Consider the following 57092-nt stretch of genomic DNA (forward strand, 5'->3'; position numbering starts at 1 on the left):
TCGCGACGCGTTACGACCGAAACCCGGTCATCTTTCTCTCAGCCATCGCTCTCGCCGCCATCGTCATCTTCTGGCTATGAATGGAAATGAGTCCTGAGCCTAAGACAAATAACGCCACTTTCGGCCTTTGGGACAAACTTTTTCAAGTTCTTCAGCAGGTCACGCATAATGACACCAACCAGATGCGCCAGCCCCTCTCTTCAATCAGGCCGCTAACTGGCCGAAAAACTCTGACGATGGACAGTGGACCTTGCGGGGCCAATGACGAAGCTCTCCTCGCCGCAACCGCCCAGAACCTCCGCAAGCTGGCCAAGATCCTTCCCGCACCGCAGCAACCGCGAAAAGCCTGGCAAGAAAGGCACTTGCGGCCCATTCTGGGGGCAACATTCTGCGCCAGAGAACGAGTATCTTTCCACGGACTCGGCGGATTTCCAACATTCTCTACAGGTGCGACCACAGCCTTCTCGGGTCAAAGAAGAGGAGCTTCTTTCTGGATGAGCCCTCAGAACCAATTGCGCTCTAATGGTGGCCGTTCAGAGCGCATTCGCGGCAAGACCATGAAGCAAGCGCCGCCCCAAACCAAGTTGATAGGTAACTTTGGGCCCAGACAGACGCATCCCGGAGATTATCACGCCCTGCACCGCTTTGTCGCCGCAAGTCTGCTTTCAACTTAAAGCGACAGAAATCGAACGCACGCGTCCGGTTTCAAGCGGCTATATGACCTGCTTCATCTCAGATCGCCGAGAGCGATTGCCGTCTAAAGGGAATGGTATTTTGCTTCCATTCTGCAGCGGGTGCAGGCCGTCCGTGCAGGTAGCCTTGCTGTATGGTGATCCCAAGCCCGATAAGCGTATCGCGTTGAATCGCTGTTTCGACACCTTCCGCGATGATTTCCGCGTCGAAGGCTTTGCAGATGTCCGGCATGTGGCGCAGCAGCTCCTGTGCCCTTTGATCGACATCAGACCGTGCGATCAGGCAGCGATCCAGCTTGAGCCACGAAATCGGGAGGTCGAGAAGCCGATCAAGATTGCTGGCTTCGCGCCCGAAATCGTCCAGTGCAATCTCGAACCCGGCGTCTTTCAACAACAGCAACTCGCGCCGAAGGGCATCGACTTCCAATCGGTGGGACATGCTTTGTTCGGATATTTCGAGCACGATTTTGCGTTTCTGGGAAATCGGCGCCAGTAGACGTGCCAGGTGGCGCGCAGCGCCATCGTAGGCAACCGCAGAGACCGCGAGATTCACCGCCAGGAACCCATCATCCTCCGGCGGCAGGGCGTGGCAGGCCGACACAAGAGCCTTGATCGGGTAGTCGAGCCATTGCTTTTGCGAGGTGAGTTCAAGGTAGCCCCCAAGGAAGCTGGCCGGGCCCATGTTGCCCGCGTCCCCGCGATCCCAACGCACGAGGGCTTCGTAGCCGATGGTCCGGTTGCGGGCGCAATCAATGACCGGCTGTAGGTGATACACGATGTCGTCGGCACGCAGCGCGGCTTCGATGTCAGCGAGGGTCGCGTTGCTGGAGCCGATTGCCTCCTTGAACGTATGATCCGCGAGGACGACGCGATCCCGGCCATTCTCCTTGGCGGCGCGCAGAGCCGTATCGCAAGTCTGGAACGCCCGATCGAAACTTTCGCCGGCCTGCCAATGCGCAACACCAATGCTCGCCGTTCGCCCTATGTGTCCGCCGGGGGTCGTGATCACCACATCAGCGATGGCTTCGCGCAGCGTTTCGGCAAACGCCTCGGCGACCCTCCAGCCCAACCAAGGGGCCCAGATGCAGAATTCCTCGCCGCCCGTGCGCAGCGCCACACCGGCATTCGGCAACACCGCCTTCAAGGCGTCGGCGACCTTCACCAAAAGCCGATCCCCCACATCATGGCCAAAGGAATCGTTCACCGACTTGAAATGGTCGATATCGAGCGCGATCAGGCAGCAATCGTCGGTTGGCAAACTGTCCGGCATCGTCAGGTAACGGCGGACGTACAGCCCGGTCAGCGGATCCCGAAGCGCCATTTCCTCCAGCGTCTGACGGACCTCCAGTTCTGCCGAAAGGTCTGTCATCGCAGAGATCACGAGAATTTCCCCCGAGGTCACGCTGCGTGTGTTCAGCGCATCGCGGCGCATCGTGATTTCGCGGCCGTCCTTGCAGATGATTTGCCGCACATCGGTCCTGACAACGCCCAGAGGATGCGATTGCCCCCGGTTCGCGACAACCTCTGCGCGGCAAGTTTCCGGCAGCAGAATTTGACCATCGTTGCCGATCAGGTCGTCGTCGCTGTATCCGGTGAGACGCTTGAACCCTTCGGAGACGGAGATGATCCGGTAGTGCTCTCCCTGAACGATGCTCGCGGCCGGGCTTTCGGACAGGTATTGCAGCTGGGCTTCGTGCTGCTTTTCCAGCGCGGTCACATCGACGAGTGTCATGATCAGCAACGTTTCGCCCGCGACGGTCTGGCTTGCGCCACTGGCGATGAATACAAGCCTGCGCCCGTCCTTGGCGCGCAGGACTCGGCGCCAGCCAGTGCCCCCGTCACAGGCTGGATAACCCGGACGATTGCGCTGTTCCCGGATCTCTTCGATTGCGGTTTCATCCATCAGCCAGATGGACGGGTCGACGCCGATACTTTCCTCCATGCTGTACCCGGTTGCCCGCACCCATGCCTCAGAAACGGCCCGCACCCGTTTGTCCGGTCCTTGCACCATGATGATCGCGTCGGTCTTGCTCAGCAGGACGTTTGCGAATTCGAAGGACGCGAAATCCGAGACATCGGTGAATTGCGCCGTAAAGCGGAACGGAAGGGTCGGCCCATCGCTCCACCGGCTTTCGACGATCACCGGTTTCTCTTGGCCGTCATGGGTTCGCAGGGTGCCGTTGACGATGAGGATTTCATCCGTCGGGCAAGCGTGAAAGACCTCTGCGCGCAGCCGTTCTTCTTCCGGGAGGAAAAGAACGCTTTCGCCAAAAATAGGCTTTCCGACCAAGGCACTGGCGGTGCTACCGACAAAGTCCGCAAGCCGGTTCGAAGCGCTGACGATACGCTGGTCGCTGTCGTAGGTGGCCATCATGATCGGCCCACGTTCGAACATGGCGACCTGCGTCGCTGTGGACTGCGCCTCGCGATGCTTGGCGAAGGACCGCAGCAGGAAAGCCGTCTCGCCGAACAAGACCGCCGTCCAAGGGAAGCTGTCCTCCGGCGCTTGGGCCAGCGCCGCCGAGAGGAAGAACGCAATGACGGCCACAAAGACCGAGACCGCCCCGTCAATCAAGGTGGCGTGGAAAGTAGCCGCCAAAGCGATCACCACGATCCCGAAAATGGCCATGTCGTGCAGCGTCGGGTTCTGGGTGCCGAGCGCGAAGCCACAGGCTGCGGCCGCGGCTGCGAACGCCATATGCAGCACGGCTGTCCGGGGCCTGGCGACGTGCGGCACGTCTGGCGCGTTGGACTGTAGCGCGAGACCGATGGCAATGCCGGCAACCGCCAAGCCGCCGACAAAGTCGCTGACCACCCAAAATACCCAAATGGCCGACATCTGCGTTTCGAAGGTTTTCGCGAGGAACGCGGAAGAGACAGTCCCCATGATCATGACCACGACGCCAAGGCCCAAAATCGCCATCACAAGGCGTGGCGCCGTGAGCCGCAGGCACTGCCATCCATTTCCGTCTGTCTTGGGCAACAAAAGCCGGTGCAGAAATGCGGCAGAGAGCACCGCCGTCATGCTATTGATCGTTGACATGACCACCGTTGGCCACAAGGAATGCCCCATCAAGGTATTGGCCGCGACCATCGCCGTCAGGCCTGTCAGGGCAATCAGCGGCCAGTCGCGCAGGGGCCGGAACAAAACCAGAAAAATCAGCGCAAAGTTCGCCCACCAGACCCCCGCAATCGTTGTGCTGGCCGCGTCAAGCGCGATGGCGCCAACGGCGAGGGTAAAGATCATGATAAAGTCATGAATGCGCTGGCCACGCTGTCCCGCACGGAACAGCGCCCAAAGCTCCAGCGCGACAAGGGACGGGAAATAAAGCTCTGATTGTCGTGGCCGATGGCCGCTTACGGCGACGATCGCGCTTAGGGTCGCGGCGCCTCTTTGGCGCAAAACTCGCACCGCCAACAATGTCACCAGCCCGTACAGGAGCCCGACAAAAAGTGTCGTCTCGAGAACGGGGCGTCCCATGCTCAGCGCGACAGCGCCGTGCAGGCTTGCCAGGCTGGCTCCGATGATCGTGGGCAGAACTCTCAAGGCAAAGCCTTTGCCGCGAACGGGCGTTCGAACGGTTGGATGATCGCACATGGCCAGTGCTTGCGTCAGAAACAGGACCGCAGTGGGTGCCCCCATACCGTGGATGAGCGTGTCCTTGGACGGCGCCAAAAGATAGCCCGCCAATTGCAGGGCGCTCGTTAATCCAATGAGGAATATCAGCCCCAGGGAAGCAGTCACGAACCTTGCGCGATGTCTGGGACGCGCCCAAGCCTGCGCTTGAAACAGCGCCGCGAGCGACAGGCCGACAATCATCACCAACGTCGCGACGCTGACGTGGCGGGCTGCCTTAGCGGTGCCAATACGGTCCAGAACGGCGGCAGGCGCAAGGCTCTGGAGTTCAAGCCAGCGGAATGTCAGCAGCGACAGCCCCGAAACAAGGGTGAATGCGCCGATCCCGACGGCGATTTTGCGCCATATGCCCGATGGCATCTCGGGGAGGGCCAAGACGATTGCGGCGGTCAAAAGAACGCCCAGTCCCAGGGTCACCGGGTGCATCGCATACAATCCGCCCCAGCTTTCGAACCCCGGCAACACGAGCAACAGACCGCACGCCTGCACGACAATAAAAAGAGCCAACCCAAGGAACGGCGTGGGCCTGAAGACGGCCTCGCGTTCAAAACCGCGAACGGATGTATCAATTCGATGGTGTCGCAAGAGATACGATCCTCTTTCGTCGTCAGGATTGCGCGTCGATGAGGTGGCAAAAAAGCTGAGCAATAGCGTTTTGCCCTAGACCAGCGGGGCAACTTTCAGGCTGAACTGTCAAAGTTAATTTTCGATTAACGTGTCAGTGTCCTTCACGGTTGGCGCGTGCGAAATCAGCTTGCTGCGGGCCCGGCCACGCCATCAGCCGTAAACCCGAAAGCAGCAGTCGAGAAACAAGAGAGGCGGTCACCTCTACGACCAGCCGCAACCGACCAGCCTCAACCGGCCGGGGCGGCCAATCTGACGCTGAGGCATCGGATTGACCAAGGGCACATAGAGGTTCCGTTTGCCGCTCACGGGACAATCGTCTCTTAAGGTCTATTTGCAAGGCTGCCGAACAGCGCCCCATTATTGGGGGGAACCTACGGTGTCCCCCTATGGCTTGTGGTGACGCGGCCATGCTGGGTGGTGGTCGTCGATTACAAAGGCATGGCTGTGCCGAACCGGGCCTTGATCGCCGGTGTGGGCGTCTGGCGCCGGGTGCTCATGCTCGATCTGAGCTGGATCGTCCGCTGGCCACAGCCGCATCGCCGCAAAGGTGCCCCCTGCCGCCAGACCCGCCATGACCCAAAAGGTCGACGACAGCCCAAGCGCTGCCCCCAGCCCTCCGGCCAGGGGATAGGCCAACAGCCACGCCGCGTGTGACAGGGCAAACTGGGCCGCAAACAGCGCGGGGCGATCCTCGGCGTGACAAGACCGGGTGATCAAAACCCCCGCCGGGGTCTGGATCATCGCCGCCCCTGCCCCAATCATCGCCCACAGCAGTAGCCCCGCGACCACCCCCGGCCCGAGCCCCGCCAGCATCAGCCCCGAGATCAGAACCCCGCCGCCCAGCAGCATCACCGGCCTTGGCGCGCGCTGCCCCAGCACCCGCGGCAACACCAGCGCCACCGCCATGGACCCGATCCCGCTGGCCGCGAAATGCAGCGCAACCATCTGATCGCCGTAGCCGAGGTCGGCCTTGACCCGCACCACCGTGTTCACGATCACCATCGCCGTCGCCGCCGCCACCGCGACATACAGCGCCAACAAACCGCGTAGCCTTGGGGTGGCGAAATAGATCCAGATCCCTCGGGTCACGCGCTTGCGAAAGGGGGCCGGGGCGCCGGCCTTGCGATCAGGCAAACGGACGCTGGCCACCAGCGCCGCTGACGCCAAAAACCCGATCGCCGTGCCGCCGAACAGCGCGTGGAAAGACGTAACGGCCAGAATCGCCCCGGCCAACATCGGTGCCAAAAGCGATTCGAGATCATAGGTCAGGCGCGCGTAAGACAGCGCTTGGGTATAGGCGGCCTCATCCTCGAGTATATCGGGGATCGTCGCCTGAAACGTCGGGGTGAACGCCGCCGAAAAGGCCTGAAAGCCGAACACCAGCGCGTAGATCTGCCAAATCTCGGTGACAAAGGGCAAGGCCAAGACCAACGAGGCCCGCGCCACATCCAACCCGATCAAAAACCCTCTGCGCGGCATCCGCGCCGAGACAGCCGCCGCCACCGGGGCCAGCCCCACATAGGCCACCATCTTGATCGTCAGCGCCGTACCCAGCACCACACCTGCATCCGCCCCGGCCAGGTCAAACGCCAAAAGCCCCAGCGCAATGGTCGTCAGCCCCGATCCCAGCACCGACAGGATTTGCGCCAACAGCAGACGCCGATACACAGGATGGGACAACGCGCTTTGCATGGGGCAAAGCCTAGCCGACAGCCACCATAAGGCAATTGTTTTGGCGCAAGCCCCCAAGTGCGTTTTGCAAAACATTTACCGATTTTGCCGCAATGACTCCGCCCGCCCGCCCCATGCCCGCCACTTTTCGCCGACAAGTTGTTTCCAGAACGGTTAGGACAGGAGGCAGCAATGGCTGGTCTCAAGAGCTACGCTTTGGGTGGCGCGACGTTGGTCTGCGCATTTGGCATCGGGTACGTGATGCAGTTCGGCTTTGGCTTGCCGCCGTCGAACGGTCTGCGCGCGCCTGCGACGGTCGAGGTTTCGGCCATCACCGACACGTCTTCGGCGCTCAGGGCGCCCAAGCTGGCGCCTCAAGCGCCCGAGGGCGAGACCCTGGAGCGGATCATCGCCCCCGAAGAGCTGGACCTGGGCAATCTGCCCGACAACTTTGGCCAGCCCGCCAAGGCACTGGCCCCCGCGCCGCAGCCCGCGCCCGAAACCGCGTCCTGCGACATTTCGATGACCGCGACGCCGACGGCGGGCGCTCAGGTCGATCTGACGCTCAGCGCGCCCTGCAACGGGGCCGAACGCGTGACCTTCCATCACCAAGGCATCATGTTCACCGAAACCATGCCCGCCGACGGCGATCTGACCCTGCGTGTCCCGGCAATTGCCGAGCGGGCGATCTTTATCGCGTCTTTCGGCAATGGCGACGGGGCAACCGCCAGCGCCGACGTAACCTCTTTGCCGTTCTACGACCGCGTCGTCGTTCAGTGGAAAGGCGATGCGGGGCTGCAACTGCACGCGCGTGAATTCGACGCCGACTACTTTTCCGACGGGCACATCTGGTCCGATGCGTCGGGCGATCTGGCGGCGGCGGCCCGCGGCGAGGGCGGCTTTCTGACCCGTCTCGGCCAAAAGGACGCCCCCGACGCGCTGATCGCCGAGGTCTATTCTTTCCCCTCCGGCACCGCCAAAACCCCCGGAGAGATCATCCTGACCGTCGAGGCAGAGATCACCGCCACCAACTGCCAAAAGGCGGTTTCCGCCCAAACCCTGGAAATTCGCGGTGACGCGGGGCTGCGCGTGCGCGATCTGGACCTGCAAATGCCGTCCTGCGACTCTGTTGGTGACTTTCTGGTGTTGAAAAACCTCGTCGAAGACCTGAAAATCGCCGCCAGATAAGACGGGTTTGGTGGGCATCACATGGCACTCTTGCGTGCGGCGGTTTTCGCCGCACTTTTCATTATGGCAGCGGTCTCTGCGGCGCTGGCCCAAGACATCACGCTGCGCTCTCGCGATGGCGGGGTCGAGCTGACCGGCACGCTGCTGGGCTTTGACGGCGAATTCTACCGGATCGAAACGCGCTTTGGCGAGCTGACGGTCGATGGCTCTGGCGTCAACTGCGAAGGCGTCGGCTGCCCCTCACTGATCGACTACGTCGCCGAAGTGGACATCTCTGGCTCTGCCACCATGGGCCGCGTGTTGATGCCTGCCCTGATCCAAAGCTTTGCCCTGCGCGGCGGCATGACCACCACGCGCGAGGTGCAGGACGACACGCATTTCACCTACGTGATCCGCGACAATGGGAAGCCTGTGGGGCGGTTCTACTTTCACGTGACCAACACCGACCAAGGCTTTGACGACCTCTTGGCGGATGACGCCGACATCGTGATGGCGCTGCGCGAAATCCGCCCCGCCGAGGCGAAACAGGCCCGCGCCGAAGGACTGGGCGACATGACCCAAGCCAACCGCTCTCGGGTGGTGGCGCTGGACGCGATGGTGCCGATCACCTCGCCCAGCAATCCCGTGAACGGCCTGACCCTGACCCAGCTGGCGGGCGTTTTGTCTGGGCGCATCACCAATTGGGGCCCGCTTGGCGGTGCCGATGCGCCGATCACCTTGCACCTGCGCGATGGCGGCTCTGGGCTGGCTCAGACCATGCAGGACCGCCTTTTGAAACCTGCGCGCGGGACCGTGCCAGAGGACGCCGTGCGCCATGACACCAACGCCGCCCTGGCAGAGGCCGTTGCCCGCGATCCCTTTGGCCTTGGAATCGCGAGCTTTTCCGAGATCGGCAATACCAAGCCCTTGGTCCTGACGGGCGCTTGCGGGTTTACCCTGCGGGCCGCGCGCCGATCCATCAAGACAGAGGACTACCCGCTGACCGCGCCGATGTTCCTATATGTCCCGGCGCGGCGCTTGCCGAAACTCGCGCGCGAGTTCCTAACCTTTACCCGCAGCCCCATGGCGCAGATCGTGATCCGCCGCGCCGGTTTCATCGACCAGGCGCCCGAAGAGGTGGCCATCGACATGCAGGGCGACCGCTTTGTCAACGCCATCACCGTCGCAGAGGGAGAGGACGGCCTGCGGACCTTGCAAGAGATGACGCAGGCTTTGGCCGGGATGCGCCGCCTGACGACCTCTTTCCGGTTTGAACCCGGGTCAAGCCGTCTGGACGCGCAGTCCCGATCCAACGTCCAGCAGCTCGCCGCGGCGATGGAAGCCGGCGTGTACGATGGGCGCGAGGTGATGTTCGTGGGCTTTTCCGACGGCCAAGGCCCCGCCGCGCCCAACCTGCGGATCGCCCGAAAACGCGCTTTGGCGGTGCGCACGGCGGTGCAGGACACGGCCGAAACCGCCGATTTGGGGCGCATTGCCATCGGTGACAAGGGTTTTGGCGAGGCGATGCCCATGGCCTGCGACGACAGCTCTTGGGGGCGCGAGGTCAACCGGCGGGTCGAGGTCTGGGTGCGCTAAGCGCTACAACAGCCCCTCGGACCGAAAGCTCAGCTCGCGCGACTTGCCGATCACGAGGTGGTCGTGCAGCGTGATCCCCATGGTATCGGCGGCCATCTGGATTTGCGCGGTCATGTCGATGTCCGCTTGGCTGGGGGTCGGGTCGCCGCTGGGGTGATTGTGCACAAGAATCATCGCCGTCGCGTTCAGTTCGAGCGCGCGTTTGACCACCTCGCGCGGGTAGACGGGGACGTGATCGACGGTGCCGCGCGCCTGCGCCTCGTCGGCGATCAGCACGTTCTTGCGATCCAGATAGAGCACCCGGAACTGTTCGATGTCGCCATGCGCCATCGCGGTCTGGCAGTAATCCAGCAGCGCGTCCCAAGAGCTGACCACATGTTTGTTGATGACCTTGGACCGCGCGAGACGATGAGCCGAGGCCTCGACGATTTTGAGTTCGGTGATGACCGCATCGCCCACCCCCTTGATCTCTGACAGGCGGGCCTTGGGCGCAGAGACGACACCGTTGAAATCGCCAAAGATTTCGAGCAGTTGCCGCGCGAGGGGTTTGACGTCCCGGCGGGGGATCGCGCGGAACAGCACCAGTTCGAGCAGCTCGTAATCGGGCAAGGCATCGGCCCCGCCGATCAAAAAGCGTTCGCGCAGGCGCGCCCGGTGATCCTTGATATAGGACGGCAGGCGCGTGCCCCCGGCGAGGGGTTCGGCCTGCGCCTCGTCAAAGTCGAACAAGGCGGCTTGGGATTCGGAGAAATGCGGGCCTCTGGTCATACCGTGAGGGTGCCCGCAATTGGTTACCGGCAGGTTAAAACGCAAACGCCCCAGCGCGAGGGCCGGGGCGATGCTGTTTGTTTTTAGGCTGCAAATCGAACCCGGGGCTCCGCACGTAAATCGAACCCGGGTCTCCGCCCGTAAATCGACCGAAGCGTCCACTGGACGCTTCGCCTCGCGTAGCGAGGTTCGTCGATTTACCCCTTCATCGAATCCCAGAAGTTCTTGACCGACTTGAAGAAAGTCGAGCTTTCCGGGTTGTTGTCCTCGGCGAGGCTCTCGAATTCCTTCAGCAGTTCCTTCTGGCGCGAGGTCAGGTTCACCGGCGTCTCAACCGCCAGCTCGATGAACATATCCCCCGTGCCACCGCCGCGCAGGGCAGGCATCCCCTTGCCGCGCAGACGCATCTGGCGACCCGACTGCGATCCCGCCGGGATTTTCACGCGGCTGCGTCCGCCGTCGATCGTCGGCACCTCGATGTCGCCACCCAAGGCCGCCGCCGTCATGGACACAGGCACCCGGCAATGCAGCTCGGTCGCCTCACGCTCAAAGATCTTGTGACGGTCCACCTCGATAAAGATGTACAGATCGCCGGGAGGGCCACCGCGCATCCCCGCCTCGCCTTCGCCAGCCAGACGAATGCGCGTGCCGGTTTCCACACCCGCCGGGATGTTCACGGACAGCGAACGTTCCTTTTGGGTGCGGCCCGCGCCGTTACACTTGGTGCAGGGGTTCTTGATGATCTGGCCCAGACCCGAACAGGTCGGACAGGTCCGTTCCACGGTAAAGAACCCTTGGGTCGCGCGCACCTTGCCCATGCCGGAACAGGTCGGACAGGTGGTCGGTTCCGCGCCGCCCTCGGCCCCAGAGCCGTTGCATTCGCCGCATTGCACCGAGGTCGGCACATTGATCGTCTTTTGCAGGCCGCTGTACGCCTCTTCGAGGGTCACGCGCAGGTTATAGCGCAGGTCCGCCCCGCGCGCCGCCCGCTGGCGGCCGCCCTGACGCCCGCCCATGAAGTCGCCGAACAGGTCGTCGAACACGTCGGAAAACGCGCTGGCAAAGTCACCCTGACCACCGCCCATTCCACCACCGGGACGCGGGCCGCCGCCCATTCCGCCCTCAAAGGCAGCATGGCCGTAACGGTCGTAGGCGGCCTTCTTTTCCGGGTCCTTCAGGACGTCGTAGGCCTCGTTTACTTCTTTGAACTGCGCCTCGGCATCCGGGTTGTCGGCGTTGCGGTCGGGGTGCAGTTCCTTGGCCTTCGTACGAAAGCCTTTCTTGATCTCATCGGCCGAGGCCCCTTTGGCCACGCCGAGCAGATCGTAGTAGTCACGCTTGGACATGGGAGTCCTCCTTTACTGGAACGAAAAAGGGCCAGCCCGGTATCCGGACCGGCCCCAGATGCGTTCCGAGGGCTATGGCCTCAGCCACGCTTGTCGTTGTCGAGATCCTCGAAGTCGGCGTCGACGATGTCGTCTTCGCCCGGACCTGCGGCATCGGACGCGGCGGGCTCATCAGCGCCACCCTCTTCGGCCTGCGCCTTGTAGATCGCTTCGCCCAGACGCATCGCGACCTCGGTCACGTTCTGGATGCCGGCCTTGAGCTTTTCAGCGTCAACGTCGTCTTTTTCCAGATCGTCCTTCAGCGCAGCAACGGCCAGCTCGATCGCTTCGACGGTGGACGGGTCCACCTTGTCGCCGTGATCCTCGATCGACTTCTCGGTCGAGTGGATGAGGCTTTCCGCCTGGTTGCGCGCCTCGACCAGCTCCTTGCGGGCCTTGTCGGCGTCGGCGTTTTCCTCGGCCTCTTTGACCATGCGCTCGATGTCGTCATCGGACAGACCGCCGGACGCCTGGATCGTGATCTGCTGTTCCTTGCCGGTGCCCTTGTCCTTGGCGCCGACGGACACGATGCCGTTTGCGTCAATGTCAAAGGTCACTTCGATCTGGGGCATACCGCGCGGAGCCGGCGGGATGTTTTCCAGGTTGAACTGGCCCAGCATCTTGTTGTCGGCAGCCATCTCACGCTCACCCTGGAAGACGCGGATCGTCACGGCCGACTGGTTGTCTTCGGCGGTCGAGAAGACCTGAGACTTTTTCGTCGGGATCGTGGTGTTGCGGTCGATCAGGCGGGTGAACACGCCACCCAGCGTTTCGATGCCCAGGGACAGCGGGGTCACGTCCAGCAGAACCACGTCCTTGACGTCGCCCTGCAGAACACCGGCCTGAATGGCGGCGCCCATGGCAACGACTTCGTCCGGGTTCACACCCTTGTGCGGCTCTTTGCCAAAGAACTTGGTCACCTCTTCGATGACCTTCGGCATACGGGTCTGACCGCCGACCAGAACGACTTCGTCGATGTCGGAGGTGGTCAGGCCAGCATCCTTGAGCGCCGCAGCACAGGGCTTGAGCGAGTTCTTGATCAGGTCACCCACAAGGCTTTCCAGCTTGGCGCGGGTCAGCTTCATCACAAGGTGCAGCGGCTGACCGTTGGCCCCCATGGTGATGAACGGCTGGTTGATCTCGGTCTGAGTCGAGGACGACAGCTCGATCTTGGCCTTTTCCGCAGCTTCCTTGAGACGCTGAAGCGCCATCTTGTCCTTGGTCAGGTCCGCGCCGTGCTCTTTCTTGAACTCGGTGGCGAGGTAGTTGACGATGCGCATGTCAAAGTCTTCACCGCCAAGGAACGTGTCACCGTTGGTGGATTTCACTTCGAACAGGCCGTCGTCGATTTCCAGGATCGTGACGTCGAAGGTACCGCCGCCAAGGTCATAGACCGCGATGGTGCGGGTTTCTTTCTTGTCCAGACCATAGGCCAGCGCAGCCGCGGTCGGCTCGTTGATGATGCGCAGCACTTCGAGACCGGCGATCTTGCCGGCGTCCTTGGTGGCCTGACGCTGAGCGTCGTTAAAATACGCGGGAACGGTGATGACCGCCTGCGTCACTTCTTCGCCAAGATAGCTCTCGGCGGTTTCTTTCATCTTTTGCAGCGTGAAGGCAGAGATCTGCGCGGGCGAGAATTTCTCGCCACGGATCTCGACCCATGCGTCACCGTTGCCGCCGTCGACGATCTTGTACGGAACGATGTCCTTGTCCTTGGTCACTTCGGCGTCGGTGGTGCGACGGCCGATCAGACGCTTGACCGCAAAGATGGTGTTTTCCGGGTTGGTCACAGCCTGACGCTTGGCCGGCTGGCCCACGAGGCGTTCATCTTCGGTGAAGCCAACGATGGAGGGGGTGGTGCGAGCACCTTCGGCGTTCTCGATCACGCGCGCCTGAGAGCCATCCATGATGGCAACGCAGGAGTTGGTGGTGCCGAGGTCGATACCGATCACTTTACCCATTTTCGATCCCTTTCTGTCTCAAGGCGATGTCACGAGGCGTCGGACCCGTTATGGCATCCTGCCCCGCATTGATTTGGCTGTGTCAGGCGTGGCCTGCATCAGCGCTCGGACGGTATATAAGGAGGCGATTTGCACGCTGCAAGCGTTGGACGGGTGGCTTTTTTGCACAAATACCACAGTTTGGTTCATAACCTCGAAAGGACTGCGCCATGCGCCCCGTGATTGAGCAGAAAGGCTTTGTCATTTACCCCGATTTTCTGGACCGGCCCGCGCAGGAACGCTTGGTCGCAGAGCTGCGCGCGGTCTTGGCGCAAGCGCCGCTGGTGCAACCCGTGACGCCGCGCGGTCAGCCCATGTCGGTGCGCATGTCAGCGGCGGGGGACTATGGCTGGATCACCGACAGGCAGGGCTATCGCTATGAACGGGCGCACCCGAACGGCACGCCTTGGCCGCCAATCCCGGCGCAGGTCCTGGACGTCTGGCAAGAGGTGGCGGGCTGTGACCGCGCGCCCGAGTGCTGCCTGATCAACTGGTACGGGGAAGGCGCGCGCATGGGCCTGCACCAGGACAAGGACGAAGGCGATTTTGCCTGTCCCGTGGTGTCCATATCCTTGGGCGACGAAGGCCTCTTCCGCATGGGCAATCAAACCCGCGGCGGCAAGACCGAATCCGTTTGGCTGCGTTCAGGCGATGTGGTGGTCATGGGCGGCGCGGCGCGGCTGGCCTATCACGGCGTGGACCGCATCCGCTTTGGCTCCAGCACGCTGTTGCCCAACGGCGGGCGCATCAACCTGACCTTGCGGGTGGTGACTTAGTCGACCTGCAAGGTGCAGCAGCCGGAATAGACCTGCGTATCGTATCCGCTGGTGATCACCGTGCCCTCGAATCCGAAGGCGTTGTCGGACATGCCGTCGGTGCAGGCGCGCTGAGACACCGTCACGCTGATGTTCTGCCCCGGCGCGGTGCCCAGAATGGCGTGCGGGCTGAACCGCCCCGATGCGGTGACCAATGCGCCAACGCTATAGGCGCGGTCCGGGTCCTGCGGCGTGGAAAACACCACCTGATCCTCGGGGCGCACAAAGACCGACCAGAACGGCTCGGTGCCGAAACAGTTGAACTGCGCCGCGCCGGTGATCTGGCTGCCCGGCACCTCGGCCAGAAAGCGCAGATTCGCCCAGCCCGGCTGGCCATCCACGTTCACCCGGCCCCAGCCATTTTCCTCTTCGAGCACCTCGACGCCGGTGGCATCATAGGCCAGCGTGCCGATCACATTGGCCGAGGCCATGGGCCGCGTGCGCACGTTCAAAATGTCGTCCGAGGCAACGCCCGTCACATTATACAAAGCAGGCAAGTCCTGCGCCGCCGCAGAGCCCGCCAGCAGGATCATCAAAGCTACAGTCTTAATCATTTCGCCTACGCGAAGCGCATTACCGCCGCGCGCCCCAAGATGCAGAAGCATGTTTGCGGGTGTAAAACTCACCCATCAATCCAATCATGAGCAGGACGATAGACACAGTCAGCGCATACTCCCAGTCGGAATTCCGGGGGTTGTAATTTACAAAAGCGTAGCCACGGGCCTGGTCGATGGTGTGAAACAGCGGGTTCCAGTCGAACATCACCAGCATGTAGGTCGGCAGCGTGTTGGCCACGAACATCTTGCCAGAGGCGATCATGTTCGCCCGCTGATAGATCGTCGAGGCAATGCTGACCGGCGTCGGGAACCAAGGCTTGGCCGCGAGGAACACCATCCCCAGCGCCGCGCCGGAAAACCACGACAGCAGCAGCATCGCAAGACAGCCCACCGGGTCGTGAATGTCGCCCATCACATAGGGGTTAAAGGCCACGTCATAGACAAACAGGATCGCCACCAGCGACAGCACCTGGATATAAAGACTGCTCAGCATCGCAGAGGCAATCGCCACGGCGGTGTTCATCGGCGCGTGCTGCATCATCGGGCTGGCCGGCCCTTCGGACCCGACAACCGCGCCCATCGTCTTGGTGTGGGTCATGTACAAAAACACGCCCGTCATAATGTACACAAGGAAGTCCCCGCGCATCGCCTGACCACGCATCCCAAGGATGTAGAACATGAAATAGAACGCCAGAACGAAGATGATCGTTTGCAGCATGTTCATAAAGATCGCCATGAACGCGTTGCCGTGGGTCTTGCGCACCGAGCGGACGGCGTTGTGGTAGATCAGTTCGGCGGTATAAACCGCCGAGCCCAGACGCGTGCGCCGGGTTGTGGTCTGAAACATGGTACCTGCTCCGATACGCTGCCATAGGTTGACGGCATCCTTGCCGTTCTTGTTGAGAGGCAGCATAAGACGGTCAAGCTTTCAAATCAATAAACCCGCGCGGGCGGGTCAAGGAATCTGAAACATGAACTATTCTGACCTCACCACTGTCATGCGTCGTCTGGCCCTCGAAGGCGGCGCCAAGATCATGGAAATCTACGAAGCCGACGATTTTGACGTCAAAGTCAAATCCGACGACAGCCCCGTCACCGCAGCCGACGAAGCCGCCGACGCGATCATCTCGGCGGGTCTGCGCGCGGCGTTCCCGGACGTGGCGCTTGTGACCGAAGAGCAAGCCGACAGCCACGACGTCAGCGCCATGACCTTTTTGATCGTCGACCCGCTGGATGGCACCAAGGAGTTCATCAAGCGCCGCGGCGATTTCACCGTGAACATCGCGCTGGTCGAAAACGGCATCCCGACGCGCGGCGTGGTCTATGCCCCGGCGCGGAACCGCATGTTCTACACCACCGCCACCGGCGCCACGGTCGAGGAAATGGGCCCGTTCGATCTGGACACCGTTGGGGAAACCAAGCCGATCCGCGTGTCCGAGCCGAACAACTCTGCCTTGATGGTCGTCGCCTCGAAATCGCACCGCGATCAGGCCACCGACGACTACATCAACAAGTATCAGGTCGCCGATTCCAAAAGCGCCGGCTCCTCGCTCAAGTTCTGCCTCGTGGCCACCGGGGAGGCCGACATCTACCCGCGCGTGGGCCGCACGATGGAGTGGGACACCGCCGCAGGCCACGCGGTGCTGAACGGCGCGGGCGGGCGCGTGGTGCGCTTTGACGATCACACGCCGCTGACCTACGGCAAGGACGGGTTCGCCAACCCCTTCTTTATCGCCTACGCCCCCGGCGTCGACCTGCAAGAGGCGTAATCCATGCGCCCCGTCAGCGTCGTCGTGGTCAGCCGAGGCCGGCCCGAGGCGCTGATGCGCTGCCTGACCGGCCTGTCACAGGTCGATTACGCCCCGTTCGAGATCGTCACCGTCGCCTGCCCTGCGGGTGTGGCGGCGGTACAGGCCCGCCCGGATGCCGACCACATCAAGCTGATCCCCTTTGATGAGGCCAATATCTCTGCCGCGCGCAATCTGGGGATTGATGCGGCCGCGGGCGAGATCGTCGCCTTTATCGACGACGACGCCGTGCCAGAGCCGCTGTGGCTGCGCCACCTGACAGCGCCCTTTGACACCGGGGCCGACGCGGTGGGCGGCTATGTGATCGGGCGCAATGGCATTTCCTTTCAATGGACAGCGCGCAGCGTCGATGTGCTGGGCCAAGCCCACCCCTTGGATATAACGGGCACCGATCCGGTGGTGCCTCAGCTGCCCCCGCTGCACGCGCTCAAGACCGAGGGCACCAATATGGCCGTCCGGCGCGAAGTGCTGGCCGCGCTGGGGGGCTTTGACCCCGCCTTTCACTTTTACCTTGATGAGACCGACCTGAACCTGCGGCTCGCAGCCGAAGGCCACACCGTCGCGCTTGCGCCCTTGGCGCAGGTCCACCACGGGTTCGCAGAGTCTGAGCGCCGCACGCGCGACCGCACCCCCAAGGATCTGACCCAGATCGCCGCCTCTCAGCGGGTGTTCCTGCGCAAACACGCCCCGGCGAAGCAGCACAAACCGGCGTGGAAAGCCTTTCGCACCGAGCAACGCCTGCGCCTGCTGCGGCTGATGCAACGTGGCCCGCTGGGGCCGGACGACGTGATGCGCCTGATGGCGGGGCTGCGCAAGGGGGGCAAACAGGGAGAGACGCGAGCGTTCGGCGACACACCTCCGCGCCCTGAGCCGACGCAAGACTTCCTGCCCTATCCCAGCCGTCTTGATGCCCCGCGCGTCACGCTGGCGGGCCGCATCTGGCAGCGCAAAGCCTTGCGCGCGCAGGCCAGGGACCATGCCGCCAAGGGCGACATCCCCTCGGTCTATTTGTTTACATCAACGACACAATTTCATCGCGTTTGGTATGATTTTGACGGATTTTGGCAACAGTCAGGCGGTCTCTTTGGCCGCTCAATCAGAGAGGGAACGTTTTTCCGTTTTCGAACGTTCTCCTCAAGACTAAGGATCGAACAGGCCAGGGTCGCCGCAGTGCGCGGGGAATAATCCACAATCCCCGCCCCGCGATGTAGAAAAATTAATCGTTTTGAATGCTTTTGCATCGAAACCTAGGGAAAAAGGCGTCTAAATTTGTATGGTGCGACGGGATCGCTCATACTTTAGGCTAAGAGCGAATGACAAAGGAGCAAGGCGCTATGCGTAAAAAGGTAACCAAGGCGATTTTTCCGGTGGCCGGTATGGGGACCCGCTTTTTGCCCGCGACCAAGTCGGTGCCAAAAGAAATCATGACCTTGGTGGATCGTCCGCTGGTACAATATGCCATCGACGAAGCGCGTGCCGCTGGCATCAAGGAATTCATCTTTGTGACCTCGCGCGGCAAGGGCGCGCTGGAGGACTACTTTGACCACGCCCCGCAGCTGGAACAAGAGCTGCGCAAAAAGGGCAAGGATGACCTGCTGGAAATCCTCAAGAACACCAACATGGACTCGGGCGAGATCGCCTACATCCGCCAGCACAAAGCGCTGGGTCTGGGCCATGCCATCTGGTGCGCGCGCCGTCTGGTCCACAACGAACCCTTTGCGGTGATGCTGCCCGACGACGTGATCGCCGCCGAAAAGCCCTGTCTGCAACAGATGGTCGAAGCCTACGAGGAAACCGGCGGCAACATGGTCGCCGCGATGGAAGTGCCGCAGGAACGCGTGTCGGCCTATGGTGTGCTCGACGTGGCCGAGGACATGGGGTCGATGGTCAAGGTCAAGGGCATGGTCGAAAAGCCCAAGGCAGAGGCCGCGCCGTCCAACCTTGCCGTGATTGGCCGTTACATTCTGTCGCCCAACATCTTTAAGAACCTCAACAAGATGAAGGCCGGCGCAGGCGGTGAAATCCAGCTGACCGACGCCATCGCGCAGGAAATCGACAACGAGGAAACCGGCGTTTACGGCTACCGCTTCCGCGGCCAGCGTTTTGACTGCGGGTCCAAGGCGGGCTTCTTGCAGGCAACCGTGGCCTTTGGCCTTGCCCGCGACGAGCTGCGCGACGACCTCGAAGGTTACCTGCAAGAGGTGATGGCATCGCGGAAGGCTGCTGAATAAACATGACGAACGTACTTGTGACGGGCGGGGCCGGCTACATCGGCAGCCACGCCTGCAAGGCTTTGAAAACGGCGGGATACACTCCCGTCGTTTTTGACAATCTGGTCACCGGTTGGCAGGACGCGGTGAAATTCGGCCCGTTCGAGCGTGGCGACCTGCTGGATCGCGCCCGTCTGGACCAGGTCTTTGCCCAATACAAACCCGTGGCCGTGATGCACTTTGCCGCCCTGTCCCAGGTGGGCGAGGCGATGGCAAAACCCGGCATGTACTGGCGCAACAATGTCGAAGGGTCGCTGACCCTGATCGAGGCCGCCGTGGATGCGGGCTGTCTGGACTTCGTGTTCTCCTCGACCTGCGCCACCTATGGCGAGCATGACAACGTCGTGCTGGACGAGAACACCCCGCAAGAGCCGCTGAACGCCTATGGCGCGTCCAAGCGCGCGGTGGAAAACATCCTGCGCGATTTCGAGGCGGCGTATGGTCTGCGCTCGGTGATCTTTCGGTATTTCAACGTGGCTGGCGCCGACCCCGAGGGCGAGGTGGGCGAACACCACCGCCCTGAGACGCACTTGATCCCGGTGATGCTGGAGGCGATCGACGGCAAACGTCCCGGCCTGACCATCCACGGCACCGATTATGACACGCCCGACGGCACCTGCATTCGCGACTACGTGCATGTTTGCGATTTGGTCGACGCACATGTTCTGGGGCTGAAATGGCTGCGGGATGGCAAGGGAAGCCGGGTGTTCAACCTTGGCACCGGGCAGGGCTTTTCCGTGCGCGAAGTCATTGATGCCGCGGGCACCGTCACCAACCTGCCCGTGCCCTGCACCGAAGGCCCGCGCCGCGCAGGCGACGCCACCAAGCTGGTCAGCGGCTCGACCCGCGCCGGGGCGGAACTGGGCTGGAAAGCAGATCGGTCCACCATGGCGCAGATGATCGCTGACGCCTGGCGTTGGCACAAGAATGGCCACTACGAAGGTTAACCGCCTGCTCGACCTGACGCGGCTGGTCAGTCGCGCGGGTCGTCCCATGACCGGCGTGGACCGTGTCGAGTTTGCCTATCTGGATCATTTGCTGGGCGCTGGCCCGCTGTGGGGGCTGGTGCGCACCTCGCTGGGCTATGCTCTGCTGGACCATGCGGGCTGTGCGGCCTTGCGCGACAGGCTGGTCAGCGGTCAGTGGGGCGCGGCGGACCGGCTGTCGCGGCTGACACGCGACATGCACCCCACGCGCGCCCGCGCCGAGGCCGACGTCCGGCGGTTGTGCCTTGCCCGCTGCCTGCCGATCCGCCTGTCCGCCATGCTGCGGCGGCACCTGCCCGAGGGCGTGCACTACATCAACACCGGCCACACCAACCTGACCGAGCGCGTGCTGTCGGCGCTGCGCCTGATCCACGCCCGCGTCGCCGTGCTGATCCACGACACGATCCCCTTGGACCACCCGCAATACCAGCGCCCCGGCACGGTGGACCGCTTTCGCCATTTCCTGACCCGTGCCGCGCGCCACGCCGATCTGCTGATCTGCAACTCGGCCCAGACGCGCGCCGATGTGCTGCGCCACGTCGCCCCCTTGCGGCCCGAAACCGTCGTCGCATTGCTCGGCGTGCCTGTGCCGCAGCCGGGGACCGCGCCGGACGGTCCTTGGACCAAGCCCTATTTCGTCACCCTCGGCACCATCGAGCCGCGCAAGAACCACGCCTTTTTGCTGGACCTCTGGCCCGAGATGGACGCCGACCTGCTGATCCTTGGCAATCGCGGCTGGGAAAACCATCAGGTCTTTGCCCGCCTCGACGCGGGGCCCCCGCGCGTGTTCGAGCTGAACGATTTACCCGACGACCAAGTCTTTGCCCTGATCCAAGGCGCTGCCGCCCTGCTGTTCCCCAGCCTCGCCGAAGGTTACGGCCTGCCCCCGATCGAAGCCGCCGCCCTTGGCGTTCCGGTGCTGTGTCACGACCTGCCCATCTACCGGGAGACGTTGGGAAATATTCCCGTTTACGCCGATGTGTCAGATGGTTATCTTTGGTTAGCAAAAATGCGATATTTGGCTGATTGTCGCCAAACCGGAAACGCCGCGCCGCCTGAATTCATCCCCCCCACATGGGAGGCACATTTCAAGGCTGTGTTAAGGTTGATCTGATAGGCAGCAAAAAAAGGCCTCCGGGACGCCGGGGATAACAAGGAAAACATGTTTGGGCGCATGGCAGTCATATAAGCTGCGACTAAGACGCAGACGCTGGCGCATCCGGGCGTTTCGCAAACGCCGTGAACTGCGGCCCGTGGCCAATCGGGCGTCGGATGTGCGCCCCAGCGATCTGCTGGTGTTTTCCACCATGCGCAACGAGGGCGTGCGCCTGCCGTATTTCCTCAAGTATTACCGCGACATGGGCGTGAACCACTTTTTCATGGTGGACAACGACTCCACCGATGGGTCGCTGGATTACCTCGCCCGCCAGCCCGATGTCAGCGTCTGGACCACCCGCGCCAGCTATAAGCGCTCGCGCTTTGGCGTGGATTGGATGAACTGGCTGCTGATGAAATACGGCCATGATCATTGGTGCCTGACCGTCGATCCCGATGAGCTGTTCCTTTATCCGTTCTGCGACACGCGTCCCTTGCGTGCGCTGACCGACTGGCTGGATGCCTCGTCGATCAAATCCTTCAGCGCCATGTTGCTGGACATGTACCCCAAGGGCCGGATGGACCAGCAGCCCTATCAGGCTGGGCAGAACCCGCTGGACATTGCCTCTTGGTTCGATGCGGGCAACTACACGGTGCAGCGCAACCCCGAGATGGGGAACCTCTGGATCCAAGGCGGGCCGCGCGCGCGCGTGTTCTTTGCCGACAAGCCGATGCTGGCCCCGGCGCTCAACAAGGTACCGCTGGTGCGCTGGGATCGGCGCTATGCCTATGTGTCGTCCACGCACAACCTGCTGCCGCGCGGGCTGAACCTTGTTTACGACGAATGGGGCGGTGAAAAGGCCAGCGGCATCCTGCTGCACACGAAATTCCTGTCCACCTTTTCCGAAAAGGCCGAAGAGGAGCTGACCCGCGGCCAGCACTATGGCGCGAGCCGAGAATACATCGCCTATGCCGACGCGGTCAAAGACAACCCGGACCTGTGGTGCAAATGGTCCGAGAAATACATCAACTGGCGCCAGCTTGAGATCCTCGGCCTCATGTCCAAGGGGAACTGGGCGTGACCGTCGGGATCGTGATGCTGGTGCACACGGCGCTGAACCGCGCCGAGCAGGTGGCGCGTCACTGGGCGCGCGGCGGCTGCCCCGTGGTGATCCACGTCGACAAAATGGTGCCCAAGCCGACCTATGACGCCTTTGTCGCCAGCCTCGCCGATGTGCCATCGGTGCTGTTTTCCAAACGCCATCGCTGTGAATGGGGGACATGGGGGCTGGTCGCCGCCTCGCAGGATGCGTCCGAGCTGATGCTGGAGCGGTTCGAAGAGGTGCGGCACGTCTACTTGGCCTCTGGGTCGTGCCTGCCGCTACGCCCGGTGGACGAGCTGGTCGAATACCTCGCGCAGCGCCCGCGCACCGACTTTATCGAAAGCGCGACCACCGCCGATGTGCCTTGGACCGTGGGGGGGCTGGATCAGGAACGGTTCACCCTGCACTTCCCGTTTTCATGGCGCAAACATCGATATCTCTTTGATCGCTTTGTGGAATTGCAGCGGATGGTCGGCTACAAACGGATCATTCCCAACGGTCTCGTGCCGCATATGGGCAGCCAGTGGTGGTGCCTGACGCGCCAGACCCTGTCCGCCATCCTGCAAGACCCCGATCGCCACAAATACGACAGCTATTTCAAGCGGGTGTGGATCCCCGACGAGAGTTATTTCCAGACCCTCGCGCGCCTGTATTCCACCAATATCGAGAGCCGCTCGCTGACCCTGTCCAAGTTCGACTTTCAGGGCAAACCGCACATCTTTTACGATGACCACCTGCAACTGCTGCGGCGGTCCGACTGCTTTATCGCGCGCAAAATCTGGCCGCACGCCGACCGTCTCTATGAGGCGTTTCTGACCGATCCCGACCGCGCCATGTCTCGTCAGGAACCCAACCCCGGCAAGATCGACCGCATTTTCGCCAAGGCCGTCGATCGCCGGACCCGGGGCCGACCCGGCCTGTATATGCAGTCGCGCTTTCCCAACTATGGCTGGGAAAATGGCGTGACGGCGGGGAAATACTCGGTTTTCCAAGGGTTTTCCGAGCTTTTCCACGATTTCGAAACATGGTTAAGCCGCGCTACGGGGGCGCAGGTGCACGGCCACCTTTATGGCCCCAAGCGGGCCGAGTTCGCCGGCGGTCAGACCGTCATCAATGGCGCCCTGTCCGATAACGCTAAATTGCGCGATGCCAATCCAAAAGCGTTCCTGACCAACCTTTTGTGGAACACGCGCGGCGAACGCCAATGCTTTCAATACGGGCCGCACGACAACCCCAAGATCAACTGGCACATGTCCCGTGACCCCAACGCGCAAATCAGCGTGATTTCAGGTGCTTGGGCTGTGCCTTTGTTTCAGTCCAACGCCAACTTCGCCGACCTTCGGGCCGAGGCGGCGGCGCTGCAAAAGATCGAGAGCCGAATGCTGGACGAGCTGCGCAGCCCCGACGTCAAGGCCCGCGTACGCATCTGGACCATGGCCGAGTTCATCGAAAGCCCGATGGAGCCCTTGCAGGTCATCATCGACGAGATCGGGCAAAAGTCCCTGCGCCGACTGGCCGAAGCGCCGCGCATGGAAAACCTCACAGGATTTGGCCAATTCTTGCAAAATTTGAAGAACCAGGGGATGCACCCCTACCTGATGGGCGATTTCCCGGTTGACCCCGCCCCCAGAAACGCGCGTTCCTCAAAGCGCAAACCGTATTTGATCAAGAAATAAGGCCTTCTATGTCCGACCGTTTCGACTGTTTTGTCGTGTTCGCCGAAATGCGCACCGGGTCCAATTTTCTCGAGGCCAATTTGAACACATTCGACGGCATCACCTGCCACGGCGAGGCGTTTAACCCGCATTTCATCGGCTACCCCAAGTCGGACGACATCCTGGGCATCACGCAGGACGAACGCGACCGCGACCCGCTGCGTCTGCTATCGCAAATCCGCAAGGCGACCCCCGGCGGGATCGGCGGCTTTCGCTACTTTCACAACCACGATCCGCGGGTGCTGGACGCGCTGCTGCTCGACCCCAAGGTCGCCAAGATCGTGCTGACCCGCAACCCCGCCGAAAGCTACGTCAGTTGGAAGATCGCCCGCGCCACCAACCAGTGGAAACTGACCAACGTCAAACGCCGCAAAGAGGCCCAAGCGCACTTCGACGCCCCCGAATTCGAAGAGCACGTGGCCGAGCTTCAGGCCTTTCAGATCACCTTGATGAACGCCCTGCAAAAGACCGCGCAGACCGCGTTTTACGTCGATTACGAAGACCTTCAGGACGTTGAGATCATGAACGGTCTGGCACAGTGGCTGGGCGCGCATTCGCGGCTGGACAGCCTGAACACCGCGCTCAAGGTCCAGAACCCAGAGCCGCTGTCCGACAAGGTATCGAACTTTGACGAAATGCAAAAATCCTTGGCGCGGATGGACCGGTTCAACCTGTCTCGTACCCCGAATTTCGAGCCGCGCCGCGGGCCGGTGGTGCCGTCCTACGTCGCCGCTGCTGAGACGCCGCTTCTGTATATGCCGGTGCGATCCGGGCCGGAGACCGCCGTACAAAACTGGCTTTGCGCGCTGGACGGCGTCGACTGGGGCGGGCTGACCCGCGATTTCAGCCAAGGCACCCTGCGCGCGTGGAAACGTGACCGCCCTGGCCATCGCAGCTTTACCGTGATCCGTCACCCTTTGGCGCGCGCACATGAGGCGTTTTGCTCAAAAATCCTGACGACCAAGCAGGGGAGCTTCAAGGGCATTCGCAAGACCCTGCGCCGCGCCCACAACCTGCCCATCCCCGAAGGCGAACCCGGCAGCGATTACGACGTGACCGCCCACCGCGAGGCGTTTACGGCCTTTCTGGCGTGGGTCAAGGCGAACCTGTCCGGCCAAACCGCCGTGCGCGTCGATGGCCACTGGGCGACGCAGGCGCAATGTATCGAAGGGCTGGCAAGCTATACCCTGCCGGACATGATCGTGCGCGAGGATGAAATGGCATCGTACCTGCCGGCCTTGGCGATGCAGGTCGGCCACGCCGCGCCGCCCGACCCGCAAGCCGTGGCGACGAATGCGCCGTTCTCGCTGGCGGAAATCTACGACGACCAGATCGAAAGTCTCGCGCGCGAAGCCTACGCCCGCGACTACATCATGTTCGGCTTCGATAACTGGGGCTGACCCTAAGACACGCGCGCGCAAAAGTTTTCAAAAAACTTTTGCAAATTCCTTTCACAAGGAATTTGGCCGCCTCAGGCGGCCTTCACCGCCTCGGACTCGGTCAGGATCGTAAACAGCGTTTGCGGGTCCGGGTTCGCGCGCAGCTTGGCGCATAGCGTTTCCTGACGCAGCGTGCGCGACACCAGGGCCAGCGCCTTAAGGTGCTCGACCCCCGCTTCTTCGGGGGCAAACAGCGAAAACACCAGATCAACCGGCTGGCGATCCACCGCTTCGAAATCAATCGGACGTTCCAGCAGGATAAACGCGCCGACCACATCGGTCAGCCCCGCCACACGGGCGTGCGGCAAGGCGACACCGTGGCCGACACCCGTCGGCCCCAGCGTTTCGCGTTCCATCAGCGCTTCGACGGTGACTTGCGCGGACAGGCCGTACGCGCTCTCGGCCAAATCAGAGACATCGTGCATCAGGCGTTTTTTGCTGGTGACAGCGGAAACGACTTTCACGGCCTCAGGTTTGAGGAGATCAACGAACTTCATGTACGACCTGCCTAGCTTGGCGCTGCGTCTATGCTTTTACGGATCGATCCAGCCAATGTTGCCGTCGTCCCGCCGATACACGACGTTCACGCCATCCTTTTTCTCGTTGCGGAACACCAGCACCGGGGCGCCAGCCAGTTCCATCTGCATCACCGCTTCACCGACCGACAGAGAGGGGATCTTGGTTTCCATCTCGGCCACGATCATCGGCTGCAGCGTTTCGGGTTCATCTTCGTGCGAATCCCCTTCGCCGGCGAGGATATACGAGGAGCCCATCAAATGTTCAACGGGTTCCGCGCGATCCTTGTGGTGATCCTTGAGGCGGCGCTTGTAGCGGCGCAGCTGTTTGTCCATCTTTTCGACGCAAGCATCGAAGGCTGCGTAGATTTCTGTGGCATGGGCCTTGGCCGCCGCGTTCAGGCCACTGGACAGGTGAACAACCGTTTCACACACATATTCGTGCGCATCCTTGGAAAAGATCACCGTCCCGTCGGTGGGACGCTGCGAGTATTTTTGCAAGACGTTACCCAGCTCGTCCCGGACGTGCGTCTGCAGGGCTTCGCCGATATCGATATGCTTTCCCGTGATCTGATAGCGCATATTGTATCCTTTTTATTATAAAACCGGACCGCCCGCCGGGGACGTTGCCCCGGCGCCTCAGGCGATCGCGATCTAGGGAAGACCCCCGGCCATCCGGTCTGTCGAAACCCGCCCCCGAAAACGGGAGGGACTGTCGATCAGAAAGGAACAAGCACAAGGAGCCATACCCCTATTGAGCGACCAAGCGCCGCCGGTGTCAATCGAAACTGACAGCAAATTTATCTTGTTCAGTGGATAAACTGTCTCGACCCGGCCTTAACCGATCCGAAAGCTATCGCCCAAATAGACCCGCCGGACGTTCTCATTGCGCACCACTTCTTCGGGTGTGCCGGACATCAACACGTGGCCGTCATGCAGGATATAGGCGCGGTCCACGATCTCTAGGGTTTCGCGCACGTTGTGGTCGGTGATCAGCACACCGATGCCGCGCGTCTTGAGATCCGCGACCAAGTGGCGAATGTCGCCAACGCTGATCGGGTCCACCCCGGCAAAGGGTTCATCCAGCAGCAGGTACTTGGGATCGGCGGCCAGACAGCGCGCGATTTCCACCCGGCGACGTTCCCCGCCGGACAGGGCCAGCGCGGGCGCGCGGCGCAGGTGTTCGATGGAAAACTCGCCCAAGAGCTCTTCAAGCCGCTCGCGGCGACGGTGCGGGTCTTTCTCGGCGATGTCCAACACGGCAGAGATATTGTCTTCGACCGACAGCCCGCGAAAGATCGACATCTCTTGCGGCAGATAGCCGATCCCCAGCCGCGCGCGGCGGTACATCGGCAGATAGGTCGCATCACGCCCGTCGATCAAGACTTGCCCCGCGTCGGGGTTCACCAATCCCGCAATGGCGTAAAAGGACGTGGTCTTGCCCGACCCGTTCGGCCCCAGCAAGGCCACCACCTCGCCGCGGTCCAGCGTCATGGTCACGTCCCGGATGACCACCCGCTTGCGATAGCTTTTGCGCAGGTGCGAGACCCGCAGGCCGGACTGGCCCTCTGTAACCGTCAGCGCTGGTTGCGCCATCACTCGTCTCCAGTTTGCAACACCGTCTTGACCCGGCCCGACATCTGCGCCGTTCCGGTTTCAAGGTTCACCACCATGCGCCCCGAGGTCAGCGCGTTGTCGCCTTGGGTCAGCAACACATTGCCGGTCATGACGACCTCGCCGCCCTCGATATTGTAATCGGCGCGGTCGGCCTCGGCCGCCTCGGAGCCGCTGACAAGGGTCACGCCGCCCGTCGCCTCCAGCCGTTCGATCCGCCCCGCGCCCCCGGCATAGACGACCAGCACGCGCGGCGCAGCAAGGCGCATCTGCCCCTGGGCGATCACCACGTTGCCGGTGTACAGCGCCGTGCCATCCGACTGGTTCACCGACAAGGCGTCGGCGGTCACCTCGACGGGCGCGCGCGTATCCTGCTGCATAGAACCAAAGGCGACCTGCGCCTGAGCGAGGGCAAAGGACGGCACGGCCAGCGCGGCCAGGGTAACGAGCAGACGGATCATGGGGCAGCTTTCTCTTGTCTTGGGGGCTGATATAGCAGCTTTACCCCTTCGGTGAACAGCATTTGCACATCGGTGCCATCCTCGGTCGGCACAATGCGCAGTTTCCCGGCCTCCAGCGTACCGGCGGGGCCGCTTCCCTGCACCGGGCCAAGCGTCTCGACCTCGATCCGGTCGAGGCCCGACAAAAGGCTATCGGTGGTCACCACATAGCCGGTCGAGCTTTGGATTCGCACGCCGCCGTCCAGCTGCGTCTGCTGGGTCACGTCGCGCACCGTCGCCGCCGCGGCGTCCAGTTGCAGATCCCCACCAGAGTTCAGCCGCATATGCGCGCTGAGATCATCGGCAAAGATCAGCCCCTCCCCGTCCGCCCGCGCCACCCGCGCCGACATGGTCAGCACATCGCCGCGCGGCGTGGTCCCGGCATAATAGGGCGCGCTGATCTGTTGATTGGCGGTCTCGCCCCCGACCAGCGTATCGGCAAAGGGCACGTCCATCCCCGGCTTGGCCCCGCGCGACAGCAGGAACATGGTCGACAACAGCGCCAGCGCCGCCATGGGCAGCAGGATCTTGAGCCAAGCGATAAACCGCGAATAAGACCCCAGTGGCCGCCCCATCCCTATCCCCGATCACATATGCGCAAAAATGTCGGTGTCCGGCCAGCCTTCGAGGTCCAGCAAGGCCCGCGTCGGCAGGAAGTCGAAACACGATTGGGCCAGCGCCGTGCGGCCTTCGCGCTCCAGCATGACGTTCAGCTTGTCGCGCAGCTTGTGCAGGTGCAGCACGTCGGACGCGGCATAAGCAATCTGCGGGTCGGTCAGCTCTTCCGCGCCCCAGTCGCTGGATTGCTGCTGCTTGGAAATGTCCACGCCCAGCAGTTCCTGCGTCAGGTTCCGCAAGCCGTGCCGGTCCGTATAGGTGCGCACCATGCGGCTGGCGATCTTGGTGCAATAGACCGGGGCGGCCAGCGCGCCGAACGTCTTGTACATCGCGGCGATGTCGAACCGCCCGTAGTGAAACAGCTTGAGCACATCCTCGTCGGTCAGCAGCCGTTCGAGATTGGGGGCAGAGCTCTGCCCCTTGGCGATCTGCACCAGATGCGCGTCGCCATCCCCGGCGGACAGCTGCACCACGCACAACCGGTCGCGACCGGGGATCAGGCCCATCGTTTCACAGTCGATGGCCACCATCGGGCCAAGGTCCAGATCGTCGGGCAGATCGCCTTTATGCAGATGGTTGGTCACGGGGCCGCCTCTTGGTCATGCGCATCAAAGTGTTAGCGACATAGCCGCCCCAAAGGTTGCTTTCAACTGCACCGAATGGGACAGCCTTGCCACATTCTGTCGGCCCAGCCGGGAAATGTGGTGCCTTTTGGGCAAATTCAGGCAGATTCGCGGCGCTCAAAGGGTTTGATTCGGGCACCGCGGTCACGCGATTGCAGGGATTGTAATATTTCGTGAGGTGCACACTTCCCCTCAAGATTGTCGCGGCGCAGCATTTGCAAAGCGCTTAAAATGTCACCACGCCCGCCCCGCACAGAACTGTTTCGTTCGGCGGATGACGCGAGAAACGCCCAGACCAGCGCGGAATCGCTGCGGCTCACTGTTTCCCACCTTGGACAATGACAGGCACAGCAAAGGGCGATTCCCCATAAAACTAGGCGAGATTCCTGCCTGAATCCGAAAAACCCCGACAACTGTTTCGAAACCGAAAACAATAAAGCCGAAAACCTACAGCCAATTGGCCTGCATCAAGGCAACAATGCCTCAACCAGCTGTGGGTTAACAAAGCCTTGGAATTCCCCTTGTCCGACGGGGCAAGAAAACCCATTTTTAGATGGAAATCAGAGGCCTGCCGCGGCCAGAGAAAGGTTAAAATGCCACGGTGCGCTAAGACGTTAATCAACCTAAAGTTGCCATGCTACGTCTCAGTTGACGTAACACAAGAGCAGCGGCATAACTGAATATGTCGAGCGTTTAGGACAAATTCTTGTCTTAATTCGTTTTCAAACGGCACTTGGGGTTGGTGCTTCCACATTGGGAGTTGAACGGTAAAACAGCGATCAATGGATCGAGGTATGGTACAAAAACGGGGCCTGGGGGCCCGCGTCCGAACCCGCCAAGGCGGTGACGGGCACCATGCCAAGACTGATGATCAAAAAGATACCGTTTGCTGCTTCCGTCAACGCATGGCTCGGGAGGTCATCTTGACACTGCATATTCGCCAGCCGCTGCCGACGGCAAAATTCGAGGCTCTGATAGACGAGGCCATCCACGTGGACCGTCGTCCCGCCTACTACCGCGATGTGTTCAAACGGGTGCTCGACGTGACCCTCGTGCTGATCGCCTTTCTGCCGGTTTTGATGATCACGCTGGTGTTTGCCGCGCTGGTCGCGCTGGACGGCAAGTCGCCACTGTACCGCCAGGAACGCGTGGGCCGCAACGGGCGCACCTTCTATATGTGGAAGCTGCGCTCGATGGTGCCGAACGCTGATCGCCTGCTCGAAGCCTATCTGGCGGACAACCCCGCCGCGCGCGCCGAGTGGGACCGCGATCAAAAGCTGCGCCACGACCCGCGCATCACCAAGATCGGCCACCTGATCCGCAAATCCTCGATCGACGAGCTGCCGCAGCTGTGGAACGTGCTGCGCGGGGATATGTCCTTGGTTGGCCCGCGTCCGATGATGCCCTGCCAGCAAGAGATTTACCCCGGCACCGCCTATTACGCGCTGCGCCCCGGCATCACCGGGTTCTGGCAGACCTCGGTGCGCAACGAATCCAGCTTTGCCCAGCGGGCCGAGTTCGATAGCGCCTATCTGCGCAAGCTGTCCTTTAAAACGGACGTTCTGACCCTATTTAAGACCGTACGCGTCGTGATACGGGGCACCGGCTACTAAATTCCGACCGATGCGTACCAGCCCCGCCTGCCCGGCGGGGCTTTTTCGTTCAGGCGACGGTGGCCTGCATACATTGCCGCCCGTCCGGCCCGCGCACCCACATATCGCCGCCGTTGCGGCAAAACTGCGCGCTTTCAAAGTGCATGAGCGGCGCAGTGGCGCGAAAGGCAAAGCGCTGCACCGGGGCGGCATCCTGCGCCATCAGCATCAAGAGCTGCGCCAGCAAAGGCCCGTGGACCACAAGCCCCTGATAACCTTCGACGTCCTTGGCATAATCCAGATCGTAATGGATGCGGTGCCCGTTGAAGGTCAGCGCCGAGTAGCGGAACAGCAAGGTGCTATCAAAGCTGACGTCCTGCACTTGGGTCGCGTCATCGCGAGCGCTTGGCGGCGTGGGGCGGGGTGCGCTGGGATCAGGGTCTTCGCGGTAGACCAAGTCCTGCGTTTCGCTGACGCACAGCGCGCCATCCTGCCAGATCTCGTGCCGCAACGTGACAAAGCCCAAAGGCCCGGTGCGCCCGTCCTTGCGAGCCGTCTTTTCCACCCGCGTCACCTTTTCCGCCTGACGCCCGGCGCGCAGGGGCGCGAGGAACTCCAAAGCGCCGCCCGCCCACATGCGCCGGGGCAGCCCCATATCGGGGATCAACCCACCCACACGCGGATGCCCGTCCCGACCCAGCTGCGCAGGCGGCTGCGCGTCCCAAAAGTAGATCTGGTGGAAAAACGGCGGCAAGGCATCGCCCGCCCCGATCTGATCCGCGCGCCCCAGCGCAACCACCAAGGCCTGCGCGCGGGCTGGGTCCATCACATCGGTTTGACGCTGGTCTGTCTGGGCTGCATCCTGCATGGGCCGTCCTCCTTGTTTGCCGGAGTTATCTCAATGAAGCCGCCCGCCGTCCAGTCGCTTGACCACCTTGTGCTGACCGTCACCGATCTGGACACGACCTGCCGATTCTATACGGCTTTGGGGATGGAGGTGACGCAGTTCACCCCTGCCGATGGCACCACCCGCTCAGCGCTAAGCTTTGGCACGCAAAAGATCAACCTGCACGTCGCTGGGGCCGAATTCGAGCCCAAGGCGAGGCAAGCGACCCCCGGCTCGGGCGACCTGTGCTTTTTGTCCGAGACGCCTTTGGCGGTGTGGCAAGAGCACCTGACCACCCAAGGCATCGCGATAGAGATCGGCCCCATCGCCCGCACCGGGGCCACGGGGCGGATTGTCTCGCTCTATGTCCGTGACCCGGATGGCAACCTGATCGAGATCGCCAACCGCGCTTAGACGCTTAGGCCCGCAGCTTGATGACCTCATGCAGGTTCGCCATCAACCCCTGCACCAGCTCAATGCCGAATTCGTTGGTCAGACGGCCCTCGTCGTCCCACTGACCAGAGGTCTGGGCGATAAAGACTTCGGGTCCGGGGATCACATGCGGCTGGAACGGGTTCAGACACAGCCGCAGCATGTTCTGCGCCCGCTCGCCGCCCGCACGGCCCGCAGAAGCGCTCATGATCGCGACGGGCTTGTCCTTCCACGGGTTGCCTTCGACGCGCGACACCCAGTCCAGCGCGTTCTTGAGTCCACCGGGGATACCCTTGTTGTACTCGGGCGTGGAAATCAGCACCGCATCGGCGGCGGCGATCTGATCGGCGAGGGTCTGGACCTCGGAGGGGATGCCGTGCTCGGCCTGGTAATCCTCGTCGAACGCGGCAAAGCGCGTATTCGCCTCGGTATAGTCGGCCGGGCCGAAATGGCGCACGGCCTCGGCCAGCAGCAGTTTGTTGGTCGACGCGGCGCGCAGCGAGCCGCTGATGCCCAGAAGTTTCAAGGTACTCATATCGTTCACCTATCGTGTTGTTCGTTGCCCTATAGGTGTCACGAAAAAACGCCGCGGCAAGCCGCGACGTTCTCATAGGTGCTGTGCGTGGATGCGCAGATTAGGCGTTGGGCAGGATCACGATCTGCACGCGGCGGTTCTGGGCCTTGCCTTCGGGGGTCAGGTTGCTGGCGACCGGCTGGTCCTCGCCGCGCCCGATGGCTTGCAAGCGGTAGCCCGGCACGCCTTCGCCCGCCAGCACGTTGACCACGGCCTGCGCGCGGCGCTGCGACAGGTTCAGGTTGTAGGCTGCGTCACCATCCGAGTCGGTGTGCCCGATGACCTGCGCAGTGGTGTCGGGATAGGCCAGAAGGCTTTGCGCCACGTCGCGCAGATCACCCACGAGGCCCGGGCGCAGCTCGGCGCTGTCGGTGGCGAACAGGATGTCCTGCGGCATGGTCACGATCAGGCGGTCACCGGTGTTGGCGATGTCGACGTTGTTGCCCAACTGCTGGCGCAGCTCGGCCTCTTGCTTGTCCAACTGGTTGCCGATGGCAGCGCCCGCAGCGGCCCCGACCAGTGCGCCGGCAACGGTGGCGCGGTTGCGTTCACCCTTGTCGCCACCGCCCAGAAGGCGGCCCGCAACGGCGCCCATGGCAGCCCCGGCCAGAGCGCCGGTCTTGGCCTGCGCGTTGGGGTCATTCTCGTTGAAAATCGGCCCGGTGGTGCAGGCGCTGAGGCTCAGCGCGGTCACAAGGGCAAGGGCGATGGGTTTGGTGGCTCGAATCATGAGGGTCTCTTTCAGCTCGATGTTGCGGCCCGTTTCGGGCTTGGCGTTATGTCTAGCGATAATCTAGAGCGCGCACCAAGGCCCGTCACGGGGAAAATCGGCGGGCTTCCGCGCATGGGTGGGCGGCCGCGACCAGTTGATAAGGGTTTATAAACACTTAGGCTTTGGCCCGCGCGGATTGTTATCCGATAGCAACCTCGTCATCACCCGCCTCCAGCCGCGCTGCCTCGTAGGCCAGCAACTGGCGTTTGACCGGCAAGCCCCAGTGATAGCCCCCCAGCCCCCCCGACTTGCGCAAAGCCCGATGGCAAGGAATCAGGTAGCTGATGGGGTTGCGCCCCACGGCGGTGCCAACGGCGCGCACGGCCTTAGGCGCGCCGACACACTGCGCAATCTCGGAGTAGGTGCTCACATGGCCCGAAGGGATCTGCATCAACGCCTCCCACACCTTGATCTGAAAGGGCGCGCCGATCAGGTACAAGGGCACGTCCCCGCCCTGCTGACCAAAGGCCGCCCCCACCCAGTCGCGTAACGCCTCTGGGTTCTCCACGTACTTCGCCTTGGGCCAGCGCCCGCACAGATCCTCCATCGCGCGCTCGTCGGTGGTATCTGCGGAAAAACCGATCCCACAAATCCCGCGATCCGTCCCCATGACCAAGGCCGGACCAAAGGGACTATCGAACCATCCAAAGTGGATCACCAACCCCTCACCCTGACGCGCAAACTCTCCCGGCGACATGGCCTCCCACCGCAGGAACAGATCATGCAACCGCCCGCTGCCCGACAAACCCGTGGCCAAGGCCGTGTCCAAGGTCGTGAACCGCTCGGACAACAGCGCCTTGGCGTGTCCAAGCGTCAGATACTGCTGGAACCGCTTGGGCGACACCCCGGCCCAGGCCGAGAACACCCGCTGGAAATGCGCCGCAGACAACCCAACCTCATCCGCCACCTGATCCAAGCGCGCCGCCGGCCCCAGCCGATCCACCGCCTCAATCGCCCGAGCCATGACTTGGTAGTGATAGCCGTCCGCTTGCGCACTCATGCCGTTTCTCCTCTTTTCAAATATCCTATCCCGCCCCCACGGCCGCACGCGACCCGGATTTTGCGCAATCCCCCTCCCCTCGCGCGCCCAAAAGTCTTCCAAGACTTTTGCAAATTCCTTCAAAGGAATTTGGCCGCCCGCCTGCGGCCTTTGTTGCGCTTGCACAGTGAGGGCGAGGCGGGCATAGCTTGAGCCATGGCAAAACAGCTCAATTACCACACCCTCCGCGAGATCTTTACGCGCTTTCAGGACTCGGAACCTGAACCCAAGGGCGAACTCAACCACGTCAACGCCTACACCCTCGTCGTCGCCGTCGCCCTTTCTGCGCAGGCCACCGACGCGGGCGTCAACAAGGCCACCGAAAAGCTCTTTCAGATCGCCGACACGCCGGAAAAGATGCTGGCCTTGGGCGAAGAGGGCGTGATCGAGCATATCAAGACCATTGGCCTCTATCGCAACAAGGCCAAGAACGTCATCAAGCTGTCCCGCATCCTCGTGGATCAGTACGGCTCGCAGGTTCCCTGCTCCCGCGCCGCCTTGGAATCCCTCCCCGGTGTGGGGCGCAAGACCGCCAACGTTGTGCTCAACATGTGGTGGCACTACCCCGCGCAGGCCGTGGACACCCATATCTTTCGCGTCGGCAACCGCAGCGGCATCTGCCCCGGCAAGGACGTCGTCGCCGTCGAACGTGCGATCGAGGATCACATCCCGGTCGATTTCCAGCAACACGCGCATCACTGGCTGATCCTGCATGGCCGCTACATCTGCGTTGCGCGCAAACCCAAATGTAAGGCGTGTATCATCGCCGATCTTTGCCAGTTCGAGGAGAAAACCGAATGAGCCAGAAGAAGTACCAAGTCGTCGGCATCGGCAACGCCGTGGTGGACGTGATCGCCCGCTGCGAAGACGCTTTCCTGACCGAGAACGGCATCGAAAAGGGCATCATGCAGCTGATCGAACAGGATCGCGGCGAAGCCCTGTACCACGCCATGGGCAACCGCGTGCAGACGCCCGGCGGCTCGGTCGCCAACACCATCGCCGGGGCGGGCAATCTTGGGCTGCGCAGCGCCTTTATTGGCCGGGTCTCGGATGACGATCTGGGCAAGTTCTACGCCGAGGCCATGACCAATGACGGCATTGATTTCGTCAACGCGCCCGTCTCGGGCGGCGAGCTGCCGACCTCGCGCTGCATGGTCTTTGTCTCGCCCGACGGCGAGCGTTCGATGAACACCTACCTTGGCATTTCGGCGGAACTCGGCCCCGAGGACGTCGCCGAAGACGTGGCGGGCAACACCGATGTGATCTTTCTCGAAGGGTATCTCTTCGACAAGGACAAGGGCAAGGACGCCTTCCTGCGCGCCGCCCGCACCTGCCGCGCTGCCGGAGGCAAGGCCGGGATCGCGATCTCTGACCCCTTCTGCGTGGAACGCCACCGCGAAGACTTCCTGCGGCTGATCGCCAACGAGATGGATTTCGTGATCGGCAACGAGGATGAGATCAAGTCGCTCTACCAGAACAACGATCTCGACAAGGATCTGGCTGCCGTGGCCGCTGTCTGCCCGCTGGTGGTCTGCACCCGCTCGGGTGATGGCGTGTCCATCGTCAAGGATGGCGTGCGTACCGACGTGCCGGTCGAGAAAGTCGTCCCGGTGGATGCCACTGGCGCGGGCGATCAGTTCGCCGCGGGCTTTATCTATGGCCTCGTGACCGGCGCGGACATGGAAACCGCGGGCCGCATGGGCAGCACCTCTGCGGGCGAAGTCATCAGCCACATCGGCCCCCGCCCCGAGCGGAACCTGGCCGAACTCTTCAAGGAAAAGGGTTTGATCTAACACCCTTTTTCACGGGAGATTAACGCAATCCCCCTTCCCAAAATCCTCCTCCGAACAGTAGCGTTAACTAATTAAGTTATTGTTCGGAGCACTTTTCATGCAGCGTCTGATCGTTCTGCGCGACAGGGCGGGCAATTGGGAACGCCCCTCGGTCACGCTGCAAGCCATTGCCGCGCCCAAATGGCCCGGCGCTCCGGCGGACCCGTGGATCGAGGTGGTCGATTATGACCCCGGCACGATGGCCGACCTGACCTCTGACCCGACTTTGCTCTTTGCGACCCCGCTGATCCGCACCCGCCTGATCGGACCCGAACCGCTGGACGACCTGTCGCTAAACGGCAGCGCGCCTGATTGGGGCGTGCGCCAAGTCGGCGCGATGGACAGCGGCTTTACCGGGGCTGGCGCGCGGGTTGCGCTGTTGGACACCGGGATCGACACAGCCCACCCGGCTTTCGAGGGCGTCAGCCTGACCACGCGGGACTTTGTTGGCACCGGAATCGAGGACGCAAACGGCCATGGGACGCACCTTGCCGGGACGATCCTTGGCCGGGACGTGGACGGCACGCGCATCGGGGTGGCCCCCGGCACGCCTCGGCTGATCGTCGCCAAAGCGCTGACCGACGGGGGGCAGGGCACATCGGACGCGTTTCTGGACGCGCTGATCTGGGCGGCGCAAACGGGGGCCGAGATCATCGGCTTTGCCGCAAAGTTCGACGTGCTGGCCGAGACCGCCGCCTTGATCGCGGGCGGCCTGCCCGAGAGTTTGGCCCATGGCGTGGCAATGACCGCCTATCGCGGCAACCTGCGGATGGTGGAAACGATCCTGCTGATGCTGGGCCAGCCGCCGCTGGTGCTGGCCGCCGTGGGCAACGACTGTTTGCGCACGTTTTCCGAGCGTGAAATCGCTGGCCCCTCGGCCCCGGCGGCGGCGCGCGGGGTCTTGGCGGTGGGGGCGCTGACCATGGGCGAGGACGGGTTGAAACCGACTCCCTTTTCCAACGCCGGGCCCGCCTTGGCCGCGCCGGGGGCGGCGATCACCTCGGCCTGCGCGGGGGGCGGCCTGCGCGCGCTGAATGGTACGTCGATGGCGATGGCGCACGCGGTGGGCGTGGCGGCGCTGTGGTCCGAAGCCTTGCGACGTCAGGACCGTCCCGTCACCGCCCAGCAACTGGCCGCAAGCCTTGTGAGCCACGCCACGCTGAGCGGCATGGACCCGCGCGCAACGCCCTTTGACCATGGCAAGGGGCTGGTCCAGGCGCCCTAGAGCCTAGTGCGCCTCGGCCCAGTTCGCGCCTTTGCCCGCGTCGACGACCAGCGGCACGTCCAGCTGCACCACGGGCAGTGCCGCGCCTTCCATGACCTCCTTGGCCACGGCGATCAGGTCGTCGGCGGCGTCCTCTTGGACCTCGAAGATCAGTTCGTCGTGCACCTGAAGCAGCATCTTGGCGGGCAGATCGGCAATCGCGTTCGGCATCTGCACCATGGCGCGCCGGATGATATCCGCCGCCGTGCCTTGGATCGGCGCGTTGATCGCGGCGCGCTGTGCAAAGCCCGCGCGCGGGCCTTTCGCCGCGATCTCCGGCGTGTGGATCAGACGGCCAAACAGCGTCTCGACGCGTTTGTGTTCCTTGGCAAAGGCCTTGGTGTCGTCCATGTACTGCTTGATGCCGGGGAAGCGTTCGAAATAGCGGTCGATAAAGCCCTGCGCTTCGGCGCGTGGAATGCGCAGGTTGCGCGCAAGACCAAAGCCCGAAATCCCGTAGATCACGCCAAAGTTGATCGCCTTGGCCTGACGGCGAATGTCCGAAGTCATCTCTTCCATCGGGACATTGAACATTTCCGACGCGGTCATGGCGTGAATGTCCTGCCCGTCGCGGAAGGCTTGTTTGAGCGCGTCGATCCCTGCCATATGCGCCAGAATGCGCAATTCGATCTGCGAATAGTCGAGCGAGACCAAGACCTTGCCCTCTTCGGCGACAAAGGCTTCGCGGATGCGCCGCCCTTCTTCGGAGCGGACGGGAATGTTTTGCAGGTTCGGATCGGCAGAGGCCAGACGCCCGGTGTTCGCCCCCGATTGCAGGTAAGAGGTATGCACCCGGCCCGTGTCGGCGTTGATGTGTTCCTGCAACGCATCCGTGTAGGTCGACTTCAGCTTGGACAGCTGCCTCCAATCCAGCACTCGGGCGGGCAGGTCGTGCTCGGTGGCCAAATCCTCAAGGATGTCCGCGCCAGTGGCATAGGCCCCGGTCTTGCCCTTTTTGCCGCCCTCAAGCCCCATCTTGTCAAAGAGGATTTCGCCCAGCTGCTTGGGGCTGCCGACGTTAAAGGATTCCCCGGCCAGCTCGTGAATCTCTTCCTCCAGCTGGGCCATTTTCTGGGCAAAAGCCCCGGACATGCGCGACAGGGTCTGACGGTCAACCTTGATCCCGTGGCGTTCCATCTGCGCCAACACCGGCACCAGCGGGCGTTCCAGCGTTTCATACACACGGGTGACCTGCGTGCGATGCAATTGCGGTTTAAAGGTCATCCACAGGCGCAGGGTGATGTCCGCATCCTCGGCGGCGTATTTGACGGCGTCCTCGATGGGCACCAGATCAAAGGTGATCTGCTTTTTGCCGGTGCCGAGCAGATCCTTGATCGGGATCGGCGTGTGCGACAGGTAGCGTTCGGACAGCGCGTCCATGCCGTGGCCGTGCAGGCCAGCGTTCATCGCGTAGGACATCAGCATCGTGTCGTCGATGGGGGCGACGTCGACGCCGTAGCGGGCAAAGACCTTGGCGTCGAACTTCATGTTCTGGCCGATTTTCAGCACCGCGGGGTCCTCTAGCAGCGGGCGAAGGGTATCCAGCGCCTCACTCATCGGCATCTGACCGGGCGCAAGGCTGTTGTCCGCAAAGAGGTCGTCCCCCGCGTTCGCCTTATGCGCCAGCGGGATGTAACACGCCTCGCCCGGCTGGACGGACAGGCTGATCCCCACCAGATCGCAAGTCATATCGTTGACGCCCGTCGTTTCCGTATCGACGGCCACCCAGCCGGTCTCGCGCGCGCGGGCGACCCATGCCTCAAGCGCCGCCAAGTCGCTGACGTGTTCGTATTTCTCGGGGTCGATGGCGGGCCATTCGGGCGCGTCCGCCGGAGGGTTCGCGCCCTCGGGCGTGGTGTCGGGGATCGCGGGGGCCTCGACGTTCAGCTTGTCCGCCAGACGCTTGGTCAGGGTGCGGAATTCCATCCGGGTGAGGAACTCCATCAGCGTGTCGGGGTCCGGCTCGCGCACCTCGAGATCGTCCAGCGTAAAGTCCAGCTCCATGTCGCAATCCAGCTGCACCAGCTTTTTCGACAGCTCGATCTGCTCGCGCTTTTCGATCAGGGTCTGGCGGCGCTTGGGCTGTTTGATTTCCTCGGCGCGGTCCAACAGCTCTTCGAGCGAGCCGTATTCGTTGATCAGCAGGGCGGCCGTCTTGATCCCGATGCCCGGCGCGCCCGGCACGTTATCAACGGAATCCCCGGCCAAAGCCTGCACGTCCACCACACGCTCCGGCCCGACGCCGAATTTCTCAAAGACGCCGTCACGGTCGATCAGCTTGTTCTTCATCGGGTCGAGCATTTCGACCCCGTCGCCCACCAGCTGCATCAAGTCCTTGTCGGACGACAGGATCGTCACCCGCCCGCCCGCGTCACGCGCCTGATGCGCCAGCGTGGCCATAATGTCGTCGGCCTCAAAGCCCTCTTGTTCCTTGCAGGCGATGTTGAAGGCCACCGTCGCCTCGCGGGTCAGCGGGATCTGCGGGCGCATGTCCTCTGGCATGGCGTCGCGGTTGGCCTTGTACTGGTCGTACAGATCGTTGCGGAAGGTGTGGCTGCCCTTGTCGAAAATCACCGCCACATGGGTCGGCGCGTCGGGGCCGGTGTTGCCGTCAATATAGCGTTGCAGCATGTTGCAAAAGCCCGACACCGCCCCGATCGGCAGCCCGTCCGACTTGCGCGTCAGCGGCGGCAGCGCGTGAAACGCCCGAAAGATAAAGGCCGAGCCGTCGATCAGATGCAGATGGCATCCCTTGCCGAAATTCGTGCTCATCGTCGCTCTCCCGCAGTCCTGTGTCGCGGTGCAGGTTTGCCACGGATTGCCCGGTTAGGCCAGCGGCCTTAGGCTTTGCTTTCGAAATCCGTGTGGACGTATTTCGCATCGCAATAGGGGCATTCGACAAAACCCGTTTCATGCGGGATTTGCAGCCAGACGCGCGGGTGACCCAAAGCGCCTTCGCCGCCGTCGCAGGCGATCCGGTACGAGGTGACGATCTTGGTCTCGGGGGCTTCGATGGTCATGGAAAACATTCCCTTTCCGCAGCAGGCATCCTATGTGCCTTATGAGGCAACGCGCGCGAGGGGGCAAGAGAGACCATGACACAAGACGCCATCCGCATCGAAGGACTGCGTAAAACCTACGAAGGCGGTAAAGAAGCCTTAAAGGGCGTGGACCTGACGGTGCCGGCCGGGTCGATCTTTGGCCTTTTGGGGCCGAACGGCGCGGGCAAGTCGACGATGATCAACATCCTCGCGGGTTTGGTCGTCAAAACGGCGGGCAAAGTGGACATCTGGGGCTGGGATCAGGACGCCAACCCCCGGCAAAGCCGCGCCGCCATTGGTGTGATGCCGCAAGAGCTGAACCTCGATCCGTTCTTTACGCCGCATGGCGCGTTGGAGGTGCAGGCGGGGCTGTACGGCGTGCCGAAAGCGCAGCGGCGCTCCGATGAGATCCTCGAAATGGTCGGGCTGACCGACAAGCGCGACGCCTATGCGCGGACCCTGTCGGGGGGGATGCGGCGGCGTCTGCTGCTGGCCAAAGCCCTTGTGCACAGCCCGCAGGTCTTGGTCCTGGATGAACCCACGGCGGGGGTAGACATCGAGCTGCGACAGATGCTGTGGCGCAACGTGCGGCGGCTGAACGAGGAACGCGGGATGACGATCATCCTGACGACTCACTACCTCGAAGAGGCCGAAGAGATGTGCGACGAGATCGCCATCATCAACCACGGCGAGCTGGTGGCGCGCGATTCGACGCAGAACCTGCTGGGGCAAGTCACCGCCAAGACCATGGTGATCACGCCGGAAAGCGCCCCTGATACGCTGCCCTCAGCGCCGGGAATCACCGTCGAGGCGCGCAAGGACGGCACGCTGGCCTTTTCCTACAACGCTGCCGATACGCAGGCCGAACAGGTGCTGTCGCTGGCGCATCAGGCGGGCATCCGCATCCGCGACGTGCGCACCGAGCAAGCCGACCTGCAAGAGGTCTTCCTCTCGCTGACCAGCTCGCTCGGGGCCTAAAGGTCAATTCGCGGGGGCCAGCATCCGCCCAAGGTTGCGACCCGCAAGGATATGCACGTGCAGGTGCGGCACCTCTTGGACGCCGTTCTTGCCCGCATTGGCGATCAGGCGGAAGCCGTCGGCCTCGACCCCCTCGGCCTTGCAGACCTCACCCACGGCGCGAATGTAGTCGACGATCTCGGCATCGGACGCCTCTTGCGCGAAGTGGTCAAAGCACACGTACGGCCCCTTGGGGATCACCAGCACATGGGTCGGCGCCTGCGGGTTGATGTCGCGAAAGGCCAGCGCGTGCTCGGTTTCCAGCACGGTATTGTTGGGAATCTCGCCGCGCAGGATTTTGGCAAAGATGTTCTGATCGTCGTAGGTATAAGCCATGTCAGCCTCTTGGAACGCTTGGATTTGCCCTGTTGTCGCGCAGTTTGCCGCGCGCCTCAATCGGCAAAGAGGTGGTCAAGCTGCACGATTTCCTGCGCCTGCGATTCCGGAACCGTCAGGAAGGAGGCCACGGCCTTGGCGTTGACCTCGGGCGAGTCGATCTCGCGCATCCGGGTGTGGTTGTCGAAATGCGCGTCGCGGATGCGGTCGCTTTCGTGGACCATGTCGTTGCGCACCGTCGGCAGCAGGCGCATCAACGTCTCATACGGCGTCCGATCCCCGGCCAGACCGACGCGCATGGCATGGCCGATCAGGTACTCGTCCGAGAACTGGCATTCAATTTCCAAAAGACGGGTCAGCGAGCGGTCGCGGCCAAAGTCTTCGAGCAGGTCGAGGTTGCCGGGGTCAATGCAGACCACCAGCCGGTCGGTGTCGTAGTAATCGAACAGCATCCGCACCAGCGCGCGGCGGTGGCGGTGCCGCTTGCCCATGGTCGACTGGATGCCGCCCAGATCGGGCAGAGGGCAGCTTTCCTCGTTGAACAGGTATTCGATGCAGGGAATGTTCGTCATCTGCTGCATCCGGTCGAGCAAACGCTTGGCCACGTGCCATTTCTTGCAGACGATGATCAGCAGCTCGCGCTCGCGCCCCAGAGAGCTTTCCTTTTCCCAGAACCGCGCCGCGAAACGTCGGCCAATCCGGCCCTTGTTGGACAGGAATTTATACAGGGAACGCCCCTCGTTCGAGATCTGGAACTTGGCCCCGTCAGAGGCATAGAGCACGCCCAAGCGGCGGCGCAGCTCTGTCGCCTCTGGGCTGATTTTCCGAGCAAACAAAAAGTCTTGGGACAGCAGCAGGTCGTAGTGATCGTTGTAGAACGTCACCGGCATCCCGTAGTCCGAGAACATCAAAAAGGTCAGCGTGCGGCATTCAATCTCATGCTCGGGCACAAGGTGGCGCACCAGCGTCTGAAAGAACGTCTCATCGGGAATCCACGTGGTCGCAAAGAACCGCATCACGTCCTTGCGCTGCTTGATAAAGTCCAAAATCCACTCGACCGTGCGCCGCCGCAGACACCACCACTGCGAGCCGATCATGATTTCCAGATCGGCGGGGATCTCACGCGTCAGCCCCAGCCGCTTTTGCAGCTCGAACATCGCGTAGAACCGGCGCTTCTGCGTGCGTTCGTTGAACCAGTGCCTATAAATCAGGCGCTCTTCCTTCCAGCCGGTCTTGATCCAGTCGGATTGGAAGTAATCAAAGCTTTCGACGTAGTCGCAGTCGCGCCGGTCGAGGAACTCATGCGCGTATTCGGCGGATTTGATCGCCATGCAGTCGCCCGACAACATGTAGAAATGCGTCGCCCGCGGGAAGGATTCGACCGCCGACTGCACCGCGTAGATCGTCGCCTCGACCAGGGACCATTCCCCCCAGCCGCATTTGATCCGCTTGTGGGCAAAGCAAACGTTGGGGTTGTCGGCCAGACCTTCGCGGATCTTGCGGTAATGTTCCGGCTTGGCGCGCGCATCAAAGTGGATCGAAATGTAATCCCCCACAGCCGTCAGGCTCTGCGCCTGCTTGATGATGGCGTCAGGGTCTTTGTGACACAGCAGTATGAAGGCGATTTTTGCCATTCAGGAAACCATAATCCCCAATTTTTCCCGATTGTTTACGGTACTAAGGCTAAACACGCGTTGAATAAACCTGCTTTCTTTGGTTTTTTGTAACAGGTAAAGCACCAAAAAGAACAAGAGCAGGTATCCGGAGGCGACAGGCATGGGCTTTCCAGGCACATGGATGACCGAGAGTGAAAGCATGGTGTATCGGGTGGTGCCGAAATGCGCCTGCTCGACCATCGGTCAGATCATGTATTACTCAGACCACGGCGAATTCTTCGACGGCGACATCCACGATGCAACCGAAGGGCTGCACAAATGGGCGCGCGAGGAAAGCCAGGCGGCGATCAAAGCGAACGTGAAAACGCGGACCTCCTATGCGTATACTTGCGTCAGGAACCCCTATACGCGAATCCTTTCGTCTTTCTTTGACAAGATTTGCGGCATTCAGCGCAACGGGCGGCGGTATCGCGGCAACCTTGTGCCGCTCTTGATCCAGAAATACGGGATCGAGGTCGGCGGCGACGACGGCAAGCAAGAGTTTGACCAGATCAAATCCTTCCGCCGGTTCTTGTTGTTCACCCGCGACACCATCCGCTGGCGCCGCCCGATGGAGCCGGACATTCACTGGTCGGCCATGTCGGGGCATGTGTCCACCTTCATCGTGAACGGTGGCCGCTATAACAAGATTTTCTGGACGGAACAGTTCAACGACGGGATGCAGCAGGTGCTGGACGCGGTGGAAACCCCGCATAAGGTCGATCTGGCGAAGATCCCGCGTTTCAACGAATCCGAAGGCCACGGGCCCAAGCGCGCCCACCCGGTCGAGGATTACTTTGACGACATGGCGATGCACCTGATGAAGGAAATCTATCACCGGGATTTCGCGCTGTTCAAATACGACTACGACAACCCCGCGAACAAGATGCCGATTGGCGAGATTGACCTCGACGAGGTGCACGCCAAGCTGGGCGACTAACCTTTGCGCGTGTGCCGCTCGACCAGGCGGCGCACGTTCGGGGCCACGACCAACACCGTCGGAAAGGCGATCAGCCACGACGAGGCCCAGGCGCTCATCCACAGGCCGAACAGCCCTTCGATCAGCCCCACGGCGCGCAGCGTGGCGACGCCCGACACCACCAGCGACATCAAGCCGGACAGCAACAGCCCGAACACGATCGGGGCAAGGCGCGGTGGGATCATCGGGGCTCTCCTTGTTGGCTGGCCTTCGGTTTAGGGCCGCCCCACCGTAGGCGCAAGTTGCGCAATCCTTGACCACCCGCTCAAAAAATTTCTCCGCACTTGTCCGATAGCGACACCCTGTCGCTATAAGGCAAGAGCGCCCCCCCGAACCTGTGCCAACTCCCCCCATGGGCGTGAGGGGCACACCCGGCCTTAGCTATTGTCATTATTGGAAAAAACGGAGGTGACGTATGGAACGTTCGCCCAATCCGATGCTGCCAAGTGCTGCGGGTCGCAGGGCTGCCCTGTCCGGCAACGCTTTGGCTGTTGCGTCGATGCTTACGTGGGCTGCCGGCTTCCCGGCGGCGGAACTCTTGCTAGAGGACTGGCCCGCAACCTCACTCATTGCCGCGCGGCTGGGCTGCGCCGTTGCGATGCTGCTGCCGCTGTGGCTGTTGGTTGACGGGCCGCGCGCGGTGCTGGGCGCGCGCTGGGGGCGTGGGCTGCTGGTCGGCGGCGTGGCCTTTGGGCTGGGCACCTGGCTGTTGCTGGTGGCGCAGGACATGACCGACGCTGTGACCGTGGCGATCATCCTGTCCGCAAGCCCCATCGCCGCCGTATTGATCGAGATGCTCTGGGACGGGCGCCGCCTGACACGCGGCTTTGCCATCGGCATCGTGGCGACAGTGCTGGGCGGCGCGCTGGCCACGGGCGGCGGCGGCGTGGCGCTTGGGGCAGGGGCCTTGGTCGCCATCGCGGCTTGCTTCCTGTTCAGCTGGGGCAGCTTTGCCGCCGTGCGCGACTTTCCCACGCTCAGCCCCATTGGCCGCACGACGCTGACCCTCGCCGGGGGGTTCGCCGCAACCGCTGTCATCACGCTGCTGTCGGATGCCGCCGGGCTGCCCGTGCGCCCGACGACGCAGATCACCGCCACGCACATCGGCCTCTTGGCGATTTACGGCATCGCGGGCATGGCCCTGAGCCAAGTGATGTTCATCGCCTCCATCGGGCGGCTGGGCGTTGCCGTGGCGTCCTTTCACGTCAACATCGTGACGTTCTACGTGATGCTGATCATGCTAGCGCTTGGCGGCACGTGGGATTGGCAGGCGGCGCTTGGCGCGGGGATCGTGGCCGTCGGCGTGATCCTCGCGCAGCGCAGCTAGGGCTTACTCGGGCAACTCGTCCGAGGGGATCACCGGAAAGAACTCTCCCGAGGACCACAGCCCGAACCACCCGTCGTGATGCGCGCCCAAATCCACAAGGCGGTAGAACGACTTGCGGTCAATCAACGCCTCAAGGTTGGCGCGGATCAGCACGTAGGGCGACGGCTCGCCAGTCTCGGGGTCACGCACCACTCGAATCGGATGCTCGGGGCCAGCCGTGGCCACGTCGCCCACATGGGTCGTAAAGCTCAGCATCTGCGCCGCGCCTTCGCCCGAGGCGTCGAAATCGGTCGCCACAAAGGGCGCGTCATCGACGGTGATTCCCACCTTTTCCACCGGCGTCACGAGAAAGTATTTGTCGCCATCTTTACGCAAAATCGACGAAAACAGCCGCACCAACCCTTCGCGCCCAATCGGCGTGCCCAGGTAAAACCACGTCCCGTCCCGCGCGATGCGCATGTCCAGATCGCCGCAGAACGGCGGGTTCCACTTGTGCACAGGTGGCAGTCCTTTGCCCGTTTTACCAGCGGCAGCGCGCGCCGAGGCGGCAATGCCTTCGGCAGAGGGGCTCACTTTATTTTGTTCGACCATAGTTCTTTTGCCATTTCGATTCCGCACGATACACTCCACCCTAACATAGGTTGCAATTGGAGAGATGACATGGCCGAAGACCTCGTTTCCGAGATCGAAGCTCTCGAAGACAAGCTGGCCGAGGCCAAGCGTTCCATCGAAGCCCGGTTCATCGGCCAAGAGCGCGTGGTCGAGCTGGTGCTGGCCTCTCTGCTGTGTGGCGGGCACGCGTTGCTGATCGGCCTGCCGGGCCTCGGCAAGACGCGGCTGGTGGAAACGCTGTCGACGGTGATGGGGCTGAACGGCAACCGCGTGCAGTTCACACCCGATTTGATGCCCGCTGACATTCTGGGCTCCGAAGTGCTGGAGACCGGCGCGGACGGCTCGCGCAGCTTCAAGTTCATCGGCGGCCCGATCTTTTGCCAGCTTTTGATGGCGGATGAGATCAACCGCGCCTCGCCGCGCACCCAGTCGGCGCTGCTGCAAGCGATGCAGGAAAAGGTTGTGACCGTCGCCGGGGAAACCCGCGCTTTGGACGCGCCCTTCCACGTTTTGGCGACGCAGAACCCCATCGAACAAGAGGGCACCTATCCCCTGCCCGAAGCGCAGCTCGACCGTTTCCTCGTGCAGATCAACGTGGCCTATCCCGACCGCGACACCGAGCGCAGCATCCTTCTGGCCACCACCGGCACCGAAGAGGCCGAGTCGCATCAGGTGTTCGACGGCCCCTCGCTGATCGCGGCGCAGAAACTGCTGCGGCGGATGCCGGTGGGCGATGCGGTGGTCGAGCAGATCCTTGATCTGGTGCGCGCCTTCCGCCCCGACGATCCCAGCGCGCCCGAAGCGGTCCGCGACATGGTGGCGTGGGGCCCGGGGCCGCGCGCTGCGCAAGCGCTTATGCTGACCGTGCGGGCGCGGGCGCTGCTTCAGGGTCGTCTGGCCCCCTCGCCCGAAGACGTGCTGGACATGGCCAAGCCGGTTTTGGTGCACCGCATGGCGCTGACCTTTAGCGCGCGGGCACGAGGCGAAGACCTTGGCAAGCTGATCGACGAGGTCGCCGCCACCCTGACCCGCCGCGAGGCCGCCGCGTGAGCGATGTCGCCCAGCTCAGGTCGCGCGCCCAACAAGAGGCCAGCCGCTTTCCCGCGCTGCTGGCCCGCGCCGAGCAACTGGCGGGCACCGTCCTGCTGGGCGAACACGGCCGCCGCCGCGCAGGTCTGGGCGACGATTTCTGGCAATACCGGCCCTTGCAGGCGGGCGACAGCTTTCGGTCCATCGACTGGCGGCGCTCTGGCCGGGGGGACGAGCAATTCGTGCGCGAACGCGAATGGCAGATCGCGCAGAGCGTGCAAATCTGGCTTGATCCCGGCGCGTCCATGCGCTTTGCGTCCTCTGACGCCCTACCGACCAAGGCCGACCGCGCCCGTCTGGTGACCCTCGCCACCGCGATCCTGCTGATCCGGGGCGGCGAGCGTGTGGGCCTGACCGGCTGGAACCTGCCGCCTCGGCGCGGCGATGCGCAGGTCTTGCGGCTCGCCGAGATGTTTTCCGAAGACGGTGCCGACGACTACGCCGAACCCAAGGCGCGCGGGATGCTGCCCCATGCGCGCGCGCTGTTCGTTTCGGATTTCATGGGCGATCTCGACCCGATTGAGGCCGCCCTGACCAAGGCCGCCGATCGCGGCGTGCGCGGCGTGCTGCTGCACGTTCTGGACCCCGCCGAAGAGAGTTTCCCCTTCAAAGGGCGCACCATTTTCCACAGCGTCGGCGGCAGCATCGCCCATGAGACGCTCAAAGCCGCCGACCTGCGCGAGCGCTATCTGGAGCGTCTCGCCGAACGCAAGGATCGGCTGGACAAACTGTGTCGGTTAACCGGTTGGCAACATCTTGTTCACCATACCGATCATAGCGCGCAATCCGCCCTGCTGTGGGTGTACCGCGCGCTGGATGGAGGTCACGGATGACGATTTTCGGCGCGATCGGCTTTACCTCGCCTTGGCTGTTGCTGGGGCTGCTGGCGCTGCCGGTGCTTTGGGTGATCCTGCGCGCGGTGCCGCCCGCGCCGGTGCGGCGGATGTTCCCCGGCGTGGCTTTGCTGCTGGGGCTGCGCGACGACGAACAGGTGACCGACCGCACGCCGTGGTGGCTGCTGCTGCTGCGGATGCTGGCGGTCGCGGCGGTGATCCTTGGGCTGGCGGGGCCGGTGCTAAACCCCCGGTCTGGCTCGGAAACCGCGGGCAGCGGGCCTTTGCTGATCGTGATGGACGCCTCTTGGGCTTCGGCCGCCGATTGGCCCGCCCGCCTGACCGCCGTCGAAGGGGTCCTGTCCGAAGCAGGCCGGGGTGACCGCCCCGTCGCCATCCTGCGCCTGACCGATCCGCAGCCGGTGCAGTTCCTGTCCGCCGACGTGCTGCGCTCCCGCCTGTCGGGGCAAGAGCCGCGTTCATGGGAGCCCAGCGACCAGACCTTGCAGCGCGCCCTGACCGCCCTGCCGGACAGCGATTTCGACAGCTATTGGCTCAGCGACGGGTTGGATCGCGACAGCCGCGCACCCCTGCTGGACGCCCTTCAAGCGCGTGGCACGTTAACCGTGTTCGAAGCGCCTCGGATGCTTTACGCGCTGGAGCCTGCCGTGGTGCAGGACGGCAATCTGCTGGTGACGATGCGCCGTCTGCGCGGGGCCGGTGAGACCGAATTGAACCTTCTGGCACAAGGCAAAGACCCCGCCGGCAACCCCGGCGTTCTGCTGCGCACGCCCGTGACCTTTGCCAGCGGTGCAACCGACGCCCAGATCGAGCTGTCGATCCCCGCCGAGCTGCGCGCCCGCATCGAACGCTTTGAAATCGAAGGCCAACGCAGCGCCGGGACCGTGACCCTGCCCGACGACAGCCTGCGCCGCCGCGAGGTCGCGCTTATCGCCGGGCGCGAGGACCGCGAGGGGCTCGAGCTGCTCTCGCCCCTGCATTACCTTGATAAGGCGCTGCAACCCACCGCTGACCTGCTGGACGGCGCGCTGACCGACATTCTGCCCGCCAACCCCGATGTGATCGTGCTGGCCGATGTGGCGACGCTTAGCCCGTCAGAGGCCGAGGCCGTCACCGAATGGCTGGAAAAAGGCGGGATGCTGCTGCGCTTTGCCGGGCCGCGTCTGGCGGCGTCCGATGTCTCGCGCGATGCCGAAGACCCCCTGATGCCCGTGCGCCTGCGCGCTGGCGGGCGGACCGTCGGCGGCGCCATGAGCTGGGGCGAACCCAAGGCGCTGGCCGCCTTTCCCGAGGATAGCCCCTTTGCCGGGCTGCCGATCCCGGATGACGTGACGGTGAACTCACAGGTCATGGCCCAGCCCGATCCGACGCTGGCCGACCGCGTGATCGCGCAACTAACGGACGGCACGCCCTTGGTCACGCGCAAAGCCGTTGGGCAGGGGCAGGTTGTGCTGTTCCACGTCACCGCCAACGCCGAATGGTCCACCCTGCCGCTGTCGGGCCTGTTCGTGCAGATGCTGGAACGGCTGGCGGTCTCGTCCGCGACCACCCAGCCCGAGATCGCAGACATGGAGGGCACCGTCTGGCAACCCGCCGTGGTGCTCGACGCCTTTGGCCGGGTGCAGGAGGGCGATACGTTGCCCGGCGTTGACGGGCCTGATCTGGTTGCCGCCCCGCTTGGCCCCGATCTGCGTCCGGGTCTGTACACGGGCGAAGACCGCAGCCTCGCGCGCAATGTCGTCACCGCCGACACCGTGCTGACCCCCACCGACTGGCCGCAGACCATTCCCGTCGAAGGGCTGACCCGCCCGCAGGAACGCCCCCTCGCCGGTTGGCTGCTGGCGGGGGCGATTGCCCTGCTGCTGGCCGATGTGGTCGCCTCGCTCGCTTTGTCGGGCCGTCTGATGGGCGCGCGTGCCGCCGCCGTGCTGCTGGCGCTGGCGATTGCCCCGCAGGACAGCTACGCGCAGGACGCCGACGCGCTGGCCCTTGCCGCGACCTCGGAGGTCGTTCTCGCCCACGTCCTGACCGGCGACCAGGCGCTGGACGATCTGGCTCAGGCAGGCCTGCGCGGGCTGTCGGACACGCTGTATTTCCGCACCTCGGTGGAGCCTGCCACCCCCATGGGCGTCAATCTGGAAACCGACGAGCTGGCGTTCTACCCGCTGCTCTACTGGCCTGTGACCACCGATCAACCGAAGCCAAGCGCCAATGCCTACGCCAAGCTGAACACCTATCTGCGCTCGGGCGGGATGATCCTGTTCGACACGCGCGACGCCGATATCGCGGGCTTTGGCAGCGGCACCCCCGAGGCGCGCAAGCTGCAACAACTCGCCGCCCCGCTGGACATTCCCCCGCTCGAACCGATCCCGCAGGACCACGTGCTGACGCGCACTTTTTACCTGCTTCAGGACTTTCCGGGCCGCTATGTCGGGCGCGGCATCTGGGTCGAGGCCGCCCCGCCCGACGCCGAGCTGATAGAAGGGATGCCCTTTCGCGACCTCAACGACAACGTCACGCCGGTGGTGATCGGCGGCAACGACTGGGCAGCCGCCTGGGCCGTTGACGCGCAGGGCGCGCCGCTGCTGCCGCTGGGTCGCGGCTTTACCGGGGAACGCCAGCGCGAGATCGCCTATCGCTTTGGCGTCAACCTCGTGATGCACGTCCTGACGGGCAATTACAAAAGCGATCAGGTCCATGTGCCTGCGTTGCTGGACAGGTTGGGCCAATGACCTCAGATATCGTTTTCGACCCTCTGCTGCCTTGGGCGCTGATCGTCGCGCTGGCGGTTCTGGCTTTGGCGGGCACCGCCTTGGCGCTGTGGCGCGGGCTGTCCGGCTGGGCTTTGCGCGGGCTGGCGGGCTTGGTCCTTGTCGGCGCGCTGGCGCAACCGTCGTGGCAGGTCGAAGACCGCGCGCCGCTGTCCGACATCGTCTTGATGGTGGTCGATCAATCTGCCTCGCAGCGGCTGGCCGAGCGCGCGGGCGTCACCGAAGACGCCGCCGACCAGCTAGAGGCGATGCTGACGGCCCGCCCCAACACCGAAACCCGCCGCATTCCCGTGGGCGACGCAGACGGCGACGGCGGCACCCGGTTGATGAGCGCGCTGTCCGCCGCCATGGCCGAGGAACCGCGCGGGCGCATCGCCGGGATTTTCCTGCTGTCCGACGGGCGCTTGCACGATCTGGAACAGGCCCCCGACCTGCCCGCGCCGCTGCACCTGCTGATGACCGGCCAAGACACCGACTGGGACCGCCGCCTGATCGTGCGCAACGCCCCGGCCTTTGCGATCCTTGGCGAAGAGGTCGAGCTAACCCTGCGTATCGAGGACGACGGCGCCGCCCCCGGCGCGAGCCAAACGCCGATCCTGATCTCTGTCGACGGCGAGCCGCCGCAGACCTTTACCGTTCCGATTGGACAAGACCTCACGCTGCCCATCACCCTGCCCCACGGCGGGCTGAACGTGATCCAGTTCACCGTCCCCGAGGCCGACGGCGAGCTGACCGACCGCAACAACACCGCGCTGGTTCAGATCAACGGCGTACGCGACCGGCTGCGTGTGCTTCTGGTCTCGGGTGAGCCGCACGCAGGCGGGCGCACGTGGCGGAACCTCTTGAAATCCGACAGTTCCGTGGACCTCGTGCATTTCACCATCCTGCGCCCCCCGGAAAAGCAGGACGGCGTCCCGGTGAACGAGCTGTCGCTGATCGCCTTTCCGACGCGCGAGCTGTTCTTGGAAAAGATCGACGACTTCGACCTGATCATCTTTGACCGCTACAAGCGGCGCGGCATCCTGCCTGCGATCTACCTCGATAACGTCCGCAACTACGTGGAAAACGGCGGCGCGGTGCTGGTCGCCGCCGGGCCGGACTTTGCCAGCGCGGATTCGATCTATCGCTCCCCCTTGGCAGAGATCATGCCCGCCGAGCCCACCGCCCGCGTGGTGGAAGAGGGCTACCGCCCCACCGTCACCGATCTGGGGCAGCGCCATCCGGTGACTGCTGGCCTGCAAGGGGCGGATGACTGGGGCCGCTGGCTGCGCCAGATCGAAGTCGAGCCGCTGCAAGGCGACGTGGTCATGTCCGGCGTGGACGATCGGCCTTTGCTGATCCTCGACCGTGTGGGCGAAGGGCGCGTGGCCTTGCTCGCCTCGGATCAGGCGTGGCTGTGGAACCGTGGATTCGAGGGCGGCGGCCCGCAGATGGAACTGCTGCGACGTCTGGCCCATTGGATGATGAAGGAACCCCAGCTCGAGGAAGAGGCGCTGTGGGCCGAGCCGAACGGTCAGACTATGCGCATCATCCGCCGGAGTTTGACCGATGACGTGGGCGCGGTGACGGTGACCGGGCCGGATGGCTCCGAGGTGCAGGTGCCCCTGACCGAAGTCACTCCGGGGCGGTTCGAGGCGGTTTACGATGGGCCAGAGATTGGCCTCTATCGGCTGGCCGAAGGCGATCTGACCTCGGTTGTCGGCCTTGGCCCTGCCGCCCCGCGCGAGTTCGTCCAGACCATCGCCAGCGGTGAGGCTTTGGAACCCTTGATCGACACCATGCGCGGCGGCGTCTTGCGCCTGCAAGAGGGCGTGCCCACGGTCCGCACAGTGCGCGCCGGGCGACCTGCGGCGGGGCGCGGCTGGATCGGGATCACCCCGCGTGAGGCCTATGAAACGCTGGACGTGCGGCAAACGCCGCTGCTGCCCGCGTGGCTGGTCTTGCTACTGGCCTCTGCGATGATCATCGGCGCGTGGCTGCGCGAGGGTCGCACCTAGGGCGTCTTGTCCGACAGGTCCAACAGCACCGCGCGCGAGGTCGACCAGAACTCGCGCCGCAGGATCACCGCCAAGGTGAACAGCGTCGCCACCAGCAAAGGCAGCGCCCCCATCAGCCAAGCGGTGCTGGCGATGCCGAAATAGACCGACCGCAGCCCACGGTTATAGCTGCGCGCGGCGGTGATGTTGATCTCTGCGGCCTTGGCGGCGCGCGGATAGGCGACCGGGTCCGTCACATCGTTGGGCACCGCCGCCATCAAGACCGAGCAATAGCCAAACAGCCGGTTCGACCAGACGAACTTGAGGAACGCGTTGATCGCCAAGGCCAGCGGCAGCATCACCTTGAGCTCCAGCACCAAAACGGGATCGGCGGTATGCGTCAGGTCCTGGGCCACGCCGCGCAACTGATCGGCGTTCCCCAGCAGAGCAAAGCCCCCACCGATGGCAATCATCGAGGCCGAGCCAAAGAACGACGTGCTTTGACGCAGTTGCGAGACGATAGAGCTGTCAAAGATGCGCGGCGTGCGCGTCACCAGTTGCTCCATCCACAGGCGTCGATATTGCGCCATCAGGTTGGCGGTTGAGGGGCGGCGCTTGGGCGAATGTTCGATCAAAAGGGTCGAGCCGATCCACGCGGCGGCCAGCACGGCCAGCGCAATGGCATCCCAGCGGCCAAAGGCCTGCGCAATGGCGGCGAAATCCAGCATCAGAAGGGTTGCGCCACCACGGCCCAGAGGATCGCGATGGTGGCAAAGACGCTGACTTCGTTGAAGATGCGCAGCCACAGGTCGCTTTCGGTGAAAATGCCTTGTTGCGCGCGTTTCACCAGCCGACCGGTCCACAGGTAATGGCCTGCCAGCAGCACGACCAGCGTGACCTTGAGATGCAGCCATGCGGGCCAGCCCAGCCATGTGCCGTACCAGATCCCGGTGATGATCGCGATGATCCCAAGGCCAAAGGAAAAGCGATACAGACGGTACGTCAAATCGCCGAGCGGCCCGTTTTCACCCAGACGGGCGTGCTCACGCTTCCAGTAAATGATCGCGCGTGGAACTGCGAAAATAGAGGTCATCCACCCCATGACGCAGAGAATATGTATGATCTTGACCCATGCCATGCCCGCAGATGGCCTGAGCGCGGGGGAAAGTGCAAGATGCCGCAGAAATCGCTCTCGTAAAATCTGCGCTTTGGTTATATAACCTGACCAATTATAGCGTTTCCCGTCACGCGGAAGGAGACCTCGGATGCAAATGCCAGAGCCGAACGGCGCCATCTTGGCGAAAAAGGCGCGGATCGTGGACCGGTTGCAGGCGGTATTGCCCGCAGGCGCGGTGATCCACGACGAGGCCGAGACGCGCGCCTATGAATGCGACGCGCTGACCGCCTATCGCTGCCCGCCTTTGGCCGCGGTCTTGCCCTCGACGACTCAAGAGGTGTCGGACGTTTTGCGCATCTGTCATGAAGAAGGCGTGTCGGTGGTGCCGCGCGGCTCTGGCACATCGCTCGCGGGCGGGGCGTTGCCCACGGCGGATTCGGTGATCCTTGGGGTGGCGCGGATGAACGCGGTTTTGGAGACCGACTACGACAACCGTTACATCCGCGTGCAGACCGGGCGCACGAACCTGAGCGTGACCGGCGCGGTCGAGGCGGACGATTTCTTTTACGCGCCGGACCCCTCGTCGCAGCTGGCCTGCGCCATTGCCGGGAACATCGCCATGAACTCTGGCGGGGCGCATTGCCTGAAGTACGGCGTGACGACGAACAACCTGCTGGGCGTGACCTTGGTGCAGATGGACGGCACCGTGGTCGAGCTGGGCGGCGCCTATATGGACGCGGGCGGGATCGACCTCTTGGGCGTGGTCTGCGGCTCCGAAGGGCAGCTGGGCGTGGTGACAGAGGCGACCTTGCGGATCCTGCGCAAGCCCGAAGGGGCCTTGCCGGTGCTGATCGGGTACGATTCCAACGAGGTCGCGGGGGCTTGTGTGTCGGACATCATCAAGGCGGGCGTCTTGCCCGTGGCGATCGAGTTCATGGACGCGCCGTGTATTCGCGCCACCGAGGATTTCGCCAAGGCGGGCTACCCGGATTGCGAGGCGTTGCTGATCATCGAGGTCGAAGGCGCGCCCTGCGAGATCGAAGAGCAATTGGCCAAGATCAAGGAGATCGCCTTGCGGCACAACCCTGTCGAGCTGCGCGAAGCCCGCGACGCCGATGAGGCCGCGCGCATCTGGCTGGGCCGCAAGTCGGCCTTTGGCGCGATGGGAAACATCAACGATTACATGTGTCTCGACGGGACAATCCCGGTGACCGAGCTGCCGTATGTGCTGCGCCGGATTGGCGAGATGTCCAAGGAGTACGGCTTGGAGGTGGCGAATGTGTTCCACGCAGGGGACGGGAACATGCACCCGCTGATCCTGTTCAACGCCAATGCGCCAGGGCAGCTGGAGCTGTGCGAAGCGTTTGGCGCGGATATTTTGAAGCTGTGCGTCGAGGTGGGCGGTTGCCTGACCGGCGAGCATGGCGTCGGCATCGAGAAGCGCGATTTGATGAGCCACCAGTACACGCCCGCCGATCTGGAGGCACAGATGGCGGTGAAGGACGTGTTTGACCCCAAGTGGCTGCTGAACCCGGCCAAGGTGTTTCCTTTGGGGGCGTCGGACGGGCATCGGGCGGCGGCTTTGGCGGCGGAGTAGCCTCAAAGAAGAAGAGAGGTGGCTAGCCCCGTCGCGCCAGAGGCGCGCTGTGGTCGGATAGAATGGGGGCGTTGCCCCCTCGCCCTGCGGGCTTCACCCCCAGGATATTTGGAAAGAGAAGAAGCATGGACGTTTTGAGACCTGCCAGCGAGGCGGAGATGGCCGAGGCGGTGGCCGGGGCGACGGGGCCTTTGGCAGTGCGGGGCGGCGGGACGCGTGGGCTCTTGGCCGAGGGAGCCGTGCTGGAGACCGGGGGCTTGTCCGGGATCACGTTGTATGAGCCGGGGGCGTTGACGCTTGTGGCGCAGGCGGGGACGCCGGTGGCGCAGATCGAGGCGGCGTTGGAGGCCGAGGGGCAGATGCTGGCCTTTGAGCCGATGGACCATCGGGGTGTGCTGGGCTCTGTGGGGGAGCCGACCATTGGCGGCGTGGTGGCGGCGAATGTATCGGGGCCGCGCAGGGTTGCCCCGTCGGGCGCGTGCCGGGATTGCCTGCTGGGGGTGCGTTTTGTCGACGGCTTAGGGCAGGTCATCAAGAACGGCGGGCGGGTGATGAAGAACGTCACCGGCTATGACTTGGTCAAGTTGCAGGCCGGGGCCTATGGCACGCTGGGGGTGTTGACCGAGGTGAGCCTGCGGGTCGCGCCCAAGCCCGAGGCCAGCGTGACGCTGGTGCTGGAGGGGCTGTCGCTGGGCGACGCGGTGGCGGCCATGTCGCGGGGGCTGACCTCGCCCTATCAGGTGACGGGGGCGGCGCATTTCGGCGAGAGGACGTTGCTGCGGATCGAAGGCTTTGAGGGGTCGGTGCGCTATCGTGCCGGGCAGCTGAGCGCGATGTTTGACGGAGCGCGGATCGAGGAGGACGCCGCGGGCCTGTGGGCGCAGGTGCGGGACGTCAGCGGTTTTGCTGGCCACGATGCGGTTTGGCGGATCAGCACAGTGCCGGGGCGTGCCTTGGAGATGGTCCAAGGGCTGGACGTGGACGTGATGCTGGACTGGGGCGGCGGCTTGATCTGGGTGGCGGCGCGGGGCGACGTGGCGGGTCTGCACGGGACGTTGCAACAAAGGGCCGCGCGCCTTGGCGGACACGCGACCTTGGTCAAGACACCGGACCCGGCGCTGCCGCGTTT

At 63.2% G+C, this 57092-nt stretch carries 51 protein-coding genes (1 of these 51 running past the window's edge); 26 read left to right on the top strand and 25 right to left on the bottom strand.

Features of this window, described 5'->3' with window-relative positions; all coding sequences use genetic code 11:
• The first annotated feature begins 80 nt into the window (after positions 1–80).
• The gene (locus B9A11_RS07995; protein ID WP_143595834.1) at positions 81–674 is read left to right on the top strand and encodes a hypothetical protein; all 594 of its coding nucleotides are present in this window, start codon (positions 81–83) and stop codon (positions 672–674) included.
• A gap of 58 nt (positions 675–732) precedes the next feature.
• Here B9A11_RS07995 and B9A11_RS08000 read toward each other — a convergent pair whose 3' ends face one another.
• Both B9A11_RS08000 and B9A11_RS08005 read right to left on the bottom strand, forming a co-directional pair.
• Positions 733–4977: a GGDEF and EAL domain-containing protein gene (locus B9A11_RS08000; protein WP_143595835.1), complete on the bottom strand. Its 4245-nt coding sequence runs from the start codon at positions 4975–4977 to the stop codon at positions 733–735.
• Between the two features lie 363 nt (positions 4978–5340).
• Positions 5341–6648 (bottom strand): MFS transporter, encoded by a 1308-nt coding sequence (locus B9A11_RS08005; protein WP_058247883.1) that lies wholly within the window; start codon positions 6646–6648, stop codon positions 5341–5343.
• 171 nt (positions 6649–6819) lie between these two features.
• Here B9A11_RS08005 and B9A11_RS08010 point away from each other — a divergent pair, with 171 nt between their 5' ends.
• Positions 6820–7815: a hypothetical protein gene (locus tag B9A11_RS08010; RefSeq protein WP_058247884.1), complete on the top strand. Its 996-nt coding sequence runs from the start codon at positions 6820–6822 to the stop codon at positions 7813–7815.
• 21 nt (positions 7816–7836) lie between these two features.
• On the top strand, positions 7837–9390 hold the full coding sequence (locus B9A11_RS08015; RefSeq protein ID WP_058247885.1) for a phosphate ABC transporter substrate-binding/OmpA family protein: 1554 nt from the start codon (positions 7837–7839) through the stop codon (positions 9388–9390).
• Between the two features lie 3 nt (positions 9391–9393).
• Here B9A11_RS08015 and radC read toward each other — a convergent pair whose 3' ends face one another.
• From radC to dnaK, 3 genes are all read right to left on the bottom strand, one after another.
• Positions 9394–10158, bottom strand: coding sequence for a RadC family protein (gene radC, locus B9A11_RS08020; protein ID WP_058247886.1), 765 nt, complete (start codon positions 10156–10158; stop codon positions 9394–9396).
• A gap of 197 nt (positions 10159–10355) precedes the next feature.
• A complete protein-coding gene (dnaJ, locus tag B9A11_RS08025) occupies positions 10356–11504 on the bottom strand; it encodes a molecular chaperone DnaJ (protein WP_058247887.1) in 1149 nt (382 codons plus the stop codon).
• Positions 11505–11584: 80 nt separating this feature from the next.
• On the bottom strand, positions 11585–13504 hold the full coding sequence (dnaK, locus tag B9A11_RS08030; RefSeq protein ID WP_058247888.1) for a molecular chaperone DnaK: 1920 nt from the start codon (positions 13502–13504) through the stop codon (positions 11585–11587).
• Positions 13505–13713: 209 nt separating this feature from the next.
• Here dnaK and B9A11_RS08035 point away from each other — a divergent pair, with 209 nt between their 5' ends.
• Positions 13714–14319 carry an alpha-ketoglutarate-dependent dioxygenase AlkB family protein gene (locus B9A11_RS08035; RefSeq protein ID WP_058247889.1) on the top strand — a complete coding sequence of 202 codons (606 nt, stop codon included), beginning with the start codon at positions 13714–13716 and terminating at the stop codon, positions 14317–14319.
• Here B9A11_RS08035 and B9A11_RS08040 read toward each other — a convergent pair.
• Both B9A11_RS08040 and B9A11_RS08045 read right to left on the bottom strand, forming a co-directional pair.
• The gene (locus B9A11_RS08040; RefSeq protein ID WP_159452483.1) at positions 14316–14912 is read right to left on the bottom strand and encodes a COG3650 family protein; all 597 of its coding nucleotides are present in this window, start codon (positions 14910–14912) and stop codon (positions 14316–14318) included. The genes B9A11_RS08035 and B9A11_RS08040 overlap by 4 nt on opposite strands.
• Before the next feature lie 19 nt (positions 14913–14931).
• Positions 14932–15762, bottom strand: a complete 831-nt coding sequence (locus B9A11_RS08045; protein ID WP_058248204.1) for an ABC transporter permease — start codon at positions 15760–15762, stop codon at positions 14932–14934.
• 124 nt (positions 15763–15886) lie between these two features.
• Between B9A11_RS08045 and cysQ the strand changes: the two genes are divergently transcribed.
• The 8 genes from cysQ (at position 15887) to B9A11_RS08085 (ending at position 25292) form a co-directional block, all read left to right on the top strand.
• The gene (cysQ, locus tag B9A11_RS08050) at positions 15887–16684 is read left to right on the top strand and encodes a 3'(2'),5'-bisphosphate nucleotidase CysQ (RefSeq protein WP_058247891.1); all 798 of its coding nucleotides are present in this window, start codon (positions 15887–15889) and stop codon (positions 16682–16684) included.
• Between the two features lie 3 nt (positions 16685–16687).
• The gene (locus tag B9A11_RS08055) at positions 16688–17908 is read left to right on the top strand and encodes a glycosyltransferase family 2 protein (RefSeq protein WP_058247892.1); all 1221 of its coding nucleotides are present in this window, start codon (positions 16688–16690) and stop codon (positions 17906–17908) included.
• A gap of 149 nt (positions 17909–18057) precedes the next feature.
• Positions 18058–18954: a UTP--glucose-1-phosphate uridylyltransferase GalU gene (gene galU, locus B9A11_RS08060; RefSeq protein ID WP_058247893.1), complete on the top strand. Its 897-nt coding sequence runs from the start codon at positions 18058–18060 to the stop codon at positions 18952–18954.
• A 2-nt stretch (positions 18955–18956) separates the two neighbouring features.
• Positions 18957–19940, top strand: coding sequence for a UDP-glucose 4-epimerase GalE (galE, locus tag B9A11_RS08065; protein WP_058247894.1), 984 nt, complete (start codon positions 18957–18959; stop codon positions 19938–19940).
• Complete coding sequence (locus B9A11_RS08070) at positions 19921–21093, top strand: glycosyltransferase family 4 protein (RefSeq protein ID WP_058247895.1); 1173 nt, start codon at positions 19921–19923, stop codon at positions 21091–21093. Before galE ends, B9A11_RS08070 begins: the two co-directional genes overlap by 20 nt.
• Positions 21094–21169: 76 nt before the next feature.
• The gene (locus B9A11_RS08075) at positions 21170–22156 is read left to right on the top strand and encodes a glycosyltransferase family 2 protein (protein WP_234988788.1); all 987 of its coding nucleotides are present in this window, start codon (positions 21170–21172) and stop codon (positions 22154–22156) included.
• Entirely contained in the window at positions 22153–23853 is a 1701-nt protein-coding gene (locus B9A11_RS08080) for a DUF5927 domain-containing protein (RefSeq protein ID WP_058247897.1), read from the top strand. Before B9A11_RS08075 ends, B9A11_RS08080 begins: the two co-directional genes overlap by 4 nt.
• Before the next feature lie 8 nt (positions 23854–23861).
• Complete coding sequence (locus B9A11_RS08085; RefSeq protein WP_058247898.1) at positions 23862–25292, top strand: sulfotransferase family 2 domain-containing protein; 1431 nt, start codon at positions 23862–23864, stop codon at positions 25290–25292.
• Between the two features lie 71 nt (positions 25293–25363).
• On the opposite strand, the gene B9A11_RS08090 is transcribed toward B9A11_RS08085, so the two are convergent.
• The 6 genes from B9A11_RS08090 to B9A11_RS08115 form a co-directional block, all read right to left on the bottom strand.
• Positions 25364–25828, bottom strand: coding sequence for a PTS sugar transporter subunit IIA (locus B9A11_RS08090; RefSeq protein ID WP_058247899.1), 465 nt, complete (start codon positions 25826–25828; stop codon positions 25364–25366).
• Between the two features lie 36 nt (positions 25829–25864).
• Positions 25865–26428, bottom strand: coding sequence for a ribosome hibernation-promoting factor, HPF/YfiA family (hpf, locus tag B9A11_RS08095; protein ID WP_058247900.1), 564 nt, complete (start codon positions 26426–26428; stop codon positions 25865–25867).
• Positions 26429–26683: 255 nt separating this feature from the next.
• Complete coding sequence (gene lptB, locus B9A11_RS08100) at positions 26684–27442, bottom strand: LPS export ABC transporter ATP-binding protein (RefSeq protein ID WP_058247901.1); 759 nt, start codon at positions 27440–27442, stop codon at positions 26684–26686.
• Positions 27442–27921: a lipopolysaccharide transport periplasmic protein LptA gene (gene lptA, locus B9A11_RS08105; RefSeq protein ID WP_083499865.1), complete on the bottom strand. Its 480-nt coding sequence runs from the start codon at positions 27919–27921 to the stop codon at positions 27442–27444. Before lptA ends, lptB begins: the two co-directional genes overlap by 1 nt.
• Entirely contained in the window at positions 27918–28535 is a 618-nt protein-coding gene (locus tag B9A11_RS08110; protein ID WP_058247902.1) for a hypothetical protein, read from the bottom strand. The genes lptA and B9A11_RS08110 overlap by 4 nt, the downstream gene beginning before the upstream one ends.
• 12 nt (positions 28536–28547) lie before the next feature.
• Positions 28548–29162: a ribonuclease D gene (locus B9A11_RS08115; RefSeq protein WP_058247903.1), complete on the bottom strand. Its 615-nt coding sequence runs from the start codon at positions 29160–29162 to the stop codon at positions 28548–28550.
• A gap of 962 nt (positions 29163–30124) precedes the next feature.
• On the opposite strand from B9A11_RS08115, the gene B9A11_RS08120 reads away from it, so the two are divergent.
• Entirely contained in the window at positions 30125–30814 is a 690-nt protein-coding gene (locus B9A11_RS08120) for a sugar transferase (protein WP_058248206.1), read from the top strand.
• Between the two features lie 49 nt (positions 30815–30863).
• Here B9A11_RS08120 and B9A11_RS08125 read toward each other — a convergent pair whose 3' ends face one another.
• On the bottom strand, positions 30864–31661 hold the full coding sequence (locus B9A11_RS08125; protein ID WP_058247904.1) for an HTD2 family dehydratase: 798 nt from the start codon (positions 31659–31661) through the stop codon (positions 30864–30866).
• 33 nt (positions 31662–31694) lie between these two features.
• On the opposite strand from B9A11_RS08125, the gene B9A11_RS08130 reads away from it, so the two are divergent.
• A complete protein-coding gene (locus tag B9A11_RS08130) occupies positions 31695–32093 on the top strand; it encodes a VOC family protein (RefSeq protein ID WP_058247905.1) in 399 nt (132 codons plus the stop codon).
• A gap of 4 nt (positions 32094–32097) precedes the next feature.
• Here the strand turns inward: B9A11_RS08130 and B9A11_RS08135 are convergent, their stop codons facing one another.
• The 3 genes from B9A11_RS08135 to B9A11_RS08145 form a co-directional block, all read right to left on the bottom strand.
• A complete protein-coding gene (locus tag B9A11_RS08135; RefSeq protein WP_058247906.1) occupies positions 32098–32646 on the bottom strand; it encodes an NADPH-dependent FMN reductase in 549 nt (182 codons plus the stop codon).
• A 100-nt stretch (positions 32647–32746) separates the two neighbouring features.
• A complete protein-coding gene (locus B9A11_RS08140; protein WP_058247907.1) occupies positions 32747–33415 on the bottom strand; it encodes a YiaD family glycine zipper/OmpA-like lipoprotein in 669 nt (222 codons plus the stop codon).
• 181 nt (positions 33416–33596) lie between these two features.
• Positions 33597–34457 (bottom strand): methylated-DNA--[protein]-cysteine S-methyltransferase, encoded by an 861-nt coding sequence (locus B9A11_RS08145; protein WP_058247908.1) that lies wholly within the window; start codon positions 34455–34457, stop codon positions 33597–33599.
• A gap of 195 nt (positions 34458–34652) precedes the next feature.
• On the opposite strand from B9A11_RS08145, the gene nth reads away from it, so the two are divergent.
• The 3 genes from nth to B9A11_RS08160 all read left to right on the top strand — a co-directional run bounded on the left by nth (position 34653) and on the right by B9A11_RS08160 (position 37553).
• Positions 34653–35297, top strand: a complete 645-nt coding sequence (gene nth, locus B9A11_RS08150; protein ID WP_058247909.1) for an endonuclease III — start codon at positions 34653–34655, stop codon at positions 35295–35297.
• Positions 35294–36289 carry an adenosine kinase gene (locus tag B9A11_RS08155; RefSeq protein WP_058247910.1) on the top strand — a complete coding sequence of 332 codons (996 nt, stop codon included), beginning with the start codon at positions 35294–35296 and terminating at the stop codon, positions 36287–36289. Before nth ends, B9A11_RS08155 begins: the two co-directional genes overlap by 4 nt.
• A gap of 97 nt (positions 36290–36386) precedes the next feature.
• A complete protein-coding gene (locus B9A11_RS08160) occupies positions 36387–37553 on the top strand; it encodes a S8 family serine peptidase (RefSeq protein WP_058247911.1) in 1167 nt (388 codons plus the stop codon).
• A 3-nt stretch (positions 37554–37556) separates the two neighbouring features.
• Here B9A11_RS08160 and polA read toward each other — a convergent pair whose 3' ends face one another.
• Positions 37557–40364, bottom strand: coding sequence for a DNA polymerase I (gene polA, locus B9A11_RS08165; protein ID WP_058247912.1), 2808 nt, complete (start codon positions 40362–40364; stop codon positions 37557–37559).
• A 68-nt stretch (positions 40365–40432) separates the two neighbouring features.
• On the bottom strand, positions 40433–40612 hold the full coding sequence (locus tag B9A11_RS08170; protein ID WP_058248207.1) for a zinc-finger domain-containing protein: 180 nt from the start codon (positions 40610–40612) through the stop codon (positions 40433–40435).
• Between the two features lie 75 nt (positions 40613–40687).
• Between B9A11_RS08170 and B9A11_RS08175 the strand changes: the two genes are divergently transcribed.
• Complete coding sequence (locus B9A11_RS08175) at positions 40688–41611, top strand: ABC transporter ATP-binding protein (RefSeq protein ID WP_058247913.1); 924 nt, start codon at positions 40688–40690, stop codon at positions 41609–41611.
• Positions 41612–41614: 3 nt separating this feature from the next.
• Here B9A11_RS08175 and B9A11_RS08180 read toward each other — a convergent pair whose 3' ends face one another.
• Together B9A11_RS08180 and B9A11_RS08185 are read right to left on the bottom strand one after the other, a co-directional pair.
• A complete protein-coding gene (locus B9A11_RS08180) occupies positions 41615–41986 on the bottom strand; it encodes a histidine triad nucleotide-binding protein (RefSeq protein WP_058247914.1) in 372 nt (123 codons plus the stop codon).
• Between the two features lie 56 nt (positions 41987–42042).
• On the bottom strand, positions 42043–43620 hold the full coding sequence (locus tag B9A11_RS08185) for a DUF5928 domain-containing protein (RefSeq protein ID WP_058247915.1): 1578 nt from the start codon (positions 43618–43620) through the stop codon (positions 42043–42045).
• A gap of 142 nt (positions 43621–43762) precedes the next feature.
• On the opposite strand from B9A11_RS08185, the gene B9A11_RS08190 reads away from it, so the two are divergent.
• Positions 43763–44581: a sulfotransferase family protein gene (locus tag B9A11_RS08190; protein ID WP_058247916.1), complete on the top strand. Its 819-nt coding sequence runs from the start codon at positions 43763–43765 to the stop codon at positions 44579–44581.
• Here the strand turns inward: B9A11_RS08190 and B9A11_RS08195 are convergent.
• Complete coding sequence (locus B9A11_RS08195) at positions 44578–44805, bottom strand: DUF2798 domain-containing protein (protein ID WP_058247917.1); 228 nt, start codon at positions 44803–44805, stop codon at positions 44578–44580. The two genes, B9A11_RS08190 and B9A11_RS08195, sit on opposite strands and share 4 nt — an antisense overlap.
• Positions 44806–45035: 230 nt before the next feature.
• Here B9A11_RS08195 and B9A11_RS08200 point away from each other — a divergent pair, with 230 nt between their 5' ends.
• Positions 45036–45947, top strand: coding sequence for a DMT family transporter (locus B9A11_RS08200; protein WP_234988772.1), 912 nt, complete (start codon positions 45036–45038; stop codon positions 45945–45947).
• Between the two features lie 3 nt (positions 45948–45950).
• Here B9A11_RS08200 and B9A11_RS08205 read toward each other — a convergent pair whose 3' ends face one another.
• The gene (locus B9A11_RS08205) at positions 45951–46538 is read right to left on the bottom strand and encodes a DUF1285 domain-containing protein (protein ID WP_058247918.1); all 588 of its coding nucleotides are present in this window, start codon (positions 46536–46538) and stop codon (positions 45951–45953) included.
• Positions 46539–46607: 69 nt separating this feature from the next.
• On the opposite strand from B9A11_RS08205, the gene B9A11_RS08210 reads away from it, so the two are divergent.
• The 4 genes from B9A11_RS08210 to B9A11_RS08225 are packed head-to-tail and all read left to right on the top strand — an operon-like array spanning position 46608 to position 53270.
• Positions 46608–47609, top strand: coding sequence for an AAA family ATPase (locus B9A11_RS08210; RefSeq protein WP_058247919.1), 1002 nt, complete (start codon positions 46608–46610; stop codon positions 47607–47609).
• Positions 47606–48481, top strand: coding sequence for a DUF58 domain-containing protein (locus B9A11_RS08215; RefSeq protein ID WP_058247920.1), 876 nt, complete (start codon positions 47606–47608; stop codon positions 48479–48481). Before B9A11_RS08210 ends, B9A11_RS08215 begins: the two co-directional genes overlap by 4 nt.
• On the top strand, positions 48478–51234 hold the full coding sequence (locus tag B9A11_RS08220) for a DUF4159 domain-containing protein (protein WP_058247921.1): 2757 nt from the start codon (positions 48478–48480) through the stop codon (positions 51232–51234). Before B9A11_RS08215 ends, B9A11_RS08220 begins: the two co-directional genes overlap by 4 nt.
• Positions 51231–53270 carry a glutamine amidotransferase gene (locus B9A11_RS08225; RefSeq protein WP_058247922.1) on the top strand — a complete coding sequence of 680 codons (2040 nt, stop codon included), beginning with the start codon at positions 51231–51233 and terminating at the stop codon, positions 53268–53270. The genes B9A11_RS08220 and B9A11_RS08225 overlap by 4 nt, the downstream gene beginning before the upstream one ends.
• Here B9A11_RS08225 and B9A11_RS08230 read toward each other — a convergent pair.
• Both B9A11_RS08230 and B9A11_RS08235 read right to left on the bottom strand, forming a co-directional pair.
• Complete coding sequence (locus tag B9A11_RS08230; RefSeq protein WP_058247923.1) at positions 53267–53977, bottom strand: DUF599 domain-containing protein; 711 nt, start codon at positions 53975–53977, stop codon at positions 53267–53269. The genes B9A11_RS08225 and B9A11_RS08230 overlap by 4 nt on opposite strands.
• Positions 53977–54387 carry a CopD family protein gene (locus B9A11_RS08235; protein ID WP_058247924.1) on the bottom strand — a complete coding sequence of 137 codons (411 nt, stop codon included), beginning with the start codon at positions 54385–54387 and terminating at the stop codon, positions 53977–53979. Before B9A11_RS08235 ends, B9A11_RS08230 begins: the two co-directional genes overlap by 1 nt.
• A gap of 127 nt (positions 54388–54514) precedes the next feature.
• On the opposite strand from B9A11_RS08235, the gene B9A11_RS08240 reads away from it, so the two are divergent.
• The gene (locus B9A11_RS08240) at positions 54515–55963 is read left to right on the top strand and encodes an FAD-linked oxidase C-terminal domain-containing protein (protein WP_058247925.1); all 1449 of its coding nucleotides are present in this window, start codon (positions 54515–54517) and stop codon (positions 55961–55963) included.
• A 134-nt stretch (positions 55964–56097) separates the two neighbouring features.
• Positions 56098–57092, top strand: the 5' portion of a protein-coding gene (locus tag B9A11_RS08245; RefSeq protein WP_058248209.1) for an FAD-binding protein. 94 nt of this gene lie beyond the right edge of the window; 995 of the gene's 1089 nt are visible here — the first part of the coding sequence; its start codon is at positions 56098–56100; the stop codon falls past the right edge of the window.

The organism is Tropicibacter naphthalenivorans (genome assembly GCF_900176475.1).
Taxonomy (GTDB): domain Bacteria; phylum Pseudomonadota; class Alphaproteobacteria; order Rhodobacterales; family Rhodobacteraceae; genus Tropicibacter; species Tropicibacter naphthalenivorans.

Bases quoted from the DNA above. Each gene is read 5' to 3' on its own strand.
- B9A11_RS07995 (WP_143595834.1), top strand. From the start codon at position 81: ATGGAAATGAGTCCTGAGCCTAAGACAAATAACGCCACTTTCGGCCTT.
- B9A11_RS08005 (WP_058247883.1), bottom strand. From the start codon at position 6,648: ATGCAAAGCGCGTTGTCCCATCCTGTGTATCGGCGTCTGCTGTTGGCG.
- B9A11_RS08010 (WP_058247884.1), top strand. From the start codon at position 6,820: ATGGCTGGTCTCAAGAGCTACGCTTTGGGTGGCGCGACGTTGGTCTGC.
- B9A11_RS08015 (WP_058247885.1), top strand. From the start codon at position 7,837: ATGGCACTCTTGCGTGCGGCGGTTTTCGCCGCACTTTTCATTATGGCA.
- radC (WP_058247886.1), bottom strand. From the start codon at position 10,158: ATGACCAGAGGCCCGCATTTCTCCGAATCCCAAGCCGCCTTGTTCGAC.
- dnaJ (WP_058247887.1), bottom strand. From the start codon at position 11,504: ATGTCCAAGCGTGACTACTACGATCTGCTCGGCGTGGCCAAAGGGGCC.
- dnaK (WP_058247888.1), bottom strand. From the start codon at position 13,504: ATGGGTAAAGTGATCGGTATCGACCTCGGCACCACCAACTCCTGCGTT.
- B9A11_RS08035 (WP_058247889.1), top strand. From the start codon at position 13,714: ATGCGCCCCGTGATTGAGCAGAAAGGCTTTGTCATTTACCCCGATTTT.
- B9A11_RS08040 (WP_159452483.1), bottom strand. From the start codon at position 14,912: ATGATTAAGACTGTAGCTTTGATGATCCTGCTGGCGGGCTCTGCGGCG.
- B9A11_RS08045 (WP_058248204.1), bottom strand. From the start codon at position 15,762: ATGTTTCAGACCACAACCCGGCGCACGCGTCTGGGCTCGGCGGTTTAT.
- cysQ (WP_058247891.1), top strand. From the start codon at position 15,887: ATGAACTATTCTGACCTCACCACTGTCATGCGTCGTCTGGCCCTCGAA.
- B9A11_RS08055 (WP_058247892.1), top strand. From the start codon at position 16,688: ATGCGCCCCGTCAGCGTCGTCGTGGTCAGCCGAGGCCGGCCCGAGGCG.
- galU (WP_058247893.1), top strand. From the start codon at position 18,058: ATGCGTAAAAAGGTAACCAAGGCGATTTTTCCGGTGGCCGGTATGGGG.
- galE (WP_058247894.1), top strand. From the start codon at position 18,957: ATGACGAACGTACTTGTGACGGGCGGGGCCGGCTACATCGGCAGCCAC.
- B9A11_RS08070 (WP_058247895.1), top strand. From the start codon at position 19,921: ATGGCCACTACGAAGGTTAACCGCCTGCTCGACCTGACGCGGCTGGTC.
- B9A11_RS08085 (WP_058247898.1), top strand. From the start codon at position 23,862: ATGTCCGACCGTTTCGACTGTTTTGTCGTGTTCGCCGAAATGCGCACC.
- B9A11_RS08090 (WP_058247899.1), bottom strand. From the start codon at position 25,828: ATGAAGTTCGTTGATCTCCTCAAACCTGAGGCCGTGAAAGTCGTTTCC.
- hpf (WP_058247900.1), bottom strand. From the start codon at position 26,428: ATGCGCTATCAGATCACGGGAAAGCATATCGATATCGGCGAAGCCCTG.
- lptB (WP_058247901.1), bottom strand. From the start codon at position 27,442: ATGGCGCAACCAGCGCTGACGGTTACAGAGGGCCAGTCCGGCCTGCGG.
- lptA (WP_083499865.1), bottom strand. From the start codon at position 27,921: ATGATCCGTCTGCTCGTTACCCTGGCCGCGCTGGCCGTGCCGTCCTTT.
- B9A11_RS08110 (WP_058247902.1), bottom strand. From the start codon at position 28,535: ATGGGGCGGCCACTGGGGTCTTATTCGCGGTTTATCGCTTGGCTCAAG.
- B9A11_RS08125 (WP_058247904.1), bottom strand. From the start codon at position 31,661: ATGCAGGATGCAGCCCAGACAGACCAGCGTCAAACCGATGTGATGGAC.
- B9A11_RS08130 (WP_058247905.1), top strand. From the start codon at position 31,695: ATGAAGCCGCCCGCCGTCCAGTCGCTTGACCACCTTGTGCTGACCGTC.
- B9A11_RS08135 (WP_058247906.1), bottom strand. From the start codon at position 32,646: ATGAGTACCTTGAAACTTCTGGGCATCAGCGGCTCGCTGCGCGCCGCG.
- B9A11_RS08140 (WP_058247907.1), bottom strand. From the start codon at position 33,415: ATGATTCGAGCCACCAAACCCATCGCCCTTGCCCTTGTGACCGCGCTG.
- B9A11_RS08145 (WP_058247908.1), bottom strand. From the start codon at position 34,457: ATGAGTGCGCAAGCGGACGGCTATCACTACCAAGTCATGGCTCGGGCG.
- nth (WP_058247909.1), top strand. From the start codon at position 34,653: ATGGCAAAACAGCTCAATTACCACACCCTCCGCGAGATCTTTACGCGC.
- B9A11_RS08155 (WP_058247910.1), top strand. From the start codon at position 35,294: ATGAGCCAGAAGAAGTACCAAGTCGTCGGCATCGGCAACGCCGTGGTG.
- B9A11_RS08160 (WP_058247911.1), top strand. From the start codon at position 36,387: ATGCAGCGTCTGATCGTTCTGCGCGACAGGGCGGGCAATTGGGAACGC.
- polA (WP_058247912.1), bottom strand. From the start codon at position 40,364: ATGAGCACGAATTTCGGCAAGGGATGCCATCTGCATCTGATCGACGGC.
- B9A11_RS08170 (WP_058248207.1), bottom strand. From the start codon at position 40,612: ATGACCATCGAAGCCCCCGAGACCAAGATCGTCACCTCGTACCGGATC.
- B9A11_RS08175 (WP_058247913.1), top strand. From the start codon at position 40,688: ATGACACAAGACGCCATCCGCATCGAAGGACTGCGTAAAACCTACGAA.
- B9A11_RS08180 (WP_058247914.1), bottom strand. From the start codon at position 41,986: ATGGCTTATACCTACGACGATCAGAACATCTTTGCCAAAATCCTGCGC.
- B9A11_RS08185 (WP_058247915.1), bottom strand. From the start codon at position 43,620: ATGGCAAAAATCGCCTTCATACTGCTGTGTCACAAAGACCCTGACGCC.
- B9A11_RS08190 (WP_058247916.1), top strand. From the start codon at position 43,763: ATGGGCTTTCCAGGCACATGGATGACCGAGAGTGAAAGCATGGTGTAT.
- B9A11_RS08195 (WP_058247917.1), bottom strand. From the start codon at position 44,805: ATGATCCCACCGCGCCTTGCCCCGATCGTGTTCGGGCTGTTGCTGTCC.
- B9A11_RS08200 (WP_234988772.1), top strand. From the start codon at position 45,036: ATGGAACGTTCGCCCAATCCGATGCTGCCAAGTGCTGCGGGTCGCAGG.
- B9A11_RS08205 (WP_058247918.1), bottom strand. From the start codon at position 46,538: ATGGTCGAACAAAATAAAGTGAGCCCCTCTGCCGAAGGCATTGCCGCC.
- B9A11_RS08210 (WP_058247919.1), top strand. From the start codon at position 46,608: ATGGCCGAAGACCTCGTTTCCGAGATCGAAGCTCTCGAAGACAAGCTG.
- B9A11_RS08220 (WP_058247921.1), top strand. From the start codon at position 48,478: ATGACGATTTTCGGCGCGATCGGCTTTACCTCGCCTTGGCTGTTGCTG.
- B9A11_RS08225 (WP_058247922.1), top strand. From the start codon at position 51,231: ATGACCTCAGATATCGTTTTCGACCCTCTGCTGCCTTGGGCGCTGATC.
- B9A11_RS08230 (WP_058247923.1), bottom strand. From the start codon at position 53,977: ATGCTGGATTTCGCCGCCATTGCGCAGGCCTTTGGCCGCTGGGATGCC.
- B9A11_RS08235 (WP_058247924.1), bottom strand. From the start codon at position 54,387: ATGGCATGGGTCAAGATCATACATATTCTCTGCGTCATGGGGTGGATG.
- B9A11_RS08240 (WP_058247925.1), top strand. From the start codon at position 54,515: ATGCAAATGCCAGAGCCGAACGGCGCCATCTTGGCGAAAAAGGCGCGG.